52 protein-coding genes and 1 tRNA gene (1 of these 53 cut by a window edge) are annotated in these 56,459 nt (G+C 72.2%); 24 read left to right on the forward strand and 29 right to left on the reverse strand.

Features of this window, described 5'->3' with window-relative positions:
• Window positions 1–176: 176 nt before the first annotated feature.
• On the reverse strand, window positions 177–605 hold the full coding sequence (locus IEZ03_RS14615) for a hypothetical protein (RefSeq protein ID WP_184878889.1): 429 nt from the start codon (window positions 603–605) through the stop codon (window positions 177–179).
• 188 nt (window positions 606–793) lie between these two features.
• Between IEZ03_RS14615 and IEZ03_RS14620 the strand changes: the two genes are divergently transcribed.
• A tRNA-Arg gene (locus IEZ03_RS14620) sits at window positions 794–866 on the forward strand.
• A 72-nt stretch (window positions 867–938) separates the two neighbouring features.
• Here the strand turns inward: IEZ03_RS14620 and IEZ03_RS38565 are convergent.
• Window positions 939–1,061 (reverse strand): hypothetical protein, encoded by a 123-nt coding sequence (locus IEZ03_RS38565; protein WP_268248542.1) that lies wholly within the window; start codon window positions 1,059–1,061, stop codon window positions 939–941.
• Window positions 1,062–1,115: 54 nt separating this feature from the next.
• Here IEZ03_RS38565 and IEZ03_RS14625 point away from each other — a divergent pair, with 54 nt between their 5' ends.
• The 3 genes from IEZ03_RS14625 (at window position 1,116) to IEZ03_RS14635 (ending at window position 4,267) form a co-directional block, all read left to right on the forward strand.
• Window positions 1,116–2,417, forward strand: a complete 1,302-nt coding sequence (locus IEZ03_RS14625) for a pentapeptide repeat-containing protein (protein ID WP_189241198.1) — start codon at window positions 1,116–1,118, stop codon at window positions 2,415–2,417.
• 296 nt (window positions 2,418–2,713) lie between these two features.
• Window positions 2,714–3,103, forward strand: a complete 390-nt coding sequence (locus tag IEZ03_RS14630) for a VOC family protein (protein ID WP_184878895.1) — start codon at window positions 2,714–2,716, stop codon at window positions 3,101–3,103.
• 504 nt (window positions 3,104–3,607) lie between these two features.
• Entirely contained in the window at window positions 3,608–4,267 is a 660-nt protein-coding gene (locus tag IEZ03_RS14635) for a DUF8175 domain-containg protein (RefSeq protein ID WP_465251094.1), read from the forward strand.
• Between the two features lie 74 nt (window positions 4,268–4,341).
• On the opposite strand, the gene IEZ03_RS14640 is transcribed toward IEZ03_RS14635, so the two are convergent.
• The 4 genes from IEZ03_RS14640 to IEZ03_RS14655 form a co-directional block, all read right to left on the reverse strand.
• Window positions 4,342–4,965 (reverse strand): acetate uptake transporter, encoded by a 624-nt coding sequence (locus tag IEZ03_RS14640; RefSeq protein ID WP_184878902.1) that lies wholly within the window; start codon window positions 4,963–4,965, stop codon window positions 4,342–4,344.
• 69 nt (window positions 4,966–5,034) lie between these two features.
• Window positions 5,035–6,381: a sensor histidine kinase gene (locus IEZ03_RS14645; protein WP_184878904.1), complete on the reverse strand. Its 1,347-nt coding sequence runs from the start codon at window positions 6,379–6,381 to the stop codon at window positions 5,035–5,037.
• Entirely contained in the window at window positions 6,378–7,076 is a 699-nt protein-coding gene (locus IEZ03_RS14650) for a response regulator transcription factor (RefSeq protein ID WP_184878907.1), read from the reverse strand. The genes IEZ03_RS14645 and IEZ03_RS14650 overlap by 4 nt, the downstream gene beginning before the upstream one ends.
• Window positions 7,077–7,208: 132 nt before the next feature.
• Complete coding sequence (locus IEZ03_RS14655) at window positions 7,209–7,706, reverse strand: DUF5666 domain-containing protein (RefSeq protein WP_184878909.1); 498 nt, start codon at window positions 7,704–7,706, stop codon at window positions 7,209–7,211.
• 90 nt (window positions 7,707–7,796) lie between these two features.
• Here IEZ03_RS14655 and IEZ03_RS14660 point away from each other — a divergent pair, with 90 nt between their 5' ends.
• Window positions 7,797–9,140 carry a flavin monoamine oxidase family protein gene (locus tag IEZ03_RS14660; RefSeq protein ID WP_184878911.1) on the forward strand — a complete coding sequence of 448 codons (1,344 nt, stop codon included), beginning with the start codon at window positions 7,797–7,799 and terminating at the stop codon, window positions 9,138–9,140.
• Here IEZ03_RS14660 and recQ read toward each other — a convergent pair.
• Together recQ and IEZ03_RS14670 are read right to left on the reverse strand one after the other, a co-directional pair.
• Window positions 9,137–10,966: a DNA helicase RecQ gene (gene recQ / locus IEZ03_RS14665; protein ID WP_184878913.1), complete on the reverse strand. Its 1,830-nt coding sequence runs from the start codon at window positions 10,964–10,966 to the stop codon at window positions 9,137–9,139. The two genes, IEZ03_RS14660 and recQ, sit on opposite strands and share 4 nt — an antisense overlap.
• Before the next feature lie 44 nt (window positions 10,967–11,010).
• Complete coding sequence (locus IEZ03_RS14670; protein WP_184878915.1) at window positions 11,011–11,670, reverse strand: HAD family hydrolase; 660 nt, start codon at window positions 11,668–11,670, stop codon at window positions 11,011–11,013.
• A 217-nt stretch (window positions 11,671–11,887) separates the two neighbouring features.
• On the opposite strand from IEZ03_RS14670, the gene IEZ03_RS14675 reads away from it, so the two are divergent.
• On the forward strand, window positions 11,888–12,361 hold the full coding sequence (locus IEZ03_RS14675) for a hypothetical protein (RefSeq protein WP_184878917.1): 474 nt from the start codon (window positions 11,888–11,890) through the stop codon (window positions 12,359–12,361).
• 22 nt (window positions 12,362–12,383) lie between these two features.
• On the opposite strand, the gene IEZ03_RS14680 is transcribed toward IEZ03_RS14675, so the two are convergent.
• The 4 genes from IEZ03_RS14680 to IEZ03_RS14695 form a co-directional block, all read right to left on the reverse strand.
• On the reverse strand, window positions 12,384–14,951 hold the full coding sequence (locus tag IEZ03_RS14680; RefSeq protein WP_184878919.1) for a coiled-coil domain-containing protein: 2,568 nt from the start codon (window positions 14,949–14,951) through the stop codon (window positions 12,384–12,386).
• Between the two features lie 330 nt (window positions 14,952–15,281).
• A complete protein-coding gene (locus tag IEZ03_RS14685; RefSeq protein ID WP_184878921.1) occupies window positions 15,282–16,328 on the reverse strand; it encodes a cation diffusion facilitator family transporter in 1,047 nt (348 codons plus the stop codon).
• Between the two features lie 75 nt (window positions 16,329–16,403).
• A complete protein-coding gene (locus IEZ03_RS14690; RefSeq protein ID WP_184878924.1) occupies window positions 16,404–17,420 on the reverse strand; it encodes a hemolysin family protein in 1,017 nt (338 codons plus the stop codon).
• Window positions 17,408–18,790, reverse strand: coding sequence for a hemolysin family protein (locus IEZ03_RS14695; protein ID WP_184878927.1), 1,383 nt, complete (start codon window positions 18,788–18,790; stop codon window positions 17,408–17,410). Before IEZ03_RS14695 ends, IEZ03_RS14690 begins: the two co-directional genes overlap by 13 nt.
• A gap of 368 nt (window positions 18,791–19,158) precedes the next feature.
• Here IEZ03_RS14695 and IEZ03_RS14700 point away from each other — a divergent pair, with 368 nt between their 5' ends.
• From IEZ03_RS14700 to IEZ03_RS14730, 7 genes are read left to right on the forward strand one after another with little or no spacing between them, the layout of a single operon-like run.
• Complete coding sequence (locus IEZ03_RS14700; protein WP_184878930.1) at window positions 19,159–20,373, forward strand: hypothetical protein; 1,215 nt, start codon at window positions 19,159–19,161, stop codon at window positions 20,371–20,373.
• Window positions 20,370–22,931: a serine/threonine-protein kinase gene (locus IEZ03_RS14705; RefSeq protein ID WP_229808285.1), complete on the forward strand. Its 2,562-nt coding sequence runs from the start codon at window positions 20,370–20,372 to the stop codon at window positions 22,929–22,931. Before IEZ03_RS14700 ends, IEZ03_RS14705 begins: the two co-directional genes overlap by 4 nt.
• A gap of 2 nt (window positions 22,932–22,933) precedes the next feature.
• The gene (locus IEZ03_RS14710; RefSeq protein WP_184878933.1) at window positions 22,934–23,986 is read left to right on the forward strand and encodes a PP2C family protein-serine/threonine phosphatase; all 1,053 of its coding nucleotides are present in this window, start codon (window positions 22,934–22,936) and stop codon (window positions 23,984–23,986) included.
• Window positions 23,983–25,287 carry a VWA domain-containing protein gene (locus tag IEZ03_RS14715; RefSeq protein WP_184878936.1) on the forward strand — a complete coding sequence of 435 codons (1,305 nt, stop codon included), beginning with the start codon at window positions 23,983–23,985 and terminating at the stop codon, window positions 25,285–25,287. The genes IEZ03_RS14710 and IEZ03_RS14715 overlap by 4 nt, the downstream gene beginning before the upstream one ends.
• A gap of 5 nt (window positions 25,288–25,292) precedes the next feature.
• Window positions 25,293–26,090: an FHA domain-containing protein gene (locus tag IEZ03_RS14720; RefSeq protein ID WP_184878938.1), complete on the forward strand. Its 798-nt coding sequence runs from the start codon at window positions 25,293–25,295 to the stop codon at window positions 26,088–26,090.
• Complete coding sequence (locus IEZ03_RS14725) at window positions 26,087–27,643, forward strand: GlnX family signal transduction membrane protein (RefSeq protein WP_184878940.1); 1,557 nt, start codon at window positions 26,087–26,089, stop codon at window positions 27,641–27,643. The genes IEZ03_RS14720 and IEZ03_RS14725 overlap by 4 nt, the downstream gene beginning before the upstream one ends.
• 10 nt (window positions 27,644–27,653) lie before the next feature.
• Window positions 27,654–28,478 (forward strand): glutamate ABC transporter substrate-binding protein, encoded by an 825-nt coding sequence (locus IEZ03_RS14730; RefSeq protein WP_184878942.1) that lies wholly within the window; start codon window positions 27,654–27,656, stop codon window positions 28,476–28,478.
• Between the two features lie 10 nt (window positions 28,479–28,488).
• Here the strand turns inward: IEZ03_RS14730 and IEZ03_RS14735 are convergent, their stop codons facing one another.
• The gene (locus IEZ03_RS14735; RefSeq protein ID WP_229808286.1) at window positions 28,489–28,857 is read right to left on the reverse strand and encodes an STAS domain-containing protein; all 369 of its coding nucleotides are present in this window, start codon (window positions 28,855–28,857) and stop codon (window positions 28,489–28,491) included.
• Between the two features lie 387 nt (window positions 28,858–29,244).
• Between IEZ03_RS14735 and IEZ03_RS14740 the strand changes: the two genes are divergently transcribed.
• The 7 genes from IEZ03_RS14740 (at window position 29,245) to hisC (ending at window position 34,834) form a co-directional block, all read left to right on the forward strand.
• On the forward strand, window positions 29,245–29,916 hold the full coding sequence (locus tag IEZ03_RS14740; RefSeq protein ID WP_184890252.1) for a lysophospholipid acyltransferase family protein: 672 nt from the start codon (window positions 29,245–29,247) through the stop codon (window positions 29,914–29,916).
• A 155-nt stretch (window positions 29,917–30,071) separates the two neighbouring features.
• Window positions 30,072–30,764 carry a hypothetical protein gene (locus tag IEZ03_RS14745; RefSeq protein WP_184878947.1) on the forward strand — a complete coding sequence of 231 codons (693 nt, stop codon included), beginning with the start codon at window positions 30,072–30,074 and terminating at the stop codon, window positions 30,762–30,764.
• Between the two features lie 104 nt (window positions 30,765–30,868).
• Window positions 30,869–31,051, forward strand: a complete 183-nt coding sequence (locus IEZ03_RS14750; protein WP_229808287.1) for an NfeD C-terminal domain-containing protein — start codon at window positions 30,869–30,871, stop codon at window positions 31,049–31,051.
• A gap of 91 nt (window positions 31,052–31,142) precedes the next feature.
• Window positions 31,143–32,501 (forward strand): flotillin family protein, encoded by a 1,359-nt coding sequence (locus tag IEZ03_RS14755; RefSeq protein ID WP_184878951.1) that lies wholly within the window; start codon window positions 31,143–31,145, stop codon window positions 32,499–32,501.
• A 136-nt stretch (window positions 32,502–32,637) separates the two neighbouring features.
• Window positions 32,638–33,315, forward strand: coding sequence for an NUDIX hydrolase (locus IEZ03_RS14760; RefSeq protein WP_132047195.1), 678 nt, complete (start codon window positions 32,638–32,640; stop codon window positions 33,313–33,315).
• 75 nt (window positions 33,316–33,390) lie between these two features.
• Complete coding sequence (locus IEZ03_RS14765) at window positions 33,391–33,672, forward strand: DUF6401 family natural product biosynthesis protein (protein ID WP_132047193.1); 282 nt, start codon at window positions 33,391–33,393, stop codon at window positions 33,670–33,672.
• An 85-nt stretch (window positions 33,673–33,757) separates the two neighbouring features.
• Complete coding sequence (gene hisC, locus IEZ03_RS14770; protein ID WP_184878954.1) at window positions 33,758–34,834, forward strand: histidinol-phosphate transaminase; 1,077 nt, start codon at window positions 33,758–33,760, stop codon at window positions 34,832–34,834.
• 85 nt (window positions 34,835–34,919) lie between these two features.
• Here the strand turns inward: hisC and IEZ03_RS14775 are convergent, their stop codons facing one another.
• The 5 genes from IEZ03_RS14775 to purD form a co-directional block, all read right to left on the reverse strand.
• Window positions 34,920–36,248, reverse strand: coding sequence for a transcriptional regulator (locus IEZ03_RS14775; protein WP_184878956.1), 1,329 nt, complete (start codon window positions 36,246–36,248; stop codon window positions 34,920–34,922).
• Between the two features lie 1,143 nt (window positions 36,249–37,391).
• On the reverse strand, window positions 37,392–38,678 hold the full coding sequence (gene murA / locus IEZ03_RS14780) for a UDP-N-acetylglucosamine 1-carboxyvinyltransferase (RefSeq protein ID WP_184890253.1): 1,287 nt from the start codon (window positions 38,676–38,678) through the stop codon (window positions 37,392–37,394).
• Between the two features lie 322 nt (window positions 38,679–39,000).
• Window positions 39,001–39,783 (reverse strand): MOSC domain-containing protein, encoded by a 783-nt coding sequence (locus IEZ03_RS14785; RefSeq protein ID WP_184878958.1) that lies wholly within the window; start codon window positions 39,781–39,783, stop codon window positions 39,001–39,003.
• A 28-nt stretch (window positions 39,784–39,811) separates the two neighbouring features.
• On the reverse strand, window positions 39,812–41,122 hold the full coding sequence (gene purB, locus IEZ03_RS14790) for an adenylosuccinate lyase (protein ID WP_184878960.1): 1,311 nt from the start codon (window positions 41,120–41,122) through the stop codon (window positions 39,812–39,814).
• Window positions 41,123–41,338: 216 nt separating this feature from the next.
• Window positions 41,339–42,574, reverse strand: coding sequence for a phosphoribosylamine--glycine ligase (purD, locus tag IEZ03_RS14795; RefSeq protein WP_184878962.1), 1,236 nt, complete (start codon window positions 42,572–42,574; stop codon window positions 41,339–41,341).
• 324 nt (window positions 42,575–42,898) lie between these two features.
• Here purD and IEZ03_RS14800 point away from each other — a divergent pair, with 324 nt between their 5' ends.
• Window positions 42,899–43,981: a magnesium and cobalt transport protein CorA gene (locus tag IEZ03_RS14800; protein WP_184878964.1), complete on the forward strand. Its 1,083-nt coding sequence runs from the start codon at window positions 42,899–42,901 to the stop codon at window positions 43,979–43,981.
• A gap of 204 nt (window positions 43,982–44,185) precedes the next feature.
• Here the strand turns inward: IEZ03_RS14800 and IEZ03_RS14805 are convergent, their stop codons facing one another.
• The 6 genes from IEZ03_RS14805 to fbaA form a co-directional block, all read right to left on the reverse strand.
• Window positions 44,186–45,022: a glycerophosphodiester phosphodiesterase family protein gene (locus IEZ03_RS14805; RefSeq protein WP_184878966.1), complete on the reverse strand. Its 837-nt coding sequence runs from the start codon at window positions 45,020–45,022 to the stop codon at window positions 44,186–44,188.
• A 1-nt stretch (window position 45,023) separates the two neighbouring features.
• Window positions 45,024–46,307: an adenylosuccinate synthase gene (locus IEZ03_RS14810; RefSeq protein WP_184878969.1), complete on the reverse strand. Its 1,284-nt coding sequence runs from the start codon at window positions 46,305–46,307 to the stop codon at window positions 45,024–45,026.
• Between the two features lie 141 nt (window positions 46,308–46,448).
• Window positions 46,449–46,868, reverse strand: a complete 420-nt coding sequence (locus IEZ03_RS14815; RefSeq protein WP_221480509.1) for a DUF3151 domain-containing protein — start codon at window positions 46,866–46,868, stop codon at window positions 46,449–46,451.
• 61 nt (window positions 46,869–46,929) lie between these two features.
• Window positions 46,930–47,538 carry a GNAT family N-acetyltransferase gene (locus IEZ03_RS14820; protein WP_184878973.1) on the reverse strand — a complete coding sequence of 203 codons (609 nt, stop codon included), beginning with the start codon at window positions 47,536–47,538 and terminating at the stop codon, window positions 46,930–46,932.
• 49 nt (window positions 47,539–47,587) lie between these two features.
• A complete protein-coding gene (locus tag IEZ03_RS14825) occupies window positions 47,588–48,037 on the reverse strand; it encodes a winged helix-turn-helix transcriptional regulator (RefSeq protein ID WP_184878976.1) in 450 nt (149 codons plus the stop codon).
• A 101-nt stretch (window positions 48,038–48,138) separates the two neighbouring features.
• The gene (fbaA, locus tag IEZ03_RS14830) at window positions 48,139–49,161 is read right to left on the reverse strand and encodes a class II fructose-bisphosphate aldolase (RefSeq protein ID WP_184878978.1); all 1,023 of its coding nucleotides are present in this window, start codon (window positions 49,159–49,161) and stop codon (window positions 48,139–48,141) included.
• A gap of 180 nt (window positions 49,162–49,341) precedes the next feature.
• Between fbaA and IEZ03_RS14835 the strand changes: the two genes are divergently transcribed.
• Window positions 49,342–50,061 carry a DedA family protein gene (locus tag IEZ03_RS14835; protein WP_184890254.1) on the forward strand — a complete coding sequence of 240 codons (720 nt, stop codon included), beginning with the start codon at window positions 49,342–49,344 and terminating at the stop codon, window positions 50,059–50,061.
• Window positions 50,062–50,142: 81 nt separating this feature from the next.
• Window positions 50,143–50,553 carry a RodZ domain-containing protein gene (locus IEZ03_RS14840; protein ID WP_184878980.1) on the forward strand — a complete coding sequence of 137 codons (411 nt, stop codon included), beginning with the start codon at window positions 50,143–50,145 and terminating at the stop codon, window positions 50,551–50,553.
• Between the two features lie 25 nt (window positions 50,554–50,578).
• On the opposite strand, the gene pyrE is transcribed toward IEZ03_RS14840, so the two are convergent.
• Entirely contained in the window at window positions 50,579–51,115 is a 537-nt protein-coding gene (gene pyrE / locus IEZ03_RS14845) for an orotate phosphoribosyltransferase (RefSeq protein ID WP_184878982.1), read from the reverse strand.
• Window positions 51,116–51,204: 89 nt separating this feature from the next.
• On the opposite strand from pyrE, the gene IEZ03_RS14850 reads away from it, so the two are divergent.
• Window positions 51,205–51,729, forward strand: coding sequence for a hypothetical protein (locus tag IEZ03_RS14850; protein WP_184878985.1), 525 nt, complete (start codon window positions 51,205–51,207; stop codon window positions 51,727–51,729).
• A 27-nt stretch (window positions 51,730–51,756) separates the two neighbouring features.
• Here IEZ03_RS14850 and IEZ03_RS14855 read toward each other — a convergent pair whose 3' ends face one another.
• The 4 genes from IEZ03_RS14855 to IEZ03_RS14870 form a co-directional block, all read right to left on the reverse strand.
• Entirely contained in the window at window positions 51,757–52,392 is a 636-nt protein-coding gene (locus IEZ03_RS14855) for a tetratricopeptide repeat protein (protein ID WP_229808288.1), read from the reverse strand.
• Between the two features lie 101 nt (window positions 52,393–52,493).
• Entirely contained in the window at window positions 52,494–53,897 is a 1,404-nt protein-coding gene (locus IEZ03_RS14860) for an NYN domain-containing protein (RefSeq protein WP_184878989.1), read from the reverse strand.
• A 420-nt stretch (window positions 53,898–54,317) separates the two neighbouring features.
• The gene (locus IEZ03_RS14865) at window positions 54,318–55,946 is read right to left on the reverse strand and encodes an alkaline phosphatase D family protein (protein WP_184878993.1); all 1,629 of its coding nucleotides are present in this window, start codon (window positions 55,944–55,946) and stop codon (window positions 54,318–54,320) included.
• Window positions 55,947–56,015: 69 nt separating this feature from the next.
• A protein-coding gene (locus IEZ03_RS14870) for an NAD-dependent epimerase/dehydratase family protein (RefSeq protein ID WP_184878996.1) crosses the window boundary here: on the reverse strand, window positions 56,016–56,459 show its 3' end. It continues 552 nt past the right edge of the window; only the last 444 of its 996 coding nucleotides appear in the window; its start codon lies off the right edge, out of view — the gene reads right to left on this strand; it ends in the stop codon at window positions 56,016–56,018.

The following is a 56,459-nucleotide window of genomic DNA, read 5'->3' on the forward strand; positions in this document are numbered from 1 at the left end:
GCGGCGCCATAGACCGGACTAGGCGAATCCTCCAGTAGCCGTCGGGCCCAGACAGGCTACCGGTTGGGCGCGCCTACCGGCAAAGTCTGGCCTGCGGGTCCCAGCAGCATAGTCCGAGATCCTCGGCTAGGCGAAGTGGCTCGCTCCCGGGGCCGCGGGAACGAATCGCCGGTGGGTCAGCCCAGTCGGAAGGCGGAGAAGCCGCAGGCCTTGGCCAGGTCGTTGCCGTGCTGCCGCATGGCCGCGGTGTCGGGCTGCTGGAGGTTCGTGCTGCCGGAGGTCATCTGCCGCAGCAGCTCCGCGGTCTTGTCGAGGTCGCCCGCGAACGCGGTCGCGGCGGACTCGACGTCGCCGCCGGCGCTCTGCCCCTCCGAGCGGATCTTGGCCGCGGTGTCGGAGAACTTCTGAGCGGTCTGCTCCGCGCCGCCCGACGACGACATCGCGTTGCCGCTGGTGGAGAAGCTCCGCAGCTCCTTCTCGATGTTCTTGCAGGCGGTCGTCTTCTTGCCACCGGTGATGGTGTCGACCGCCCCGCAGCCGGTGGAACCGAGCATCAGGCCACCGACGGCGAGGACGCCGACGAGCTTGGTGGCAGACATACGCATGGGGAATCTCCTTCAGGGGGGTTGGGCTTCGAACGGAGTCAAACCTTTGCAGGCCGCTCACGTCTCGACACCCTTTTGTCGCACCTTGGTCGCAAAAAGTTCCGTGACTCAGGTCACACGCCCGCCCGCGCGTGTTGCACAACCGATTCGCCGTCCGGTCCGCGGAGCCGGTACAGTAATCCCGGCAGGCACCCGTAGCTCAACGGATAGAGCATCTGACTACGGATCAGAAGGTTAGGGGTTCGAATCCCTTCGGGTGCGCCCAGCTCAAAGCCCTCTCGCGATCTTCCGCAAGGGGGCTTTTGCTCACGGGTCTGCTAACAGTGCGTCCGCCTACGCCACGTCCTCTACGTGCCGGGCGAAGATCTCAGCCGCTTCTACGAGCTGCTGGTTGACCACGTGGGCGTAGACGCGGAGCGTGATGGACGGGGCAGCGTGTCCGAGCCGAGCGGCCACCACGTGGACGGGGACGGCCGACCGGTGCCTCGCGATGTCCCTAGCATCGGGCTTGTGGGCCAGGAGGAGATGACGCCGGAGTACAGGCTGGTTGAAGACGCGCACAGGACGCTCGGGCTCTGGTCGATCCGTCGAACGTTCACGTTCGCCTTCAGCGCCGCTGTGGTGTTGCTGGTCGCTGCCTGGTTCTTACTGTCGTTCCTACTGGGAGCACCCTCGCCCGCCGAGCCCGAGCCGCTGGAAACCAGAGACCGCCTGGAGTTGTCCAAACTTGTGTTCGCCCTGGTCGCCGGCGTTGGTGCCTTGGGCGCTCTGGTCATCGCCTATCGCCGTCAACGAGCGGGCGAAGCCGCCTGGGGACGCGTCCAAGCCCATGTCGAGTACGGCCAGGGCGTCGAGATGCTCGGCCATGACAAGGCCGCCGTCCGACTCGGCGGGTTGTCTTCTCTGGGGCGCTTGGCGCAAGACCACCCCGACTATCGGCAGACGGTCACCGATGTCGTGTGCTCTTACCTTCGGATGCCCTTCCCGGCTCCGCAGGCCGGCGACGAGCGCCGGTCCGAGCAGCCCGACATCGCCCAAGATCCTGAGTTGCAGGTCCGGCTCACCGCGCAACGCCTCCTCAAACGCCACCTGACCACGACGGACCTTGACGGGCGACCACTCACCTACTGGGACGGCGTCCACCTCGACCTGACCGGCGCTCAGCTGATCGATTTCGACTTCACCGACTGCCGCCCATCGAGCGCCACGTTCACCAACGCTCATTTCAGCGGGCCCGCTCGGTTCGACCGGGCTCGGTTCAGCGCGGCCGCTCAGTTCGGCGGGGCGCGGTTCAGCCGGTACGGCGGGTTCAGCGAGACGCAGTTCGGCGGGCCCGCCGTGTTCGACGGGGCGTGCTTCAGCGGAGGCTGCGGGTTCGACGAGGCACGCTTCGGCGAGGTCGCCTGGTTCCGGGAGGCGCAGTTCGGAGGGGACGCCTCGTTCGTCGGGGCGCAGTTCGCAGGACCCGCCTGGTTCGACGGGGCGCGCTTCGGTGGAGGCTCCGGGTTCGACGAGGTGCGGTTCGACGGGGTCGCCTGGTTCCGGGAGGCGCAGTTCGGAGGGGACACCACGTTCGCCGAGGTGCGGTTCGGCGGGGATGCCGGGTTCGTCGGGGCGCGGTTCGGTGAGGTCGCCTGGTTCGGCGGGGCGCACTTCAGCGGGAACGCTCGGTTCGGCGGAACGCGATTCGTGAGCGAGATTGACTTCGGGGACGCCACCGCGAGCCACCCGAACGACGACCATGCATGGCCGAGCCCCTGGCACGCGCAGGCAGTCACCGCCGACACGGCGCAGCTCATCCGCGAGAGCTGACAGCGACACCGGCGAACGGCGCCGCGCATGATCGGCCCTCCCGTGACATCGGGCGGCGGACTGGTGACGATGCACGAGGCGACACCTTCCGGAAGGGGCCGGTATGGCCGAGGTCCGACGTCGTGCTGGTGGGCTGTGTGGATGGGGGCATTGCGCGGCCGGTAGACACGCCGGTGAGCGTGTGGCAGGAAGCGTTTGCAGGGGCGGTCATCCATCTACCGCGTAAGGGTCGGCGCGAGAGTAGCGAGGGTTGTGCGGGCCACGGGTGTTTACCAGGTCCGTCTATCATTGTGACGATGCTGAGCAATGCACGGATCGAAGCGCGCATACCCACTCAGGATCTGACCCGAGCTCGCCGCTGGTACGCCGAGAAGCTCGGACTCGAACCGGTCGAGGAGCGCGAGGGCGGCCTGCGGTATGAGGGTGCGACGGGGGTGTTCTGCCTGTTCGCCTCGGCTGGTTCGGCCGACGGCTCGTTCACCCAGATGAGCTTCTACGTCGATGACATCGAGGCGGCGGTGGCCGGCTTGCGTGACCGCGGCGTGGTGTTCGAGGACTACGGCGGCAGCGTGAACGGGATCATGGACATCGAGGGCAATTACCCGAGCAAGGGGCGCGGTGAGCGGGCTGCCTGGTTCCGCGACAGCGAAGACAACCTGCTGGGTATCGGGGAGATAGTGCCGTAGCGCGGTCACTTGGCGTTGATTGGCGATCGGTTGCGGCGGTCCGTTGAGAAACCGTCTGATCGGACTCGGTGAACGACCGGGATTACGCCTTTGGCGACGGACGCCCGTTTGAACCAGCCGTGTCGTCCATGTGTGTTGTCGTGGTCCGTGGGTGTGTCGACCGTTCTTGCGAAGATCAATCCGTGGTCCTTTCCCGGAGCCCCAATCGCGATCTTGATTCGGTCTGTCGGGCAGCGCTTGTCGTTCGTCGGCCCAGCCCGGTGGGGCGCGTCGCTGTTCTGGAGGAGCCGCGGCATTGGGGCGTGACCGTGGTCGAGCATCGCTGCGGTCATCGCCGTCGCGGATGTGCGTGCGTTGCTCGGGAACCCGTCGTTCGGCAGCGCCTTCCGGACGGGTCCGGTCTGGCGTTACGGCTGCTGCTCGGACGTCGTGAGTAGGGCTCGATGATCAAGAAGGCTTAGCATCGGCCGTTCTGTCCTAACCGCCGTGCGAAAAGGGTCCCCTATGTTCCTGAGAACCTGCCTTCCGGTCGTCGTTGTCGTGCTGGGCGTCGCCGGTTGCACGGGGGAGGGCCAGGAGGCCGCGCCCACAGCGAGGCCTGAGTCCCCGGCTGCGAGTCCGGCTAGGGCGGATGGGTGCATTACCGACGACGGCAATCAGAGCATTCCCAGTACCGCGCCGCGGCAGGTGTACTGGAAGCGCTTCAAGGGCGTCGCACTGCCGTTCTCGCCTGTGGTCGGGCCACTGGACGTCAAGGGCGACATCGCGCGCTGCTACCAGCACACGCCGCGCGGGGCTCTGTTCGCCGCGGTGCAGATCAGCGTGCGGCTCGACCGGTCGACTGAGTGGCAGAAGATCATGAAGCGGCAGGTTGTGGAGGGGGAGGGCAAGGCTGCCTACGCGCGCGTGCGTACCGCCGGGCAGGTTGTACCGGCCGCGAAGGCGGCGCAGATCGCGGGCTTCCGGATCGTCTCCTACACGCCGCAGACTGCGGTGGTCGGGACGGTGTCGCGGGACCCGGCGCGCGGCGGCCGTACGGCCAGGACCGTGACCGTGAAGTGGGAAGGCGATTGGAAGCTCGCGCCGACCGGGGAGGGATCCACAGGCTCAGAACCCGAGCGTGTCGACTCGCTGTCCGGGTTCGTCTTCTGGGGTGGCTTCTGACGCCGGGAGCCACTGTGGGGGCTGCCCCCGGCGTGGACGCCTGGCCTCAGGTAGAAGGCGCCGCGGATCGTTCATCAACGGGGGCGGTTGCTGGGGATCAGGTTGTTCAGGACGGGTTTGCCGAGGTTCAAGGCCGGTTGGCGGAGCATGGCGTTCAGGAGGGTGGCGGCGGACGTGTACCAGGCGCAGATGGCCGCCAGGACGCCGATGTAGCCGCCTATCTGGACGGTCGTCTCCGTGGTGGTGAGGTTGCCGATGAAGAGGATGATGAGGGTGGCCTCCAGGCTGACGAAGATGGCGAGGACGGCCTGGTTGATCTGGGTGCTCAGCAGCAGCAGGTAGGCGGTCAGGATCGCGAACGCGAGCATGATCCAGCCGAGGTCGTTGGCCTGGTCGGCGGGGTCGGTGGCGCCAGCCAGGAGGACGACGTAGAGGCCGAGGCCCAGCCAGAAGGCGCCGTAGGAGGAGAAGGCCGTGGCCCAGAAGACGTCGCGGTTGCGGAACTCCCACATGCCCGCCAGGAGCTGGACGAGGCCGCCGAAGGCCAGGGCGTAGCCGAGCCAGGCGTCGGTGCCGTCGGTCCAGTCGGCGTTCTTGGCGGAGAAGAGGAACAGCGTCACGGCCAGGGCTGCCAGGCCCAGCGGGACGGGGTCCGCGACGGTGGGCTGCGTCCGGGATTCTTGCTCGACCTGGGACATGGTGCCTCCTGGGTGTGGCAATTCCCCGGTAATCCTGCCCGCGTTAATGGGGTGTTTCCCGCTGTCGGGCTAGTTTTGAACGGAATTGACGGAGTGCGGGAGCGTGATCCGGACGGTCGTCCCCCGGGACGGCGCCGAGAGCAGTTCGGTGCGGCCGCCGTGAGCTGCGGCGATGGCGGCGACGATCGGGAGGCCCAGGCCGGTGCCGCTGGTGCCGTGCTCGGCGCGGTGGAAGCGTTCGAAGGCGCGGGCGGCGTCGGCGGCCGGCATTCCGGGGCCTTCGTCGGTCACTTCTATGATTCCGGGAGCCAGGTGAATTCTCGCCGGTGTTCCAGGGGGCGTGTGGGCGCGGATATTGGCCAGAAGATTTGCGAAAACCTGGCGTATTCGTGATTCGTCCACCGTGGCGAGCAGGGTGTCCGGGGCGTCGAGGGCGAGCGGGCGGTCCGGGTCGGCGGCGGTGGCGTCGGCGATGGCGTCGCGGGCTAGGGCGACCAGGTCGGTCGGGGCGGGGCGGAGGGACGCCTCGCGGTCGAGGCGGGCCAGGTCGAGGAGGTCGGTGACGAGCTTGTTCATGCGGCGCGCCTCGTCCTCGATGCGGCGCATGGCGTCGGGCAGTTCGTCGGGGCCGAGGGCGCCGTGCCGGTACAGCTCCGCGTAGCCCTGGATGGTCGTCAGCGGGGTGCGCAGCTCGTGGGACGCGTCGGCGGCGAACTCGCGGACGCGGGCCTCGGAGCGGCTGCGCGCCCAGAACGCCTGCTCGATGCGCTCCAGCATGACGTTGATGGCGGCTGCGAGGCGGGCGGTCTCGGTGCGCCGGCCGGGGTCGGGCATCCGGGCGCGCAGGTCGCCGCCAGCGGTGATGGCGTTGGCGGTCGCGGCCATCCGGCTCAGCGGCAGGAGGCCGCGGCCGATCAGGGTGCGGCCGAGCAGGGCGAGCAGCGTGAGCAGGACGATCCCCGTGGCGATCTCGGAGAGCACCAGGTTGCGGACCGCGGAGTGCACCTGGTCGAGCGGGGACGCCGTGACGATGATGCTGTTGCGCCAGGGGCGGGCCACCGCTCGCAGTCCCGGGAGGGAGAACGGCTCGCGCGTGCGCGCGTGGGCGGCCAGCTCGTCCAGGCTGAGGCGCTGCACCTCGGTCACGGCGCGGCTGGGGTCCGGTTCCTCGGCGCTCAGGACGCGCACCTGGTTCGCGGGGCCGACCACCAGGACGATGAAGCGGGACGGTGCGACGCTCTTGGGCGGCTCGGGCAGGAGTCGTCCCATGCCGCGGGCCGGGGTCGCCTGGAGTTCCTGGTCCACCCGGTGCATCAGGTAGCCGTTCAGGACGAGCGCGCTGACCAGGGCCATGATCGCCAGCCCGGCGACGGTGACGGCGAGGAGGCCGGTGAGGAGGCGGGCGTTGAGCGTCATGGCCGCAGCGCGTAGCCCACGCCGCGCCGGGTGTGGATGAGCGGCGTGCCGAGCGGGTCGAGTTTGCGGCGCAGGTAGCTGATGTAGGTCTCGACGACCTGCGGGTTGCCGTGCTCCCAGCCCCACACGGCGGCGAGGAGCTGGGTGCGCGACAGCACCATGCCCGCGTTGCGCATCAGGTGCGCGAGCAGGCGGAACTCGGTCGGGGAGAGGTCGACGTCGACGCCGCCGCGCCGCACCGTCCACTGGGCCTCGTCCAGTTCGAGGTCGGCGACGCGCAGGACGCCGTCGGGCACGGGCGCGGCACCGCCGGACGCGGGCGGGGCCGTCCGGCGCAGCACGGCCCGCACCCGCGCGATCAGGGACTCGATGGAGAACGGCTTGCCGACGTAGTCGTCGCCGCCGAGGGTGAGGCCGGTGACGGTGTCGGACGGGGTGTCCCGCGCCGTCAGGAAGATCACCGGGACCTGGTTCCCGTCCGCGCGGAGCCGCCGGCAGACCTCGAAGCCGTCCACGTCGGGGAGCATGACGTCCAGCAGGACGAGGTCCGGGCGCTCCTCGGCGGCGGCCCGCAGCGCCTTCTCGCCGGTGTCCGCGGTCGCGGTCGCGAAGCCGTGGAAGCGCAGCGCGACCTCGATGAGGTCGCGGATGTTGGCCTCGTCGTCCACGACGAGCACCCGCCTGCCCTCGCTCATCGGCCCCCGCTCATGCGGCCCGTCGGACTCTCCGCGGGCGCCGTCGCCCGCCGGTCTGAAAATACCGTCTGCGGACGTGGCGGCACATGCATGCGAGCACTTCGCGGGAGGCGCCCGCACGCGTCGATGCAGTCAGTCCCGCACGCGGACGAGCTTGGCGGTCCGGGTGTCGCCGGAGCGTTCGCCTGCGATCCGGACCTCGTCGTTCTTCGCGAGGTCCTTGAGGGCGACGTCCTTGCGGTCTTCGCGGATCTTCGTGTCGCCGTTGGCGGTCCACGTCCAGGACGTCCCGTCGGCGCTCTTGACGGTCAGCGTCGTCGACGACAGGGCGGTGATCTCGCCGCGCTGGAAGGTGACGAGGCGGAAGCCGTCGCCGTCGCGGACGGTGGCCTCGCCGTGGACGCCCCGTCCGCCGCCCCGGCCGAAACCGTGCTCGCCGGGCCCGTGCAGGCCGGGACGGACCCGGCGGGGACCGTCGCGGAACGGGCGGTCCCCGCCCTTCTCGGACGGCTTCGCCGTGGGGGACGGGGAAGGGGAGTCCGCGATGGCGGGAACGGCGACGTAGAGGCCGAGGCCGAGGATGCCGGCGGCGCCCAGCCCGGCGATGAAGGATTTGCGGTCGGTTCGCATGGAACCCATCCAACCGAAGGCGCCTGGCAGAACACCCTGCGCGATCCTGGGAGAACCCTGGGAATCGGATTCAGCACATATGGAGGGGACATGGCGGATGTCGCGATCGTGGGGGCGGGGGTCGCCGGGCTGGTCGCCGCGCGGGACCTCGTCCGGGACGGAAACGACGTGGTCGTGCTGGAGGCGCGGGACCGGGTCGGCGGACGGCTGCTGAACGGCGAGCTGCCCGGCGGCGAGCCGATCGAGGTCGGCGGCCAGTGGGTCGGCCCCGGGCAGGACGCGGTGCTCGCGCTGCTGGACGAGCTGGGCCTGGCGACGTACCCGACGTACGACGAGGGGCGGCACATCGCCGAGATCGGCGGCACGCGCGACGAGTACACCGGCCGCATCCCCCGCCTGTCCCCCGCCACGCTCGCCGACATCGCGCAGGGCCAGTGGCGCGTCGACCGGCTGCGGCGCGGCATCCCCGCGGACGCCCCGTGGACCGCGCGGCACGCCGCACGCCTCGACGCGCAGACGTTCGACACCTGGATCCGCCGGAACCTGCACACCCGCGGCGGCCGCGCGTTCATGCGGCTGATCACGCAGGCGGTGTTCTCCGCGGAGGCCGCGGACCTGTCCGCGCTGTGGGCGGGGTTCTACATCGCCGCCGCGGGAGGGCTCGACCCGCTCATCGAGACGACCGGCGGCGCCCAGCAGGACCGGGTCTCCGGCGGCTCGCAGCGGATCGCGCTCGCGCTGGCGGACGAGCTGGGGGACCGCGTCGTGCTGGACTCGCCGGTCACGGAGATCGAGTGGGCGGACGAGTCCGTCCGGCTCCGCACGCCGTCGCGGGAGGTGCGGGCGCGCCGCGCGATCGTCGCCGTCCCGCCGCCGCCGGCCGGGCGCATCCGGTACACGCCGGGGCTGCCGGGCGACCGGGACCAGCTCGTCCAGCGCCTGCCGATGGGGCGGGTCATCAAGGTCAACGTCGGGTACGACGAGCCGTTCTGGCGCGCGGACGGGTACAGCGGGCAGGTGACCAGCGCGAACCGCCCGTTCGGGATCACGTTCGACAACACCCCGGAGGGCGGCGGGCCGGGCGTGCTGGTCGGGTTCCTGGAGGGGCGGCACGCCGACATCGCCGCCCGCCTGCCCGCCGCGGAGCGCCGCGCCCAGGTCGTCGCCGACCTGGCCGGCTACTTCGGGCCGCGGGCGGGGGAGCCGGTCGCCTACATCGAGCGGGACTGGGCCGCGGAGGAGTACTCGCGCGGCTGCTACGGCGCGTTCGCCGCGCCCGGGACGCTGACACGGTTCGGCCCGGCCCTCCGCCGGCCGGTCGGCCCGCTGCACTGGGCCGGCACGGAGACGGCGACGAGGTGGGCCGGCTACATCGACGGCGCCGTCGAGTCGGGCCACCGCGCCGCCCGCGAAACGTCCCGTGGCGGGGACTAGTCGGCCGAGGTGAGGGTCTCCAGGACTTCGGTTCCGTACTTGGCGAGCTTGTTCTCGCCCACGCCGTTCACGCGGCCGAGTTCGGTGAGGGTCGTCGGGAGGGCCGTCGCGATCTCGCGCAGGGTCGCGTCGTGGAAGATGACGTAGGCGGGGACGCCCTGCTCCTTGGCGGTCGCGGCGCGCCAGGCGCGGAGGCGCTCGAAGACCGGCATGGCCTCGGCGGGCAGCTCGACGGGCGCCTTGCGGTCCTTGGCGGCCTTCGCCGCCTTCGGGGCGGGACGCTCCGGTTCGCGGCGCATCATCACCTTGCGTTCGCCGCGCAGCACGGCGGCGCTCGCGTCGGTCTGCACCAGCGTGCCGTGGTTGCTCTCGACGGCGACGAGGCCCTGCGCGAGGAGCTGCCGGACGACGCCGCGCCACTCGCCCTCGCGCAGGTCGGTGCCGACCCCGAACGGCTTCAGGGTGTCGTGGTCGAACTGGATGACCTTGGCGTTCTTCTTGCCGAGCAGGATGTCGATGATGTGCCCGGCGCCGAACTTCTGGCGCCGCTCCCGGTCGAGCCGCACGATCACCGACAGGACCTTCTGCGCGGGGACGGTCGCGTCCCACGACTCGGGCGGCGTCAGGCAGGTGTCGCAGTTGCCGCACGGCTCGGCCGACTGGCCGAAGTAGTTCAGCAGCTGGACCCGGCGGCACTCGACCGTCTCGCAGAGGGCGAGCATGGCGTCCAGGGCCATGGCCTGGCGGCGGCGGAACGCGGCGTCCCCCTCGCCGCCGTCGATCATCTTGCGGAGGTTGACGACGTCCTGCAGCCCGTAGGCGAGCCAGGCCGTGGACGGGAGGCCGTCTCGCCCGGCCCGGCCGGTCTCCTGGTAGTAGCCCTCGACGGACTTGGGCAGGTCGAGGTGGGCGACGAAGCGGACGTCGGGTTTGTCGATGCCCATGCCGAACGCGATGGTCGCGACGATGACGAGGCCGTCCTCGCGGAGGAAGCGCGCCTGGTTCGCGGCGCGCGTCTCCCCGTCCAGGCCCGCGTGGTACGGGAGCGCCTCGATGCCGTTCTCGGTCAGGAACGCGGCGTGCTTCTCCACCGAGTTGCGGGAGAGGCAGTAGACGATGCCCGCGTCGCCCTTGTGCTCGGTCTGGAGGAGGCGGAGGAGCTGCCGCTTGGCGTCGGTCTTCGGCTCGATCCGGTACTGGATGTTGGGCCGGTCGAAGCTTGCGACGAAGTGCTTGGCGTCCTCCAGTTGGAGGCGGGTGGCGATCTCGCGGCGGGTCGCCTCGGTGGCGGTCGCGGTGAGGGCGATGCGCGGGGTGTCCGGCCAGCGTTCGTGCAGGCCCGACAGCATGAGGTAGTCGGGGCGGAAGTCGTGCCCCCACTGCGACACGCAGTGCGCCTCGTCGATCGCGAACAACGAGATGTCGCCGCGGTCGAGCAGCCCGACGGTCGAGGCGGACCGCAGCCGCTCGGGCGCCAGATAGAGCAGGTCGAGCTCGCCGGTGACGAACTGGGCCTCGACGACGCGGCGCTCGTCGAGGTCCTGCGTGGAGTTGAGGAAGCCCGCCCGGACGCCGAGCGCCCGCATCGCGTCGACCTGGTCCTGCATGAGGGCGATGAGCGGGGAGATGACGACCCCGGTGCCCTTCCGGACGAGCGCCGGGATCTGGTAGCACAGCGACTTCCCGCCGCCGGTCGGCATCAGGACGAGGGCGTCGCCGCCGGACGCCACATGCTCGACGATCTCCTGCTGGCCGTCCCGGAACGCGTCGTACCCGAACACGCGCCGCAGGACGTCGAGGGTCTCCGGGATCTCGGGGGAAGGCATCGGCCCATACTACGAGCGGCCCCCGCCGCCCGGCCCCGCGAACGCTAGTTGTGGATAACCGCCACCAGGTCCGGGGTCACCTCGTCCAGGCCGTCGGCGACGTGCGCGGCCAGTGCCAGCGCGTCGGGCGCGGGCGGATGCGCCGGGCGCGGGATCGCGATGACCGTCATCCCGGCGGCGTGCGCCGAGCGGATGCCGTTGGCGGAGTCCTCGATGGCGACGCAGTCGCCGCCGGAGACGCCGAGCTGGGCGGCCACGGCGAGGTATCCGTCCGGCTCGGGCTTGCCGCGGTCGACCTCCTCGGTGGAGACGGTGGCGCGGAACAGCCCGGCCACGCCGAGCTTGCCGAGCACGAGCTCGATGAGGGCGCGCGGGGACGAGCTGGCGAGGCCGAGCGGACGGTAATCGGCCATCCGGCGGACGGCGTCCTCCGCCCCCGGCAGCAGCGGCAGCTCCTCCTCGTACCGCTGGAGCATCTGGTCGATCACCTCGTAGGCGACCTGCTCCGCGGTGACGCCGTCGATGAGGTCGGTGGCGAGGTAGTCGGCCCACTCGTTGGTGCTCATGCCCATGAGGCGCTCCTGGGTGTCGGGCAGCCAGCGTCCGCCGCGGTCGGCGACGTACGCGCGCCGCACCTCCTCCCACATCGGCTCCGAATCGATCAGGACGCCGTCCAGATCGAACACGATGGCCTGCACGGGCATGGGTTCCTCCGTGGGTCTCGTAGCGCCGGTCTCGGTAGCGTGCGCGCCTCCGGCCCGACCACTACCCGATGCGGTCGACGGGGAACGTTGCGCATCGGTTCGGACGAATACCCTCTGACCTGTATTTATCCGACCAATGCGGCATGATCCAGTTTCAGTCTGGCATGGTGGAGACCCTCCGTACCCCCTCCGGAGTCACTGCAGAGGAGATCTGCCCATGGTGTTCCTCGGTTTCCTGCTGGTCGCGGCCGCCATCCTCGCCGGGGTCGGCGTCGCCCTTGACAACGCCGAAGCCGCGAACCTCGTCCTCTTCGGCCAGACCGTCCCCGGCGTGAACGAGCAATGGCAGGTCTTCCTCGCCGGCGCGGCCGTCGCCCTCGTCTTCTGCTGCGGGATGACGCTGACCTTCACCGGCGCCGCGCGCCGCATCCGCACCCGCCGCGACATGCGCGACCTGCGGGAGGAGCACGAGGAGTCGCTGACCGCGCTCGTCGCGGAGAAGCGCCGCCTGGAGCGCGAGCTCGCCCAGGTCCGGCAGGGCCCCGGCGCCGCGCGCCCCGGGCCGGGGGCGCCCCGTCCGGCGGGCGACACCGGGCCGATGCCCCGCCGGGAGCCGGCCGCCGCCGCCCCGGGCGTCCGCGTCGCGCCGAAGAACCCCGGCGCCTCCCCCTTCTTCAGCCGCAACGACTGAGGCTCGTTCGCGAAGAGCCGGTTCAGCCGTCCTCGACCAGGCGGGGCGCGGCGGTGCCGGCGCGTTCGAACGGGCTGCTCTCCAGCCTGCCGGACGGCGCCCCCGCGTACTCCCGGTAGGACGGCGGACGAGAGTCCGGCGCACCCACCAGGACCCACCGGCGCGCCCGGACGGCGCCGATCAGGAACTCACCGTCGGTCACCTCGCCCGCGTCCGCGACGATCAGCGCGTCGAACTCCTCGTCGCGGACGGTGACGCCGATGCCCGCCGGCGTTCCGACGACGAGGTCGGCGGTGCCGAGCAGCATGTCTCCCCCCGCCGCCCGCTCGCCGTGCAGGTAGCCGGTGAGCTGCTCGATCCGGGCCATCGCGCGCCGCTGGTGCGCCGGGGCGACCTCCGGGTCCGCGGCGGGATCGGAGCCGCAGACCTCCCTGACCTGCTCCCGCGAGAGCTCCTCGGTCCGCCGCGCGGCCGCCAGATCGGTGTCGCGGGCCGACATCTCAGCGGCGGCCTCGGCCGTCCGGCGCTCCAGCGCCGCCTCCGTATCCGCCGCCCTGGCCTCGGCCTTCTCCGCGTCCGACCGGGCCCGGGCCGCCGCCGCAAGGGCCCTCTCGCGGGACGTGCGGGCCGTGTTCACCCGGTCCTCGATCACCTGCGCGGCCTGCTGCGCGGCGCGGGCCCGCATGGCGGCCTGGGTGGCCCGCTCCACGGACTCCGCCGCCAGCCGCGCCTGCTCCCGGTGCTCGGCGCCCGCCGTCTCCCGCTCCGTCGCGAGCCAGGCCAGCTCCGTGCCCAGCCGCTCCTGCGCCTCCTGCGCCGCCGCGAGCCGCGCCCCGCCCTCCGAGACGAACGACGCGAGCCCCCGCCGGATCCGCTCGGCGTTCTCCGCCGCGTCCTTGGCCTCCCGGGCCCGCTTCGCGGCCTCGTCCGCCTCCCGCGTCCGGGCCTTGAACTCGGCGCGCAGGCGCTTCAGCTCGGACGGCGGCGACGCCACGTGCAGCCGCTGGCCGAGCGTCATCCTCCGGCGCACCGCCGCCAGCGCCGACTCCGCCGCCGCCAGCCGGTAGTAGGCGGCATGCCCTTCGGCGGCCTTGTCCGCGTCCGTCGCCGCCAGCCGGTGGGACTCCTCCGCCGCGTGGGGCAGCGCCTCCTGCGCGCGCGCGAGCTCGTCCGTGAGGGACGCCTCCGTCTCCCGGGCGGCCTGCAACTCGGACTGCGCGGTCTTGGCGCGCTCGTCCATCTGGACGCAGCGCGCGTAGGACGCGTCGGCCGTCCGCGTCAGCGCGTTCGCCTCGGTGGCCGCCTCGTCCGCCTCCGTCCTGAGGCGCTCCGCCTCCGCGCGCGGCGCCGTCAGCTCCTCCTCGGCCTCCCGCTGGACGACGGCGAGCCGCTCCGCCTCCGCCTCGGCCTCCTCGGCGGCCTGCCCGGCGGCCGTCACCGTCTTGCGGTACTCCTCGATCGCGCGGGCCATCGCGGCCCGCTCGGCCTCCAGCTCCTCGCCGCGCCGCACATGCTCGGCTTCGACGGACCGCAGCGCCGCCGCGTCCCTGGGCCACTGCTCCAGCGACATCAGCCCGCGCCGCAGGAAGCGGATCTCCGTCTCCCACGCCTGCCGCCACGCCTCTCCCACCGGCCGCAGCGCGGCCGACCGGACCCTCGCCTCCGGCGCGGACGGCCCCTCCTCCGGGACGGCCGGCTCCGCGACGGGCAGCGCGGGCAGCGGCTCGACCCGCGTGACCGCCGACGAGCTCTCCTCCGGCATCCCGGACACCGGCCTGAACTCGACCGTCCCGCTGGACCCGGACTCCCGCACGGGCTCCCGCACGGGCGGCGCCGCCTGGACGGCCTCGTCGTCCACCGGCGGGAACGCCTGGGTCTCGACCGAATCGGCCTCCGCCGTCGCCGGACGCGTCTCGACGAGCAGCGAGAAGACCTCGGGGTCCTCCTCCAGGCCGCGCAGCAGCTCGGCCGCCCGCTCCGGCGTGGGCGCGACGAGCAGCGCCCGCCCGTCCGCCGCGGCCAGCTCCCGCACCAACCCGCGGATGACCTCGTCCCCGTCTTCGCTCTGGATGAGCCGGAGATCGTCCGTCTTCTCCAGCGCCCCGGGCGCGACGAGGAACCGCGAGAGCACCTCCCAGTCCCCCGCGACCCGCTCCTCCCGCAACGCGCGCAGAGCCGCCATATGCGGCCGCCAGCCCACCGGCGGGACGTCGTCGGGCACCTCCCGGAGCCGCGCGTCGATCCGCTCGTAGAACTCGGTCAGCGGCCCGTAGACACTCTCGACCAGCTCAAGCCCACCCCACCCTTCCGCGACGACCTCGGTCCCCAACGCAGGAGTGGCACTCCCCTCCACGACCTCCTCAAGCGGCACGGTCTCGAACCCGGCCCGAGGATCCAGCCCACCCGCCGACTCGACCTCAGCCCCGACCTCCGAAGGACCACCCCCCGGCTCCGCGACCGTCTCCGTGGGCGTCTCGGTGCCCGGGGCGGGCAGTTCGGTGGTCTGGTCTGCTTCGGCTTCGGCGCCGGGGTCTTGAGGTGCGGTTTCCGCTGGGCTCGTCTCTTGGTCGGGGAGGGCGACATCGCTCACCGGAGGGGTGCCCTCCGGGTCCGGGACCGTTTCCGTGGGTGCCTCGGTGGTGGGCGGGGTCGGTATTTCGGTGGTTTGAGCGGCTGGGTCGGGGAGGGTGGTTTCGCTGGGAGTCTGGGGGTCGGGGGCGGTTTCGGTGGGTTGGGGGGTGGGGGTTTCCGGGAGGGGGACGCTGACCGTGGGGGCCTCGGAGTCCGGGACGTGCGGGGATGTCGAGTGCCCCGCCTCAGGGCACTCTTCGTCTCCGTTGGTTTCTGATGGATGATTCACCGACGTCATTCCCGTCCCAGATCGGCCGCCCATGGCCGTAATTTCCCGTTCTGCGCGGGACTAACGTCTCACAGGTCGATGGCCCGCGAGGGAGGCGTGGTGGTCTTCGCCGGGACGGGGTTCGGGGTCGGCGTGGACGACGGCGCCCGACAGGCGGGGCAGGGCGTGCATGAGGCTGTGCTCGGCGTCCACGGCGACCTGGTGGGCGCGGACGACGGTGGACGCGGGGTCCACGACGACGTCGCATTCGGCGCGGAGGCGGTGGCCGATCCAGCGCATGCGGACGTCTCCCACGGCGAGGACGCCGGGCGTGGCGGAGAGGGCGGCCTCGGCGCGGTCGACCAAGGACGGGTCGACGGCGTCCATGAGGCGTCGCCCTACCTCGCGGGCCGTCTGCCAGAGGATCGCGAGGATGGCGACGGTGATGAGGAGGCCGACGACGGGGTCGGCCCAGGGGGCGCCCAGCGCGATGCCGCCGGCGCCCAGGAGGACGGCGAGGGAGGCGAAGCCGTCCGTGCGGGCGTGCAGGCCGTCGGCGACGAGGGCGGCCGAGCCGATGCGGCGGCCGACGCGGATGCGGTAGCGGGCGACCAGTTCGTTGCCGGCGAAGCCGACGACGGCCGCGCCCGCGACGGCCGCGAGGTGCTCCACAGGCTGTGGATGGGCGAGGCGGTGCAGGGCCGCGTACCCGGCGGCGAGGGCGGACGCGGCGATGGCGAGGACGATGACGACGCCGGCGAGGTCCTCGGCGCGCCCGTACCCGTAGGTGTAGCGGCGGGTCGGCGGGCGCCTGCCGAGGACGAACGCGATGCCGAGCGGGACGGCGGTCAGGGCGTCGGCGGCGTTGTGGAGCGTGTCGCCCAGCAGCGCCACCGAGCCCGTGAACGCGACCACGACGGCCTGCAGGACGGTGGTCGCGCCGAGGCCGGCCAGCGAGATCCACAGGGCGCGCATCCCCTGGGCGCTGGTCTCCATCGCGGAGTCCACCTTGTCCGCGGCCTCGTGCGAGTGGGGGCGCAGGACGTGGGGAAGGCGCCGCCCGTGCCCGTGCCCGTGCCCGTGTCCGTGCCCGTGCCCGTGTCCGTGTCCGTGTCCGTGCCGGCTCATACGTCCGAGCATGACCCGGAAAGTCCGTTGCAGCACCTCGACAACAACGGCGCCGTCGCAGGTACGCGGCCTGTGTCAGTGCGGGTTCGTCGCCAGAAGCTCCGCCAGGAGGTCGTCCAGGGTGACGATGCCCGCGAACTCGTTGCGCTCGTCGTTGACGACGGCGAGCTGGGCGTGGGCGCGGCGCATCCGGCTCACCGCGTCCAGGACGGTCGTCTCCGCCGTGAGGACGGGCGCCGGGTGGGCCAGGTCGTCCGCGCGGCGCTCCCCGTTCGGCTCGGTGATCGCCGCCCGGACGTGCACGATCCCGGTCATGGCCCCGTCGCAGTCGCGGACGAGCAGCCGGTTGTGGCCGCTGGCGGTGGCCTTCCGGCGGATCTGCGCGGCGCTGGCGTCGGCGTCGATCGTCGTGACGGCCGTCGCGGGCACCACCAGGTGCCCGACGGTCGCCTCCCGCGCCGAGATCGCCCGGCGGAGCAGCTCGTGGTCGTGGCGCCCGATGAGGCCGAGGCGGCGGGACTCGCCGACCAGGTGGCTGAGCCGGGCGGCGTCGGTGTGGCTGTCCAGCTCGTCCTTCGGGGTGATGCCGATCAGCCGCAGCAGCGCGTTCGTCGACGAGTTCAGCGACGACAGGATCGGCCTGGACACCTTCGCGAACGCGCGGAACGGCAGCGCGAGGAGCAGCGCGGCGCGCTCGGGGTGCGCGATCGCCCACGACTTCGGCGCCATCTCGCCGATGACCATGTGCAGGAACGTGACCACGGCGAGGGCGGTGCCGAGCGCGATCGCCTTCGTCGCGGCCTCGGGGACGCCGAGCGCGTGCAGCGGCGGTTCGAGGAGGTGCTCGAACGCGGGCTCGGTGACGATCGCGAGGCCCAGCGAGCACATCGTGATGCCGAACTGGGCGCCGGCGAGCATCAGCGACAGCTCGCGGGCGCCGGCGAGCGCGGCGACGGCGGGGCGGCTGCCCTTGGCGGCGGCGCGCTCGAGCTGCGGGCGGCCCGCCGCGACGAGCGCGAACTCGGCCGCGACGAAGAACCCGTTCCCGACCAGCAGCAGGACGGTGATCAGGAGGGTCGTCAGCGGGTCCACGACACCTCCGCACCGGACGCGTCGGCGTCGTCCGCGCCTTCCTCCTCGGCCCCCACCGGGACCGCCGGGGCGGGCGCCTTGATCAGGATCTTCTCGGCGACGCGGCGGGCCACGCTCACGACCTCCAGCTCCACCGAGCCGGGGTCGAGGTCGACGGTGAGGCGGTCGCCGGGGGACGGGAGCCGGCGCAGCTCCGCCATGACGAGCCCGCCGAGGGTGTCGTAGGAGTCGCCCTCCGGCAGGTCGAACCCGGTGAGGCGGCCGATCTCGTCGATGCGCATGCTCGCGTCGACCAGCCAGGACCCGTCCGGCCCGGAGGTCGGCGCGACCTCCCGCGCGTCGGTCTCGTCGGAGATCTCCCCGACGAGCTCCTCGGCCACGTCCTCGAACGTGAGGATGCCGGCGAGGCCGCCGTACTCGTCCACGACGCAGGCGAACTCCTCGCCCGAGTCGCGCATGTGCTCGATCACCCCGTACAGCGGCTGGCTGCCGGGAATGAGCAGCGCGGGCCGCGCGACCCGGCTGATGGGGGTGGCGGGGTCGAGCGCGTCGTCGGCGACCTCGCGGACCCCGGCGACGCCGATCACGTCGTCGACCTCCTGGCCGTAGACGGGGTAGGCGCTGTGCCCGGTCTCGCGGATCAGCGCGACGAGGTCGGAGACGGGCGCGGTCCCCGGCAGCGTCCGGACCTGCGGCCGGGGCACCATGACCTCGTCCGCGGTGAGGTCGCCGAACGACAGCGCCCGCTCCAGCAGGCCCGACAGGTCGGCGGGCAGGTGGCCGGCGCTGTGCGACTTGCCGATGATGTCGCCGAGCTCCTCAAGCGTCGCGCCCCCGTGCAGTTCCTGGACGGGCTCGACGCCGACGGCACGCAGAAGCCGCTCGGCGGAGCTGTCGAACAGCCGGATGAGCGGGCCCGCCACCGCCAGGTAGACCAGCGTGGACGTGGCCAGCGCGCGCGCCAGCGACTCGGCGCGCGCGAGCGCGAGGTTCTTGGGGAACAGCTCGCCCAGCAGCATCTGGATGAGCGTCGCGAGGACGAAGCCGGTGGCGAGCGCGATCGCCCCGGTGGCGCCGAGCGGCACGCCGGCGACCTCCAGCATCGGCTGGATCAGCTCGGCGAGGGCGGGCTTGGCGATGAAGCCGACGACCAGGGTCGTCATGGTGATGCCGAGCTGGGCGCCCGACAGCATGAACGACAGCCTGCCGATGACCTTCAGGGCCCGCTTGGCGGAGGCGTCGCCGCGCTCGGCGGCCTGTTCCAGTGTGGCCCGGTCCGCCGCGACGTAGGCGAACTCCTGGGCGACGAAGTATCCGGTCGCTGCGGTGAGGAGGATCACCGCGAGCACTCCCAGGACCGCGGTCAGCATGGGGCACCGGGTCTATGACTGGGGTCCGACACCGCGGACTCACCACTCCTCTCGTAGACGTATCACTCGTAACGTCACTCGGGACAACGAGGTTCCCGGTGGACAGGGTACGGGCGGAGGATGATCGAAACGGGCGGGGCGTCCCCGGAACGACCGGGTTGTGGAGCTTGCGAGGGAGTGCGGGGGAGTGCGGAAGAGAAGGCGCTTGTCTCGGCTGGTGTCGCGGATCACACTTATATGAGAGCGTTAGTCCGATAGTGGACCGGTCCGTGCTCCCAGACCGGTCGGCCGGGCATGCTCGGGGGGACCGTAGGAGAGCGAACGCGGGGCAGACGTTGGACCAGAGCGGGGCCGGGGCCGCCGCGCCCATGAGCCGTGAAGGCGTCGACCATGCCCTCCGCACGCTCCGGGACGAGCGCGACCGCATCTCCGCGTCCCTCCTCGACCTCGACGGGCACCAGGGCAGCCGCCTCCTGGAGGGCGCGCGTCTCACCGGCGAGACGTGGCGCCGGTGGGAGGACGCGAAGGCGGGCATGCTGGCGCTGTGGGCGCTCTTCGACGCGTATCAGCGCGTCCTCGACACCGCGGTGGAGCTGCGCGAGCGGTCGCCGCGGCCGGACGCGGCGGCGCTGGTCGAGCTGTCCGCGCTGCTGGCGGGCCCGGCGGTGGAACTGCCCGACGAGGAGGTCCCGCTGCGCGAGCGGACGCTGCTCGGCCCGCGGGAACGGCGGGTGACCCTGGTCGAGGCCGTCGAGCTGATGTCCGGCGCGTACGAGTTCGTCGCGGGCGAGATCGACGCCGCCGACGCCGCGTGGTCGGCGCTGCTGCTGCCGCTGGAGGAGGTGGAGGCGTGCTGGCGGGAGACGGCCCGGGTGGCGCACTCCCTGGACGGCACCCGGCACCCCGAGCTCGACCGGGTGGGGCGCGAGCTGACCGCGCTGGGCCGCGTCGTCCGCACCGACCCGCTGTCGCTCGTCCGGGACGGCCGCGCCGACACCGCCCGCCTCGACCGCGTCCGCACGGTGCTGACCTCGCTCGGGGACGAGCTCGCCGGCGTCGCCCGGATGCGGGAGGACTACGCGGAGCACGTCGCGCGGGTCACCGCGTGCATCGAGGAGGTCGAGGACACCGAGCAGCGCGCCCGCGACGCGTACACGACGGTCCTCACCAAGATCCGGTCGCCGAACGTGCCCGAACCGGCGCGGGGGCTCGCCGCCGAGCTCCGCGACCGGCTCACCGCCCTGGAGCGGCTCCGCGAGGCGGGCCGCTGGGTCGAGCTGGCGGGCCGGTTCGCCGGGCTCGAACGCGCCGCGGGGGAGGCGCTGGAACGGGCGCGCGGCGAGCTGCGTCTGAGCACCGGCCTGCTCGACCGGCGGGGCGAGCTGCGCGGCCGCCTGGAGGCGTACCGGGCGAAGGCGGCGCGGCTGGGCCTGGCCGAGGACGAGCGGCTCACCGGACTGTACGGGGAGGCCCGTGACGTGCTGTGGACGGCGCCCTGCGACCTGCGGAGAGCGACGGCGGTCGTCGCGGAGTACCAGCGTGCGATCAGGGCGTCCGAGAGCGAGACGGGGTCCCGGCGATGAACGGATGCACCCAGCCCGGCTGCACCGGTGAGGTGGACGCCGACGGCTTCTGCGACGTCTGCGGAATGGCCCCGCTCCCCGACTCCGCCCCGTCCGCCCCGCCGAGTCCGGCTCCAGCACCGGCCGCGAATCCCGGCCCGGCGCCCGCACAGGCCCCGCCCGCCCGGCCGATGCAGGCGGCAGGGGCCTCTCCGCACGCCTCGTCCCCGCAGGCTCCGCCGTCCGGGTCCCCGGCCCCGCGTCCCGTCCGGGCACCCGCCCGCCCGGCCCCGTCCGGAGCAGCGGTGACGACGCGGTCGCCCGCCGCTCCCCCGACGACCGCCGCCCCCACGACCGCCTCTCCGACCACCGGAGGGCCGGGCTCGTCCGGTCCCTCCCGGCCGAGCGGCGCGGGCTCGGCGTCCGGCCCCTCGGCGTCCAGCGGCTCCGGGACCGTGGGGTCCGGGCGGACGGCGTCGCGCGGCGGCACCCGCGGGACGGGCTCCAGCGGGTCCACCAGGCGCGGGATGCTCGGCGCCGGGCTGGTGGAGGTGCCGCCGGTCCCGGCCCGCGACCCGGCCTCGGCGATCATGGAGACGCCCGAGGTGCCGGAGAACCGGCGCTACTGCAGCCGGTGCGACGAGAAGGTCGGGCGCAGCAGGGGCGGACGGCCCGGCCGCACCGAGGGGTTCTGCCGCAACTGCGGGCACCCGTTCTCCTTCACGCCGAAGCTCCGCCCCGGCGAGATGATCGCCGGGCAGTACGAGGTGCTCGGCTGCCTCGCGCACGGCGGCCTCGGCTGGGTGTACCTGGCCCGCGACCACAACGTGAGCGAGCGCTGGGTGGTGCTCAAGGGCCTGCTCGACACCGGGAACGCCGACTCGCTCGCCGCCGCGACCGCCGAGCGCGCCTTCCTCGCCGAGGTCGAGCACCCCAACATCGTCAAGATCTACAACTTCGTGCGGCACGGCGACTCCGGCTACATCGTGATGGAGTACGTCGGCGGCCGGTCGCTGAAGGACATCCTGCTCGGCCTCCGCCGCGACCACGGCGACGCGGCGGCGCTCCCGCTGCCGCAGGTCATCGCGTACGGGCTGGAGGTGCTGAGCGCGCTCGGCTACCTGCACGGCGTCGGGCTGCTGTACTGCGACTTCAAGCCGGACAACGCCATCCAGTCGGAGGAGCAGCTCAAGCTGATCGACCTCGGCGGGGTGCGCCGCGCGTTCGACGTCGACAGCCCGATCTTCGGCACCCCCGGCTACCAGGCGCCCGAGATCGGCTCGCAGGGCCCGTCGATCACGTCCGACCTGTACACGGTGGGCCGGACGCTGGCGGTGCTGAGCTTCCCGTTCCGCGGCTACACCGGGCGGCACCTGCGGAGCCTGCCGCCCCGCGACGAGGTCCCGCTGTTCCAGCGGCACGAGTCGTACCACCGGCTGCTGCGCCGCGCGACGCACCCGGACCCGGCCCGCCGCTTCCAGAGCGCCGCCGAGATGGCCGAGCAGCTCACCGGCGTCCTGCGCGAGGTCCTGTCGGCCGAGGACGGGCGGCCGCGGCCCGCGCCGTCCCCGCTGTTCGGCGCCGGGCAGCACACCGCCGGTGCCGAGATCGCCGCGCCGGCCGACCGGAACGGCGCGCGGGACGGCGCCGCGCCCCCGCCGATCCTCGCGCCGCTGGAGCCGTCCGCCGCCGCGGCCGCGCTGCCCGTCCCGCTCGTGTACGGGTCGGACCCGGCCGCCGCGTTCCTGACCGGGCTCACCGCCCGCGACCCCGGCGACCTGGCCGCCGCGCTGAGCGCTGCGCCGGTCCCGTCGCGGGAGGTCCGCCTCGCGCTGGCCCGCGTCCGGATCGACCTGGACGACCTGGACGGCGCCCGGCGGCTCCTGGAGGAGATCGCCGCGGAGGCCCCCGACGACTGGCGCGTCGACTGGTACCGCGGCGTCCGGGCCCTCGCGGGCGGGCGCGCCGCGGAGGCCGTGGCCGTCTTCAACGACCTTTACGACCTCGCGCCCGGCGAGCAGGCCCCCAAGCTGGCGCTCGCGTTCTGCCACGAGATCCGGGGCGACATGGCGCAGGCCGCCCGCTTCTACGAGACGGTCTGGCGCACCGACCCCACCCACGTGAGCGCCGCGTTCGGCCTGGCCCGCGCCCGCCTCGCCGCGGGCGACCGCCAGGCGGCCGAACAGGTGCTGGACTCGGTGCCGCGCGTCTCCAGCGACTACCTCGCCGCGCAGCTCGCGGCCGTCGCCACCGCCGTCCGCGGCCGCCGCCCCGCCGAACTGGACGCCGGCACGCTGATCGAGGCCGGGCGGCGCCTCGCGTCGCTGCGCCTCGACACCGAGCGCGCCGCCGCGTTCACCGCCGAGGTCCTGGAGGCCGCCCTCGGGTGGGTCCGCACCGGCCGGGCACCGGCGGCGGCCGGCACCCGCCGGATCCTCGGCACCGACCTCGACGAGGCGTCGCTCCGCGCGAAGCTGGAGGAGACCTACCGCGTCCTCGCCAAACTCGCCGACAGCGCGGAGCACCGGCACGCGATGGTCAGACGGGCCAACGCGGTCCGCCCGAGGACGCTGTTCTGACGATGGCCGCGGACCAGGATCTCCACGCCGGGCTGTGCCGCACCTGTGGCGAGCCCGTCCACGAGCACGACCGCTTCTGCGAGGAATGCGGCCGCCCCGACCCGACGACCGCACCCCCGAGCACCGCGCCTCTGAACGGTGCTGCCTCACAAGCGGGGGACCAGTCCGGTCTCGGCCATGGCACGGGGACGGCCATCTGCGCGGACTGCGGTGGCGGGGACGTCGGGACGGACGGGTACTGCGGGCACTGCGGCCTGCGGCAGCCGACCGGCCGGGAGCACGTCGAGGCCGAGCTGGGCGGGTTCGCGGCGGCCGTGAGCGACCGCGGGCTGCGCCGCGGCCGGAACGAGGACGCGTTCGCGCTGGCGCCGCTGCCGAACGGGGCCTGCGCCGTGGTGTGCGACGGGGTCGCGACCGCGCCGGGCTCGGCGGAGGCGTCGCGGCTGGCCGCCGACGCCGCGGCGGCCGTCCTGGCCGGACGCGTCGCGCGCGGCACCGACCCGCGCGACGCCACCCGGGAGGCCGTCGAGCGGGCGGCGGAGGTCGTGACGCGGCTCGCCGCGAGCCCGGAGTCGGCGCCCGCGTGCACGTTCGTGTCGGCCGTCGTGGACGGCCCCGACGTGACGGTCGGGTGGGTCGGGGACAGCCGGGCCTATTGGCTGTCGGCAGGGGGCTCCTGCATGCTGACGCGGGACGACTCGTGGGCAGTGGAGATGGTCGAGCGCGGGAAGATGAGCGCGGCGGACGCGTGGGCCGACCGGCGGGCGCACCTGCTGACGGCGTGGCTGGGCGCCGACGCGGGCCCGGTCGAACCGCGGCTCGCGGCGTTCCGTCCCGCCGCACCCGGGCTGGTGCTGCTGTGCAGCGACGGGCTGTGGAACCACCTGCCCGAGGCCGCGGACCTCGCGGCCGTCGCCCTGCACGCCGCGGACGGGCCGCGCGGGGCGGTGGGGCGGCTGCTGCGGGCGGCGCTCGACGCGGGCGGGCACGACAACGTCACGGTGGCGGTCATCCCCTGCCCGCCGCCGGACACGAGCAGGGAGCCGGGCAGATGAGCGATTACCCCGGGTTCACGATCCGCGTGGACCAGAACCCCTACCTCCCGGAGGGCGGACGGGAGGTGCACGCGATCGTGACCGTGGAGGCGCGCTCGTCCGGCGCCGCCGGGCCGGGCAACGGCCGGGCGCCCGCCGCGGAGGTCATCATCATCGACACCTCGGGGTCGATGTCCTACCGGGGGAAGATGGCCGCCGCGAAGCGGGCCGCGCGGGCGGCGGTGCACGTGCTCCGCGACGGGGTCCGCTTCGCCGTGGTCGCGGGCGCCAACCAGCCCCGGATGATCTACCCGCAGGGGGAGCGGCTCGCCGAGGCGAACGAGACGTCCCGGCGGAGCGCCGCGCAGGCCGTGTCGCGGCTGGAGGCGGCGGGCGGGACCGCGATCGGGTCGTGGCTGCGGCTCGCCGACCGGCTGTTCACCGGCTACGACGATGCCGTGAAGCACGCGATCCTGCTGACCGACGGCAAGAACCAGCACGAGTCGGCGGAGGAGCTGGACGCGGCGCTCCGGCAGTGCGCGGGCCGCTTCCAGTGCGACGCGCGCGGGGTCGGCACCGACTGGGAGGTCGCCGAGGTCCGCAAGATCACCTCGATGCTGCTGGGCGGCTTCCTCGACGTCCCCGACCCGGCCGACCTGGAGGCCGACTTCCTCGCGATGACGCAGGCCTCGATGAGCAAGGAGGTCGCGGACGTTTCGCTGCGCGTGTGGACGCCGCAGCAGGCGGAGCTGCGCTTCGTCAAGCAGATGGTGCCGACCGTCGACGACCTGACCGAGAAGCGGGTCGAGTCCGGGACGCAGACGGGCGACTACCCGCTGGGCTCCTGGGGGAGCGAGACCCGCGAGTACCACCTGTGCGTGGAGGTGCAGCCCGGCGACGTCGGACGGCAGATGCGGGCCGCGTGGGTGAAGGTCATGGCCGGCGACGAGGCCCTCGCGTCCGGGAACGTCCTGGCCGAGTGGACCGACGACGAGGCCAGGGCGACGCTGATGAACGAGCGGGTCACGATCCACACCGGGCAGTCGGAGCTGGCCGAGGCGATCCAGCAGGGCCTGGAGGCGAGGCGGCTCGGCGACGCCGACACCGCGACCGCGCGGCTCGGCCGCGCCGTGGTGCTGGCGCGGGAGGTCGGCAACGAGCAGATCTCCGGCCTGCTGGACCGGATCGTCGACGTCGTCGACCCGGTGCGGGGCACGGTCCGGCTGAAGCGCGAGGTGTCGAAGGCTGACGAGATGTCGCTCGACACCCGTTCCGTCCGGACCGTGCGGACCCGGCACGGCGACGTGGCGGGGGGAGGCTGAGACCCATGCCGGTCTGCCCGAGCGGACACACGTCCGCGGACGCCGACTACTGCGACGTGTGCGGCGACCTCATGGACGGCGCGCCGCGCGCCGAGTTCGCCCCGCCGGCGCCCGCGCCCGCCCCGTACCGCGCGCCCGCCGCGTACCGCGCGCCCGCCGCGTACCGCGCGCCCGCCGCGGAGGCCGCGTCGGCGGGACCGGGCGAGGGACAGGACGCCGCCGCCTGCCCGGAGTGCGGGACGCCCCGCTCCGGCCGCTTCTGCGAGGTCGACGGGTACGACTTCGAGACCGGCGCCGCGCACACCGCGCAGCTGTACGCGGCCCGCATCGCCCGGCAGCCGCCGGTGGTGCCGTCGCAGCGGACGAGCAGCCCGCGGCTGACCCCGCCGGGCCCGTCCGCCGTGATCATCGCCGACCGCGGCTACTTCGACACGGTGCTGGCGCAGCTGGGGCCGGACGCGCCGGACCTGACGTTCCCGCCGTACTGCCCGGAGCGCCGCGTCCCGCTGATCGGCGACCAGGTCCGGATCGGGCGGCGCAGCACGTCCCGCGCGATCCTCCCGGAGATCGACCTGAGCACGCCGCCCGAGGACCCCGGCGTCTCGCACCTGCACGCCGTCCTGCTCGCGCAGCCGGACGGCACCTGGCACCTGGTCGACCCCGGTTCGACCAACGGGACCACGGTCAACGGCGGAACGGAGCCCATCGAGGTGAACACGCCCGTCCCGCTGGCCGACGGCGACCGCGTCCACGTCGGCGCCTGGACGACGATCACGCTGCTCCTGCAGGAGGGCCCGCCATGACGATGACCCCGCCCGGCGGCGCACCGGGGGCGGCACCGCCCGCGCCCGCCGCACCTCCGAGGCCGCCCGCTCCTCCGGCGCCCCTCCGGCGGTCCGACCCGTCCGCGACCGAGCGACCTGGTGCCGGACGCCTCAGGACGTTCGTCCGCGGCCGGTGGCTCCGCACGATCCCGGGCCGCGTCGGCATCCACGCGGTGCTGTGCCTGGCCGCGATCGTGGCGCTCCTGGCGATGCTGACCGTCGCGATCGGGAACGCCCGCGACTCCGTCCAGACGATCGGCCACGACGCGGGCCCGCAGGTCGTCGCGACCGGCACGCTGTACTTCGCGCTCAGCGACATGGACGCGCAGGTGTCCAACATCCTGCTGATCGGCCGCGACCACGACCTCGGAATCGGCCATGACGAGTCGCTGCGGCTGTACGAGCGGCGCCGCGCGGAGGCCGACGCCGCCGCGGTCGAGGCCGCGCAGCTCGCCGGCAGCGACCCCGCGCTGCGGCGCACCGTCCAGGAGGTGCTGGACGGCCTCGGCCGCTACGAACGCCTCGTCGGACGCGCCATGGAGCTCGACGCGCAGGCCGACCACGCGCCGGGCGAACTGCCGCAGGAGGTCATCGACGCCTACCGGCAGGCGACCGACCTGATGAGGCTGCAGCTCCTGCCGAAGGCGTACAACATCACGCTCGACACCGGGGCGCACGTCAGGCAGGACTACGAGACGAACCGGTCGGCCGTCCTGACCGGACGGACCTGGGTCGCGGTGACCGGCATCGTCGTGCTGCTGCTGCTGATCGCCACGCAGCTCTACCTGGCGCGGACGTTCCGCCGCGTCCTCAACCCCGCGCTGGTCCTGGCGACCCTCGCCGCCCTGGCGCTCACCGCCGTCGGGACGGGCCTGCTCACCGCCCAGGCCGGGCACATCAGGAAGGCCAAGGAGGACGGCTTCGACTCGATCCTCCAGCTCTCCCGGGCCCGCGCGATCAGCCACAGCGCGTTCGCCGACGAGAGCCGCTACCTCCTCGACCCGGGCCGCGCCGACACCTACGAGCAGACCTACCTCGACAAGTCCCTGTCGGTGATCCAGCCCGACATGGGCGACAAACCGGTGAACCTGGCGAACTACTACGCCGGGCTCGAAGAGAAGCTCGGCGCGTACAGGGCCGGCGGGGACGACGTTCCGTTCCTCGGCTTCTTCGGCGACGAGGCGCGCACGGTCGAGCCGGGCCGCGAGGCCGACGCCCTCCAGCGGACGCTCCAGGCGTACCGGGTCGTGCAGCGCAACGACGCGCGGATGCGGGAGCTCGCGTCGTCCGGGGACCGGGCCGGGGCCGTCGACCTGCGGATGGGCCGCACCTCCGACGCGATCAGCGACTTCGGCGCCTACGACGCGGCGCTGACCGCGCTGACGGCCGTCCACCAGGACGCCTTCGACGACGCGATCCGGGACGCGGACGGCGGGCTGCGCGGCTGGAACGCGGTACCGGCCGCCGGCGCCGCCGCCATCGCCCTGCTGATCCTGGCGGGGATCCGTCCCCGGCTGGCCGAGTTCCGCTGAGGGAGAAGACATGCGCGCCATCCGTGCCACCGCCGCCGCCGGTGCGTTCCTGCTCGTGGCCGGCCTGTCGGCCTGCGGCCTCGGCGGCTCCGAGAAGGAGAGCGTCACCGACAAGGACTCCCTGGTCATCGGGGTCAAGGAGGACCAGCCTGCCCTGGGCGTGAAGCGCCCGGACGGCACCTACGAGGGCTTTGACGTCGATGTCGCCGTCTACATCGCGGGCAAGCTGGGCGTCCCGAAGAGCCGCATCACGTTCCGGACGACCAACTCGTCCGTCCGCGAGCAGGCACTGGCCGCCGGCACCGTCGACCTCATCGTCGCGACGTATTCGATCACGGCGCGGCGAAAGATGGAGGTGACCTTCGCCGGCCCGTACTACGTCGCCCACCAGGACACGTTCGTCCGCGCCGACGACGACTCGATCGACGGCGTCCGGGACCTGAAGGGCAAGCGGATCTGCGAGGTGACCGGCTCGAACTCCTGGCGCCGCGTCATCGAGGAGCGCAAGGTCGCCGCGAAACCCGTCACCGTCGACACCTACGGCGCCTGCATGGACGCGCTGGCGTCCGGGAGGCTGGACGCCGTGTCGACCGACGACCTGATCCTCGCCGGGTTCGCCGCGGGCCGCTCCGGCCGCATGATCAACGCCCCGTTCACCGACGAGAAGTACGGCGTCGGCCTCAAGAAGGGCGACCTGCGGGGCTGCGAGACCGTCAACCGCGCCATCACCGCCATGTACCAGGACGGCACGGCCGAACGCCTGCTGAACAAGTGGTTCGGCGACTCCGGCCTCAAACTGACGACCAGCGTCCCGCAGTTCGAGGGCTGCAGGTGAGCGCCGCGGGTCAGGGCGTCGTGGAAGGCAGTGCTGCGATGGCCTCGCGGAGGGTGTCGTGGATCGGGATGAACTTGTCGATCCCGGTGATGCGGAACACCCGCTGGACCCGCGGGGGCAGTGCTACCAGTGCGACCGAGGTGCCGCGGTCACCGGCGCGGCGGTTGGCGGCGACGATCGCGTTCAGGCCGGTGGAGTCGCAGAACGTGACCTCGCGCATGTCGATGACCATGGGTTCACCGGAGTCGACGACTTCGAACAGCGCCTCCTCGAACCGCGTGCGGGACACGACGTCGATGTCGCCCTGCACCCGGACGAGGGTGCACCGGTCGTCGCGCATCAGGTTGATGTCGAAGTCCATGGTCACCTCACGCCCCATCCGGCGGTACCCCGGCCATCTCAGGTGACTCCTCAGGATTGCGCACCCGCGCCCGCATTCCAAGGACTTCCCGGAAAAGGACCTGGTCGCCCACTGGTGTGCCCCGGACCGTAACACGCCCGAGACGGCCGGCTGGTCTCCTGCACCGACCCTACCTGACGGATCGTCCCGGAGCGCCCGGCCGGGCCGGGGACATCCGGGAAACGAGCAATAACTTACTGAAGAGAAACTTACTGAATAGTAGAAATGGCGGATAAGTGCCGCTATACCGGCCGTGACCTGCGGTTGGGTATTTCCTGACCGGACCGGCGGGCCGCACGGGGGGCGCTGCCTCGGGCCCGGATCGGCGCAGACGTTACAGTGTCGTTGGCGAATTCGGGAGGCTGGGTGTTCTACACGTTCATGACGCGCGTGGTGCGTCCGATCCTGTGGCTGCTTTTCCGCCCGCGGGTGGTGGGCGGCGACAACGTGCCGAGCTACGGGCCGCTCATCGTGGCGAGCAACCACCTGTCGTTCATCGACAGCTTCATCATTCCCCTGGCGGTCCCGCGGCCGGTCACCTACATCGCGAAGGCGGACTACTTCGAGGGCGGCGGCCTCAAGAAGCGCTTCGTCCGCTGGTTCCTCACCAACCTCGGCCACGTCCCGGTCCGCCGCGGCGCCCGGCGCGCCGCGATGGGCGCGCTGGAGCAGGGCGCCGAGGTCCTGGAGAACGCCGGCGCGTTCGCGATCTACCCCGAGGGCACCCGCTCCCCGGACGGGCGGCTCTACCGCGGCCGCACCGGCGTCGGCTGGCTCGCCCTGGAGACCGGCGCCCGGGTGCTGCCCGTCGCGCTGGAGGGCACCGAGAAGATCCAGCCGCTCGGCGCGGCCGTGCCGCGCGTCTTCGGCCCGCGCCCCACCGTGCGGATCGGCCCCCCGATGGACTTCTCCCACTACCGCGACCTGCCGCCGGCCAAGGCCCGCCGCGCCATCGCCGACGAGATCATCGAGACGATCCAGAAGATGTCCGGCCAGGAGTACGCCGCCGAGTACAACGAGCGCGCCGCACAGGGCTGAGCCGAGCGAGGCCGGGCCGGACGACACCGGGCCGGACGACACCGGGCCGGACGACACCGGGCCGGACGACACCGGGCCGGACAACGTTGACCGGTTCGCCCGGAACGCGTGTCGTCCCGGGCGGCCCGCACCCTCCGCGCCGTAGGGTCACCGCCATGGCGCACAGGCTCCTCCCGATCATGCTGCTGTCGACGGCCGCCGCGGCCACCGCGTGCGGCGGCGGCGGTGAGCGCGCCCGTCCCGTGCACGGCACCGCCCCCGCCGAGGTCGCCGGCGTCGGCTACACCTCCGACCAGCTCGCCCAGGCCCTCCTCACCGACGTCCCCGGTTACCGGAAGGCCGGCGAACCCGACTCGGGCTCGTACGGCACGCTCAGGCCCATCCAGAACGCAGCCAGACTGCAGCGCCAGGCCGTCCTGGACAAGCCGCAGTGCGCGACGAGCGGCCCGAACGGCACCGTTCCCGCCGACGTCCCCGCCGCCCTGGTCACGTTCGCCAAGAGCGGCCAGACCGTCACCCAGACCATGATGGGCATGCCCGTGGGCGCCGCGGAGAAGCAGGTCAACGCCCGCGTCCCGGCCGGCTGCCTGCGGTTCCGCACCAAGGTCGGCTCCCAGTGGGCGCAGCACCGTGTCGCCGAGTCCCCGAAGGGCGACATCGGCGAGGGCTCCCGCACGGTCGGCGTCGCCACCGTCTCCGGCGACACCGGCACCCGCACCTGGTACGTGGTGTTCCGCGGCCGCCACTACCTGGCCACGATCACCGTCTCCGGCCCCACCGCCACCCGGACCGAAGCGGAACGCCTGGCCCGCACCGCCCTGAACCAGGCCGACCGCATTCTCCCCTAGTCGGAGGCCCGTGACCCACTCCCACGAACCCCCAGCCATTAGCCTTAGCGGTCTACTGGCCTGCGACGAACAGGGGGCGCTCCTTGATCGGTAAGGAAGGCCGGGTGACCGGCAGGATCGGGCCCGGCCTGGTCGGTGAGGTCATGATCCCGGTGCGCGGCGGGGTCGAGGCGTTCTACGCCCATCCCGTGGACCCGCGTGAGGAGATCACCGTGGGGATGGTCGTGGTGGTGGTGGAGTACCACCCGCCGCGTACGGTGTATGTAGCGCCCGCTTTCGGCCAATAGCTGCGCAGGTCGAACCGTATGCGGGTTCGGCGCGTCTATGGGGCAACGCGGACGGATTCGACCCCCCGCCCAAAACAGAAGAGGAGGCCGTATGCCCGTGCTCGCCGTGGTCGGCGGCGCCGTAGCCGCGCTCATCGTGTTGATCATTTTGTTCAAGCTCGTGTGGCGGGTCGCCGAGCCGAACGAGGCGCTGATCATCTCGGGGCTGGGCGCGAGGTCCAAGCCCGTGGACGGTCTGGACAGCCTCGGGTTCAAGATCGTGACCGGCAAGGGCACCGCCGTCCTGCCGGGCTTCCAGGTGTCCCGGCGGCTGCGGCTCGACAGCCGGGCGGCGAACCTGGAAGTGAACTGCGTGACGCAGCAGGGCATCCCGGTGAAGGTCCGCGGCGTCGTCATCTACAAGGTCGGCGACGACTTCGTCTCGATCGCCAACGCGGCGCGGCGCTTCCTGGAGCAGCAGGGCTCGATGGACGGCGCGATCCACGAGCTGTTCACCGGTCACCTGCGTTCGATCATCGGCAACCTCACCGTCGAGGACCTCATCCTCAACCGGGAGCGCCTCACCAGCGAGACCCGCATGTCCGCCGCCGACGAGATGAGCAAGCTCGGGCTGGTGGTCGACTCGCTGCAGATCCAGGAGATCGACGACGAGACCGACTACATCAACAACCTCGGCCGACCGCACGCCGCCCGGGTCGCCTCCGCCGCCCGCATCGCGGAGGCCGAGCGCAACCAGGAGGCCACCGAGCGGGAGCAGGAGACCGAGCGGCAGAACGCCGCCGTCATCCGGGACACCGAGATGAAGAAGGCCGAGTACGAGGGCCAGGTGCAGCAGGCCGCGCAGCAGGCCCGCCAGGAGGTCATCCTCAAGGAGACCCGCAACGCCGAGCTGGAGGCGGAGCGGACCGAGAAGCGGCTCGAGAGCGAGATCCGCAAGCCCGCCGACGCCCGCGCGTACGAGCAGGTCAAGCTGGCCGAGGCCGAGCGCGAGGAGCGCATCGCGCAGGCGCAGGCGGCCGCGACGGAGATCCAGCTGCGGGCCGCGCGGGAGGCGGAGGCCACCCGCATCCTCGGTGAGGCCGAGGCGGACGCGATCCGGCAGAAGGGTCTCGCCGAGGCCGAGGCGATCAAGGCCCGCGCGGAGGCGCTGGCCGAGAACACCGACGCCGTCATCGCCCAGCAGCTCGCGGAGCAGTGGCCGCAGATCGTCGAGGCGGGCGCGGGCGTGTTCGGCAACGTCGACAACATGGTCGTGCTCAACGGCGCCCAGGGCGTCGAGGACATGCTCGCCAAGGCCCTCACGCTCGGCGGCACCGGCCTCGGCGTCGCCCGGCAGCTCCTCGGGAACATCAACGTCCAGAACGGGCACGGCCCGAACGGCACCGCGAACGGCGCGGCCGTCCCGGCCGTTCCGGTCGAGATCCCCAAGGACGCCCCGAAGGACGACTGAACACCGGCCACCGGCCACGGGCAGGCGCGTGCAGCGAGAGCGACGCGCCTGCCCGTTCGCGTTAGGGCCTGGGCGCCCCGGCGGACAGTGTTCATGACGGGGGTACGGGGATCGCCCCACCAATAGACTCCACCACATGCCCGTCCCGCGCCTCGCCGTCTCCGTCGATCTCGTCGTGCTCACCGTGCGGGAACAGCGCCTGTGCGCGCTGCGGTGGCGGCGCGACCGCCCGCCGTACGAGGGGGCGTGGTCGCTGCCGGGCGGGTTCATCCAGCTCGACGAGGACCTGCCCGTCGCCGCGTCCCGGCTGATGGCGGAGCGGGCGGGGCTCGCGGACGTGCGGATCCACCTCGAGCAGCTCGCCACCTACGGGTACCCCGACCGCGACCCGCGCCAGCGGGTGGTCAGCGTCGCCTACCTGGGGCTGGCGCCGGATCTGCCCGCGTCGAGCCGCGCGCAGGTGCTGTGGACGGCCGTGGACGAGCTCGTCCACCACGACAAGGCGGCGTTCGACCACCGGCGGATCCTGTGCGACGGGATGGAGCGGGCGAGGGCCAAGCTGGAGTACACGTCGCTGGCGGCCGCGTTCTGCCCGTCCGAGTTCACCGTGGCGGAGCTGCGCCGCGTCTACGAGATCGTCTGGGGGACGAGCCTCGACCCGCGGAACTTCCACCGCAAGGTCACCGGCGCCGACCGCTTCCTCATCCCCACCGACCGGACGACGACGCGGGACGGCGGCCGTCCCGCGCGGCTGTACCGGCGCGGCGACGCCGAGCAGCTCCGCCCGCCGATGCTGCGGCCGCGCGCCTCCTGAGCCGCGCCTTCGGCGGGGCTTCTCGAGCAGGGCCGATTTCAGCGCGTCGCCGGATGGTTGCTAGTTTCGCAAGCCATGAACGGTGACTCGCCCGAAGCGCTCGGCGCGCTCGTCCAGGACATCGGAGACGCCGGCATCGCGCACATGGCCGACACCCCGGGCCTGGCCGCGGCGGTCGACCAGCACGTGGCCAGCCTGCGGGAGGAACTCGGCGCCGCCGGGAGGCAGGAGCTGCTCCGGTACCTGCACCGGTTCGCCGAGGACGCCGTCAACCGCGGCTGGTGGCCGGAGAACGTGCGCGACTGGGAGTTCGTCCGGATCGTGGCGGTCTGCTGGATGATGCGGCATAGCTCGTAAACGCGAAGCTCGTGACGGCGTACCGCGTGTTCGGGGGCGCTGCGTAGGCTGGCCCCATCACCCCTGTGCAATCTGGAGGACAACGGTGTCCGAGGCAACCACTCCGCGCTTCCGCTCCGTCCTCGACCGGTTCGTGGCTTACAAGCCCGGCAAGGTCGTGGTGTCGCCCGAGGGCCGCTCGTTCAAGCTGTCGTCGAACGAGTCCCCGCACGGGCCGCTCCCGTCGGTCGTGGACGCGATCGGCGAGGCCGCCCGGAACGTCAACCGCTACCCCGACAACAACGCCACCGCGCTGACCGAGGAGATCGCGTCGTTCTGCGGCGTCCCCGCCGACCACGTCGCCGTGGGCTGCGGTTCCGTCGGCGTCACGCAGATGCTCCTGGAGGCGGTGGCCGAGCCGGGCGCCGAGGTGGTCTACGCGTGGCGGTCGTTCGAGGCGTACCCGCTGCTGGTGTCGCTGTCGGGCGCGACGGGCGTCCAGGTGCCGCTGCGGGACGAGACGCACGACCTCGCCGCGATGGCCGACGCGATCACCGACCGGACCCGGCTGGTCTTCGTCTGCAACCCGAACAACCCCACGGGCACGGCCGTCCGCCGCGCCGAGCTGGAGGCGTTCCTGGACCGCGTCCCCGCCGACTGCCTCGTCGTGCTGGACGAGGCGTACCGCGAGTACATCCGCGACGACGAGGTCCCCGACGGCCTCACCCTCTACGGCGACCGCCCGAACCTCGCGATCCTGCGGACGTTCTCCAAGGCGTACGGGCTGGCCGGCCTGCGCATCGGCTTCCTGGTCGCGCACCCCGTGGTGGCGGAGGCGATCCGCAAGACGTTCCTGCCGTTCAGCGTGAACTCCGTGGCGCAGGCGGCGGGCGTCGCGTCGCTGCGGGCGACGGACGAGCTGCTCGAACGCGTCGAGGGGACGGTGAAGGAGCGCGACCGCGTCCGCGGCGCCCTCGTCGCGGACGGCTGGACGGTCCCGCCGACCGAGGCCAACTTCGTGTGGCTGCGCCTCGGCGAGCGGACGATGGAGTTCTCCGAGGCGTGCGACGCCCAGGGGGTGAGCGTCCGCCCGTTCCCCGGTGAGGGCGCCCGCGTCTCGATCGGCTCCCCGGAGGAGAACGACGCGTTCCTGGCCGTGGCCAGGTCCTTCATCCGCGGCTGAGCCGGGCGCGGTCGAGCCGAGCGCGGTCGAGCCGGGCGCGCCGTCCCGGGTGCCGGGGCGTCCGGCACCGGGGACGGCGGTGCGCTCAGCCGGTCTTCGCGGGCCCCAGCTTCTCGACGATGAGGCGGTAGAGCTGCCGGGGGCGGCCCGGCTGCGGTGTCCGGTTCGGGGGCAGCGGCCAGGCGAGACCCTCCTCGACGAGGGTGCGCAGGAGGCGGCGGGCCGTGCGGGGCGTGACGCCGAGCATCTTGCCGGCGTTCTCCGCGTCCACGATCAGCGGCTGCTCCTGGTCACCGAGCTTGTCGGCGAGACGCGCCAGGATCTCCAGGCCCTTGGGCTTGGCCTGCGGCGGCGTCCGCGGCGGGGTGCGCGGCGCGGGGACGAGTGCCCGGCCGTCGCGGTCCAGGGCGAAGCCCTGCGCCCGCTGCGAACTCTGCGACCGGGCCAGCGCGGCGCGGGCGTGGTTCTCCGCCTCGTGCGCGGTGCGGCCCATGCCGATGCCGACCTCGATCGCGAGGCCGAGCTCCTCGCGGACGCGTTCGACGAACGGCGGCGTCCGGAACCCCTCGGTGGACGCGGTGACCGAGCCGCGCGTCGCGATGACCAGGTAGCTGTGGTCGTCCAGCGGCCACACCGACGCGTTCATCCGGTGCGCCTCCTGGAGCAGCACCCGGTGCAGTGCGAGCTTCAGCTCGTCGCGCCAGTACCGGGGGGTGACGCGGCGCGGCGTCTCGCGCAGCGTCGGCACGTCCACCAGCACCACGACGAGCTGCGACTCCTCCAGCCGGTGGTGCGCGCCGAGCAGCGCCGCCGTCTGCAGCGAGCTGCGGATCGCCGCGCCGGTCGGGCGGACCCGCAGCGTCGGCACGCCGGCCATCTCCATCCGCTCCGCGGTGGCGTGCACGCAGGTCATCGCGACGGTCGTCGCGCCGCGCCGCCACAGCCGCTCGTGGAAGGCGGCGAGCGTGCCGGGGCCCGCGGCCTCCTCGCGCAGGTGGACCTGCTCGGTGCCCAGGCTGATCTCGGAGTACGCCTCCTCGACCTCGGCGCGGCCGAGCACGTCGATGCTCACCCTGGCCGGGTCGAAGCGGTCGTCGAGGGACGCCCGCAGCAGGGCGCCCTGCAGGGCGGCACCGTTCAGCGGGACGTACGTCGCCGGCATGGTCAGCACGCCCGCCTTGCGTGCGAAGTCGTAGGGGACGGGGCTGGCGAACAGGCATACGTCGACGCCCGATCCCAGCCGCACGACCTTGTCGGCCGCCTCCTGTTCGTCTCGGTATGCGGCGGCCACCAGCCGGCTCGGTACCGGCGTGGGGCCGTGGCCCATGAGCATGACCCTTTCGACCAGGTCATGCGGGCCTACGACGCCGATCGTGAGGTCGGGGGTGACCGATCCCGTTCGTGCGGCCGTCATCGATGATCGCTCGCTTCCGGTCCATCCTCTCGGCGGGGGTCCGACCCCGACCACGCGTTCGCGCACGCTCCGCCTAACGGTTGACTCATGGCTTGTCGCCCTGCCTTCTGCCCAGCACCGCAGTTCCCGTGCGATCCGCCTTCCCACAGCCCCCACCCGCCACCCAACAGCGGAAGAGACCTTCTTGCCACAGCCCCCACCCGCCACCCAACAGCGGAAGAGACCTTCTTGCCACAGCCCCCACCCGCCACCCAACAGCGGAAGAGACCTTCTTGCCACAGCCCCCACCCGCCACCCAACAGCGGAAGAGACCTTCTTGCCTCAGCCCCCACCCGCCGCCCTTCAGCGGAAGAGACCTTCTTGCTTCAGCCTCGCCCGCCATCCGTCAGCGGAAGAGGCCTTCCCGCAAGCCCCTTCCGCTTCTTGACAGCGGAGAGGACTTCCTCGTCACCCCCGCCCGCCGGCCAGAGCGGGAGAACCCTTCTGCTGGCAGATCGGGTCGGGGCGGCGATGTGTGACACCCAGACGCGAAATCGAATCAAGAGTGCGGCGAAAAAGTAACCTACGGGACCCCCTGGTCAGTAATTTGTCACCATTCGGCCAGCCTTGATCCTGCATCTTCGGGTGTCCGAAGTTGAAAAACAAGACCCGAAAACACCCGAAGGGGTCCCTCGCGGCGCTCTCGCGCACTAGAGAGACCCCTTCGGGATGCGTTTGGTTTACCAGCGGGCGGTGGCTCGTCCGTCCCGCTGCCGTGCCGCCGGGAAAGACGAGTGATCCGTTGTTCCAGGGCCGGTGATCACTGACGGTGAATTTTCACCGGCTTACGGTCCGGCCGAAGCGGACCGTTCCACCGGTTTACTTCCCAGCTCAGCAGATTGTCAGGACGCCGTGCGGGGCGCTACTGGGAAGCGCTGCGTAACCGATTCGTAACTCCCTGCCGCGACGCTTCCCGCCTTCGCGTTACAGCGCTCGTCAGGCGGCACGTCAAAGTTGGTCAGGACGGGGCCACAATCGGCCGAATCGAGCCGTCCGGATGTCCCGGTGCGGGACGGCTCCGGACGGCTCCGTGCGGTTGCAGTGCGAACCGGCAAGTGCGAACCGGCAAGTGCGGGCGGGCTCTTGCGGGCGGGCACTTGCGGGCTAGTCGGCCTCGCGGACGATCTCGGCGCCGAGCTGGGAGAGCCGCTCGGCGGTGTGCGCGTGCCCGCGGTCGAGGTAGTAGGCGGAGGTGATCGTCGTCTCGCCCTCGGCGGCGAGGCCGGCCAGCACCAGCGCGCTGCCGCAGCGCAGGTCGTGCGCCTCGACCTCGGCGCCGCGCAGGGCGCCCGGCCCGTTCACCTTCGCGCGGTTCCCGTCCACCTCGATGTCGGCGCCCATCTTGCCGAGCTCGTCGGCCAGCTTGAACCGGCCGTCGAAGATGCGCTCGTAGATGTAGGACGGGCCCTCCGCCAGGCAGGACAGCGCCATGATCGGCGACTGCAGGTCGGTGGCGAAGCCGGGGTACTCGTCGGTGATGACGTTGATCGGGCGGAGCGTCCGCTCGCGGCGGACCTGGAGCACCGCGCCCTGCTGGTTGAAGTCGACGCCCATCTGCTCCAGCTTGTCGGCGGCGACGCCGAGGTGCTCCAGGCTGGCGCCGACGAGGCTGAGGTCGCCGCCGGTGATCGCGGCGGCCATCACGAAGACGCCGGCGTCGATCCGGTCGGGCATCACGGTGTGCTCGACGGCGGTCAGCTCGTCCACGCCCTCGACGGTGATGAACCCGGTGCCGCCGCCGCCGATCTTGGCGCCCATCGCCTGCAGGATGGCGATGTTGTCCAGCACCTCGGGCTCCAGCGCCGCGTTCTTGATCAGCGTGGTGCCGTGCGCCAGCGCCGCCGCCATGATCAGGTTCTCGGTGCCGGTGTGCGACGGGGTGTCGCAGTAGAGCGTTCCGCCGCGCAGGTCGCCGGCCTTGATGTGGATGATGCCGTCGCCGTTGTCGGCCACGTGCTCGGTGACCGTGGCGCCCATCCGCTTGAAGCCGTTGTAGTGGAAGTCGAGGTTGCGGCTGCCGAGGTTGCAGCCGCCGACGCCCTCGATGACCGCCTCGCCGAGGCGGTGCAGCAGCGCCGGGACGAACAGGAACGATCCGCGGAACCGGGACGCGATCTCCGCGGGCAGCACGGGGCTGCTCAGCGACGACGCGTCGATCACCAGGGTGCGCTCGGTCTCGTGCAGCTCGGCCTTCGCCCCCAGGGCCCGCGCGAGCTCCACCGCCCGCCGCACGTCCTCGATGATCGGGACGTTGCGCAGCACGGTCCGCCCCTTGGCGGCCATCAGCGAGGCGCCGATCATCGGCAGGACGGCGTTCTTCGCGCCCTGGATGAATACGGTGCCGTGCAGCTGCCGGCCCCCGCGCACGCGGTACCGAACCTCGTGGCCCATGCTCATGCCGCCTGATCTCCTTCTCGGGTGCGGAAACGTGCCGTCAAGTGGGAGCACGAGGGCCGAGCGCGCCGAGCGGTGTCCCCCCTCTGCGCCAACGCGGCCCCAGTAAACCATCGGCACGGACGTGTATTACCCGCCCGAGCCACGGTGACGTCGGTCTGTTTGTTGAGACACGCGAAACGCCCCGAAGGTTCGCCTCCCGAAGGGAATTCCCAAGGTGAGCGTAGGGGGCGGCGTGCCGACAGGACGCAGTCTACGGTGATCTTCGGGCAGCCTCGGACGGCGCGGAGAGCCCTGCCCGGCGCCCCGCCGCGTCCCGTCAGAGCGCCTCCAGGACCTCGACCCGGTCGCCCAGCCTGAGCGTCCCCAGGGAGCGGGGGACGCAGTTCTGGCCGAACTGGATGCCGCGGTCGCGGGTGCGGTAGGTGGCGAGCGTCCGCAGCGGCTCGCGCCCGCGCTCGGCGGTGTCCTGGTCGGTGGTGGTGATGATGCAGCGGCTGCACGGCTTGACCGCCTCGATGACGGTCTCGCCGACGCGCAGCAGCCGCGCGGAGTCCTCGCCGAACGCGCCGAGCCCCTCGACGACGAGGCTGGGTCGGAACCGGGTCATCGGCAGCGGCTCGGCCAGGCGGCCGTTGAGGTCGGCGAGCGACTCGGCGGAGATCAGCAGCAGCGGGTAGCCGTCGGCGAACATCACCTCGCCGCCGCCGCGCCTCGTGGGCCGGTGGCCGGTGAAGCGCACCAGCCGGCAGTCCCGGTCGAGCAGGTCGGAGAACCACGCGGCCGCCTCGTCGCCCTGGTCGACGCCCTGGCACTCCGAGCGGGCGAGGGTCACGTCCCGGACCTCGCCGTCGCTCGTGGCCTTGTGGACGAGCGCCGGGACGTCCGGGGCGCGCACGGTGAGGATCTCGCCGTCGTAGGACGGGCGCAGCAGCGCCATCTCCGCGTGGTCCCGCTGCGACAGGAAGCGGCCCTCGGGGGTGACGAGCATGAACTCGCGGTCGTAGCGCAGGCCGGTGGCCAGCAATTCGGCGCTGCGCAGGGAGGTACGGCCGCCGCTCTTGAAGGGGTAGATGTTCAGCTCGATCAGGGTCGCGGTCAAGGTCCCTCCCGTGGGGCCGGCGCAGGAATCAGCGGAGTTCGGCCAGGCGGTCGAACACCGGGCCGAGACGTTCGACGAAACGCTCGGGGCGGCACACTTCATCCAGGCGCGCCTCGTCCAGCGCGAGGTCCGCCTCGGCGGCGTGCTTGCGGAGCGTCTCGCGGAACGGCGTGCCGCTCTCCCACGTCTCCATCGCGGCCTTCTGGACGAGCGGGTATGCCTCGTCGTCGCGTGACATGCCCGCCTCGACCAGCTCCAGCAGCACGGTCGAGGTGTAGATGAGGCCGCCGGTCGAGTCGAGGTTGGCCCGCATCTGCTCCGCGTCCACGACAAGTCCGGACATGAGGCGATTGGTGAGGTTCAGCATGTAGTCGAGGGCGATGGACGCGTCCGGCAGCGCGATCCGCTCCGTGGACGAGTGCGAGATGTCCCGCTCGTGCCAGAGCGGGATGCCCTCCAGCACCGGCACGATCTGCGCCCGCACGATCCGCGCCATCCCCGCCAGCCGCTCGGAGATGATCGGGTTCTTCTTGTGCGGCATCGCCGACGAGCCCTTCTGGCCCTTGCCGAACGGCTCCCACAGCTCGCGGACCTCGGTGCGCTGCCCGTGCCGGACCTCCAGCGCGACCGCCTCGCACACCGTCGCCATGATCGCCAGCGCCGACACCCACTCGGAGATCCCGTCGCGCATCACGACCTGCGTCGACACGTCCGCGCTCCGGAGCCCGAGCTTGCGCGCGACGTGCAGCTCGACCGCCGGGTCGATGTTGGAGTACGTCCCGACCGCGCCGGAGATCGCCATCACGCCGACGGCCTCCCGGGCGCGCCGGAGCCGGTCGCGGGAGCGGGCCATGGCGAACGCGAAGTCCGCGACGCGGTGCCCCCACACGTCCGGCTCGCCGTGGATGCCGTGCGTCCGCCCGACCCGCAGCGTCGCCCGGTGCTCCAGCGCGTGGTCCCGCAGCGTCGCCACGAGCGCGTCGGCCTTCGCTAGCAGGATGTCGGTCGCCTCGACGAGCTGCAGCGCGAGCGCGGTGTCGAGCAGGTCCGACGACGTCATGCCGAAGTGGACGTACCGCGCGGCCTCGCGGGGCTCGGTGTTGTCCGCCCACGCCGAAAGGAAGGCGATCACGTCGTGCTGCGTGACCGCCTCGATCTCGTGCACCGCCTCCGGCGTCGGCGGCGGCGCCTTGCGCACCGGCTCCACCACCTCCGGCGGGATCGTGCCGGCCTCCGCGTGGGCCTCGACGACGAGGACCTCCACCCGGCACCACAGCTCGTACTTGTGCGCGTCACTCCAGACGCGCCCCATCTCCGGAAGGGTGTAGCGCTCAATCACCTGCTCATTATTGCGTTGCCTGGGCGTCGGGCCCTGGGGGGCCCTCCTTCGGCGGCACCGCGGTGCGATCGCTGCATCGCTCCGGCTCGCCTAGCGGCTCGCTGCGCGATCAGGTTTCTCGCAAGCTCGAAACCTGCCTTCGGACGCGATCGCGACGATTGGGCTTAGTGCGTGGCTGCGGCAGTGGCCGGTGTGGTCACGTTGGCGGGCGGCTCGTTACAGGGCGGCGATGTCGGTGCGGTGGTGGGAGCCGCGGAGGGTGATGTTGGACAGGGCCTCGTAGGCGGTGGCGCGGGCGGTGGGTACGTCTGGGCCGGTGCCCACGACGTTGAGGACGCGGCCGCCGTTCGCGACGAGGCGTCCGTCCGCGTCCAGCTTCGTGCCCGCGTGGAGGACGTAGGCGCCATCGACCTTGGCTGCCTCGTCCAGGCCGGTGATGACGTCGCCCTTCACCGGGGCGGACGGGTAACCCTCCGAGGCCAGGACGACGGTGACGGCCGCGCCGGGACGCCATTCCGGGCGGAACCGCGGGTCGAGGCCACCGATCGCGCAGGCTTGCAGCAGCGACGCCAGGGGTGTGGCCAGGCGGTCCAGGACGACCTGGGCCTCAGGGTCACCGAACCGGGCGTTGAACTCCACGACCCGCACACCCTTGGACGTCAGCGCCAGCCCCGCGTACAGGACACCGACATAGGGGATCTCGCGGCGGCGCATCTCGTCCACGGTGGGCTGGATGACCGTGGACATGACCTCGTCCACCAGGCCGGGCGGTGCCCACGGGAGCGGCGTGTAGGCGCCCATGCCGCCCGTGTTGGGTCCGTCGTTGCCGTCGTAGGCGCGCTTGAAGTCCTGCGCGGGGAGCAGCGGAACGGCGTGCTGCCCGTCGGACAGGGCGAACAGGGAGACCTCGGGGCCGTCCAGGAACTCCTCGATCACGACGCGCTCGCACGAGGTGGCGTGCCGGTGCGCGGCGGCGCGGTCCCCGGTCACGACGACGCCCTTGCCCGCGGCCAGGCCGTCGTCCTTCACCACGTAGGGCGGGCCGAAGGAGTCCAGCGCCTCGTCCGCCGCCGCGGCGGTCTCGCAGATCCGCGCGTCGGCGGTCGGGACCCCCGCCTTCGCCATGATCTCCTTCGCGAACGCCTTGGACGCCTCGATGCGGGCGGCGGCGCGGTCGGGCCCGAAGCAGGGGAACCCCGCCTTGCGCAGCGCGTCGCCGACCCCCGCGACCAGCACCGCCTCGGGGCCCGCGACCACCAGGTCGGCCCGGAGCCGCCCGGCCAGCTCGGTCACCGCGACCGCGTCGGTCGGGTCCAGCTGGTGGTTGTCCGCGATCTCGGCCGTGCCCGGGTTCCCCGGGGCGCAGTGGAGGGCGGTGACGGCAGGGTCGCGGTGCAGGGCGCGGGCGAGCGCATGCTCGCGGCCACCCGATCCAAGGACGAGTACTCGCACGTCACGCGAGCATACTGGGCGCCGGCGCGCCCGGCCGCCGGGTGACCGCGCTCACGCCGGGGACCAGCGAACATATCGGTTCCGGGCGGCGTCCCAAATGTCGGCTGATAGGCTGCCACCGGCTTGACCGAGGTGTGAAAGGAGGTGGTCGGGATGAGTCCTGGTGATCCTTGCGGTTCGCCGGAAAACCCTCACAGTCCGAACCGGACTGTCCGACCGTCCGCCTCCGTCTGGCGCCCGGCCATCGACTTCGCGCGCTCCCTTCGCTGACCAGCCGGGGTTGAGCGCGCGCTACGTGCGTGGCCGGCGGGTTAGGAGCACCTCATGGCCATGACACGAGTCCGCCCGAGCCGCGTCCTGTTCAAGACGCGCCGGCCCACCGGGGTCCAGGCGCCGCACCGCGGCTCCGCCGTCATCGACTGGGCCGCCTACATCGACGGGCACCGCGTCTCCACCGACACGGTCGCCGACGCCGTCCGCCTCATCCGCGACGGCCGCCTCGTCCCCGAGGGGGAGAGCGCCGGCTTCGTCTGGGTCGGCCTCCACGAGCCGTCCGCCACCGAACTCGCCGACCTCGCCGAGGTCTTCGGCCTCCACCCGCTCGCCGTCGAGGACGCCATCCACGCCCACCAGCGGCCCAAGCTGGAGCGCTACGACGACGTCCACTTCGTCGTCATGAAGACCGTCGGGTACGTCGCTAGCGGGCCCGGCGGCGCCGAGGTCGTCGAGACCGGCGAGATCATGCTGTTCTGCGGCCCCGACTTCGTCGTCACCGTCCGGCACGGCGCCCACGGCGAGCTCACCCCCGTCCGCCGCGACCTGGAGAAGCAGCCGGAACGCCTCGCGCTCGGCCCCGCCGCCGTCGTGCACGCCGTCGCCGACCGCGTCGTCGACGGCTACGTCTGCGTGGCGGACGCCGTCATGGAGGACATCGACGAGGTCGAAGAGGCCGTCTTCTCCCCCGAGCGCACCGACGAGTCCCGCCGCATCTACCGCCTCAAGCGCGAGGTCATCCAGCTCAAGCGCGCCGTCGGCCCCCTCGCCGGCCCGCTGCGCAACCTCTCCGGCCGCCGCTTCGTCCCGGCGGAGATAAAGGAGTACCTCCGCGACGTCGAGGACCACCTCACCCGCGTCCGCGAGCAGGTCGAGTCCTACGACGAGCTCCTCAACCCCATCCTCCAGGCCCACATGACCCAGGTCACCGTGGCCGACAACAAGGACATGCGGAAGATCTCCTCCTGGGGAGCCATATTCATGGTCCCCACCGCCATCGCCGGCGTCTACGGCATGAACTTCGACTTCATGCCCGAGACCGAATGGCGCTACGGATACCCGATGATCCTCTGCGTCATCGGCCTGGCCTGCTTCTCCCTCTACCGGGGCTTCCGCCGCAACGGCTGGCTGTGATCATTGCATTGCCCTTGGCGGTCGGGCCCTGGGGGCCCTCCCTTCGGCGGGCAATGCGTGCGATCGCTGCATCGCTCCGGCTCGCCTAGCGGCTCGCTGCGCGATCAGGTTTCTTGCTTCGCTCGAAACCTGCCTTCGGACGCGATCGCAGGCGTTGAGGTTGTTGCGGGGTTGCTGTGGTGGCTGAGGTCGGCGCGTCTGGAATCAGGCGGGTTTGCGTAGGTGCTGTAGGCGGTCGGGGTAGTCGGTGACCAGGGCGTCTGTGCCGTAGTCGATCAGGCGAGTTGCTTCTTCTGGGGTGTTGACCGTCCAGGCGGCGACCTTGAGGTTGTGCGAGTGGGCCTGGTCGACCAGTTCCGGGGTGGTGAGGACGTGTTCCGGTGACAGGAAGTCGGCGCCGATCTTCGCGGCGGCGGACACGGGGTCGTCAGCGGGGAGGCCGGCCAGCCAGCGGGTGGTCGGGGCGAGGGTCTTGCGCTCGACCAGGGCCACCCGGGGAAACTCCGGATGGCTGCGGGCGGCCTCGGTCAGGACGCGCCAGTCGAAGGCGAGGATTCTGGAGCGGCCGGTCACGCCCGCGGACGTCAGCACGGCCGTCACAGCGGCCGTGAGGCGCTCTACGGCCTCGACGGGCCAGCCGGGGTCGGTCTTGAGTTCTACGGCCAGTGTGACGCCCGTGGGGGCCAGCAGGGCGCAGGTCTCGGCGAGCGTCGGGATGGCCGCGCCGGGGACGGGGATCTGGGTGAACGCCTCGTGGCGGCGGGAGCCCGCGTCGAGCGTGCGTAGCTGCGCGGCCGTCAGGTCGCGGATGCGCTTGCCGACGTAGGGGAAGGCGGGGTCGCCAGGCCACGCGGGGGCGGTGTCGGTCAGGTTCACCGGGGACAGCGTCTGGTCGTGGTTGAGGACGACCGTGCCGTCGGCGGACATGCCCACGTCCAGTTCGATCGCGTCCACGCCCAGTTCCAGGGCGTGGGCGAAGCCGGGGAGCGTGTTCTCCGGGCGGAGACCACGCGCTCCCCGGTGGCCGTGGACTTCGACCACGTCAGACCAGCGACCGCAGAGACAGCGTCTGGTCGCGCCCCGGGCCCACGCCGATCGCGGAGATGCGGCAGCCGGACATCTCCTCAAGAGCGCGGACGTACGCCTGCGCGTTGGCCGGGAGGTCCTCGAACGTCTTGGCGCCCGTGATGTCCTCCTGCCAGCCGTCCAGGTACTCAAGGACGGGCTTGGCGTGGTGGAACTCGGTCTGCGTCATGGGGAACTCGTCCACACGCCGGCCGTCGATCTCGTAGGCGACGCACACCGGGACGCGCTCCAGGCCGGACAGGACGTCCAGCTTCGTGAGGAAGTAGTCCGTGATGCCGTTGACGCGGGTGGCGTAGCGGGCGATGACGGCGTCGAACCAGCCGCAGCGGCGGTCGCGTCCCGTGGTGACGCCGTACTCCCCGCCGGCCTTGCGCAGGTACTCGCCCTGCTCGTCCAGCAGCTCGGTGGGGAACGGTCCAGAGCCGACACGGGTCGTGTACGCCTTGATGATGCCGATCACCCGGGTGATCCTCGTCGGGCCGACGCCGGAGCCCGCGCACGCGCCGCCCGCCGTCGGGCTGGACGACGTCACGAAGGGGTAGGTGCCGTGGTCGATGTCCAGCAGCGTGCCCTGGGCGCCCTCCAGCAGGACGACCTTGTCGTCCTCCAGGGCCTTGTTCAGGACGGTCGCGGTGTCGGCGACGAACGGCCTGAGCCGCTCGCCGTAGGTCAGGTACTCCTGGACGATCGGCCCCGTGTCGATGCGGCGCCGGTTGTAGACCTTGGTGAGGACCTGGTTCTTCTCGCGCAGCGCCAGGTCGAGCTTCTGCGTGAGGATGTTCGGGTCGAACAGGTCCTGGACGCGGATGCCCATCCGGTTGATCTTGTCGGCGTAGGCGGGGCCGATGCCGCGGCCGGTGGTGCCGATCCGGGCCTTGCCGAGGTACCGCTCGGTGACCTTGTCGAGCGCCCGGTGGTGCGGCATGATCAAATGCGCGTTCGCCGAGATCAGCAGGCGCTCGCAGGAGATGCCGCGGTCCCGCAGGCCGTCGATCTCGCCCAGCAGCACGGCCGGGTCGATCACCACGCCGTTGCCGATCACGGGCACGACGTCCGGCGACAGCACCCCGGACGGCAGCAGGTGGAGCGCGTAGCTCTTGTCGCCGATGACGACGGTGTGGCCCGCGTTGTTGCCGCCCTGGTAGCGGACGACGTAGTCGACGTCCCCGCCGAGGAGGTCCGTGGCCTTGCCCTTGCCCTCGTCTCCCCACTGCGCCCCGACCAGAACGATGGCAGGCATGCCACTTTCCCTTCCCACGACGAAGGCCCCTGTCGCCGCAAGTAGCGATGGGGCCTCTTGCGATCAAAGCCTACCTTTCCGCGGAAGCTGAGGAAACCGCACCTCACCTCCCGCGGAACGCTCGATCGGCTCGCCGGTCCGTCAGCTCGTCAGGACGTCCGCCGCGGTGGGGCTGCTGTCGCGGAGGAACGTCTTGCAGCGCTCGGCCTCGTGGTCCTCGCCGATGGCGGCGGCGGCCCGGCCGAGGGCGTGCAGGGCGCGCAGGAAGCCGCGGTTGGGCTCGTGCTCCCAGGGGACGGGGCCGTGGCCCTTCCAGCCGGCGCGGCGGAGCTGGTCGAGCCCGCGGTGGTAGCCGGTGCGGGCGAAGGCGTAGGAGTCGATGACGCTGCCGTTGGCGAACGCGCGGTCCGCCAGTTCGGCCCACGCGCCGGTGTAGTCGGGGTGGCGCGCGGCGACCTCGAACGGGTCGATGCCGTTCTCCAGCGCCGTCCGGGCTTCGTTGTTGTCCGGGAGTTCGGTCGGAGGAGGCCCACCGAGCAGGTTCTGGGTCATGCGCCTCATCGTAAGCAGCCCGGACGCCGTGCCCCCACCCCGGGTCGGACCGGCGCCCGTCGCGGCCGCGTCAGGAGTTGGTTCGCTCGGCGCCCCAATGCGGTGAGCGCGTGCGGACCGCCGGATTCGCCGTCGCCGCCGCGGCGGTGCCGGTTGCGGCCATCGCCGCGAGCGGCAGCCGGAAGTGCGCGGAGCCGCCCTCGGTGGTGGAGCGGGCGGCGGGCCAGCCGTGGTGGACGAAGCGGATCGCCGGCCGGTTCTCGAGGACGACGTCCGCGTCGAACTCGGTGACGCCGCGCCGTCCGGCGAGCTCGGTGAGGCAGCCGACCAGGACGGACCCGAGGCCGCGGCGCTGCCAGGGGTCGGTGACCAGGACGGCGATGTCGGCGCGCCAGGGCCGCTTCTTGTCGCGGACGTACTCGGCGATGCCGGCGATGTCGTCGCCGTCCAGGGCGACCAGGGCGTCGCGGTCCCAGTGGTCGAGCCCGTCGAGCAGGCCGACGTAGTGGTCGGGGAGCCGGGGCGTGCCCGAGAAGAACCGGGTGTAGAGGCTGGCGGACGACAGCCGCTCCGACATCCGGTGGACGCGGTCGTGGTCGGTGATCCCGTACGGGCGGATCCGGAGATCGTCCAGCGCCGGGTCAATGTGGGCCGCGCTGCGCACATCGAGTTGCTTCATGCAACTTATTGGACCGCAGAAAGTTGCGTGAAGCAACCCTATTTTTTCCTCAGGCGGCCGGGCCGGGGCGCGGTTCCACGTCGGACGGGCCGAGGGAGACGCCGCAGACGTCGCAGGTGAACTGCGGCGTCAGGCCGCCTTCGCAGCCGCGGTGCCCGACGATCAGCGGCGGGCCGTCGGGGGCGTAGTGGCGGTCGCCCCACATCAGCAGGGTCATCATCGCCGGCCAGAGCTCGACGCCCTTGCGGGTGAGCCGGTACTCGAAGCGCTCCGGGCGCTCCTGGTACGGGACGCGGCGCATGATCCCCTCTTCGCACAGCCGGTTCAGCCGGTCGGTGAGGACGTTGCGCGCCACGCCCAGCGCGTCCTGGAAGTCGTCGAAGCGCCGCACGCCCTCGAAGGCGCTGCGGATGACGAGCAGTGTCCACCGGTCGCCGACGACCTCCAGCGACCGGGCGATCGAGCAGTTCTGCGATTCGTAGGTGCGGGGCAGTGCCACACCGCCAGCCTACGTGGTTTCGTCAAGCAACCCAGGAGGCCGGGCGGGCCCGGCGCTCGCCGAATCGAGCGCCGCGCCGCCCGGCCCCGCCGGTTCCTCCGCTACTTGAGCTTCTGGCCCGCGGACTGGAGGCTCTCCGCGGCCTGCACGATGCGCGCGGCCATCGACGTCTCGGCGGCCTTGCCCCACGAGCGGGGGTCGTACTGCTTCTTGTTGCCGACCTCGCCGTCGACCTTCAGCACGCCGTCGTAGTTGCGGAACATGTGGTCGGCGACCGGGCGGGTGAACGCGTACTGGGTGTCGGTGTCGATGTTCATCTTGATGACGCCGTACGACACCGCCTCGCGGATCTCCTCCAGCGAGGAGCCCGATCCGCCGTGGAACACCAGGTCGAACGGCTTCTCCTTGCCGTACTCGGCGCCGACCGCCTCCTGGATCTCCTTGAGCACCTCGGGACGCAGCTTGACCGAGCCCGGCTTGTAGACGCCGTGCACGTTGCCGAACGTCGCGGCGAGGATGTAGCGGCCCTTCTCGCCCACGCCGACGGCCTCGGCGGTCGCGAGCGCGTCACCCGGCGTCGTGTAGAGCTTCTCGTTGATCTCGTGGGCGACGCCGTCCTCCTCGCCGCCGACGACGCCGATCTCCATCTCCATGATGATGCGGGCCTTGGCGCACTCCTCCAGGAGCTCCTCCGCGATCCGCAGGTTCTCGTGCAGCTCGACGGCGGACCCGTCCCACATGTGCGACTGGAACAGCGGCTCCTCGCCGCGCGCCACCCGCTCCTGCGAGATCTCGACCAGCGGACGCATGAAGCCGTCCAGCTTGTCCTTGGGGCAGTGGTCGGTGTGCAGGGCGATGTTCACCGGGTACTTGTCGGCCACGACCCGGGCGTACTCCGCCAGCGCGGTCGCGCCCGTGACCATGTCCTTGACGGTGGAGCCCGAGAGGTACTCGGCGCCCCCGGTGGACACCTGCACGATGCCGTCGCTCTCCGCCTCGGCGAAGCCGCGCAGCGCGGCGTTCAGCGTCTGGCTGGACGTCACGTTGATCGCGGGGAACGCGAAGCCGTCGCGCTTCGCACGGTCGAGCATCTCCGCGTAGACCTCGGGCGTTGCGATGGGCATTGATCAGCGTCCTTTCAATGGGTCGGTGCCGGTGGGCATCCGGCCGGGCGGAAGCACCCGGTCGTCCACGTACCCGGGGTGAGCGCCCGGCCACACGAATTCCGGGTCGGGCATGCCGTCCACCATCAGTATCCCGCCTTCTCCGAGCGTGTGGAAAGGTACGCTCGCCGTGTGGAGCTCATGACCCTTCCCCTCAGTATCACCGAGTGGCTGCACCCGACCGCCTGGCTGCAGCTCTTCGGCACATTCGCGACGATCGGCGTCATCGCCATCATCTTCGCCGAGACCGGACTGCTGTTCGGCTGCCTGCTACCCGGTGACTCGCTGCTGTTCACGGCGGGGATTCTGACGGCGGTCTCCACCGTCAACGGGCAGGAGTTCCAGCCGCTGTCGCTGACCTGGCTGATGATCGGCGGTCCGATCGCGGCCATCGCCGGCGCCCAGACGGGCCACTGGCTCGGCGAGCGGTACGGCCGCCGGCTCTTCGACCGCCCCGACTCCCGGATCTTCCGGCAGGAGTGGGTCGAGAAGGCCGAGTACTACTTCAACCGGTTCGGCCCCGCCAAGGCGGTGGTCCTGGCCCGGTTCATCCCGATCGTGCGGACGTTCCTCAACCCGCTCGCCGGGATGCTCGGCATGGACCGCCGCAAGTTCCTCGTCTGGAACACGGTCGGCGGCGTCCTGTGGACGGAGTCGCTGTTCCTGCTCGGTCACTTCCTCGGCGCCAACGTGCCGGAGATCGAGTCCTACATCCTGCCCGGTGTCGTGGTGATCGTGCTGCTCTCGCTCATCCCGATCATCCGTGAGGTGATGAAGGGCGGGCCCAAATCGGACCAGGGTCCGAATAAGAATGGCCCCGAAGAGTCACGTCCGTCGCTCAGCGGTGACAGTTATCGCTAACCTCCCCATGTGGGACGTCATCGGTCGGACCCTAGGGGTCTCGCGCGCATTCTGATCGCGGTCGTTGCCGTGGTGGCCGCCTTGGCACTTCTCGTCGTGGGCGCCATGGCTCTGGTCGACGCGATATCCGGCGAGCCCGAACAGAAGGGCCCGGTCAATTCCGGCACGCCGTCCGGCGAGGAGAGCGGTGGTGGCGGGGGTGGGGGCGACCCATCCCCGACCAACAACGCCACCTCGCCGCAGTCGGCGGTCCCCCTCGTGATCCGCGTGATCGGCCAGCCCACCACCGTCGTGGTCCGGGTCGCCGACGCCCAGGGCAAGGTGCTCACCAACGGCCAGCTCAGCAGCGGCGACATCCTCCAGTACGACGAGGCGCCCCTCCAGGTCGTCGCCACCAACGGCGGCTCACTGCAGGTGACCATCTACGGCGAGGAGCAGCCGCGGAAGCCGAACGGGCAGCGCGGCCAGTGGTTCGTCGGCGAACGCTCCTGACCGCGCTCGACCGACTGCGTTCTTTTCAGGAGAGGCCGAGGTCCGTGACGTCGTAGGGGTGCCGGTAGGCGAGCCTCTCCTCGGCGATGCGGCCGGCCGCGCCGCGCTCCAGGATCGTCGCGACCGCCACGACCTCCGCGCCCGCCTCCCGCAGCGCCTCCACGGCCGTGAGCACGGACCCGCCGGTGGTCGAGGTGTCCTCGACGGCCAGCACCCGGCGGCCCGCGACGTCCGGGCCCTCGATGCGCCGCTGCAGCCCGTGGGCCTTGCCGGCCTTGCGGACGACGAACGCGTCCAGCGCGCGGCCGCGGGCCGCCGCCGCGTGCAGCATCGCGGCGGCCACCGGGTCGGCGCCGAGCGTGAGCCCTCCGACGGCGTCGTAGTCCAGGTCGGCGGTCTCGTCCAGCATGACCCGCCCCACCAGCGGAGCCGCGGTCCCGTCCAGCGTCACCCGGCGCAGGTCCACGTACCAGGACGCCCGCTTACCCGAGGACAGCACGAAGTCCCCGTGCACCACGGCCTTGTCCTTGATCATCTGAAGCAGCTCTTGGCGATCGCTCACGCCACGACCCTATTCACCCGCGCCCACCCGCCTCCTTCGCCCCGCGTCCGGCGCCCGCGCCCGCCGTGTACGGTGCCGTGGGGGGTGACATGACGCCGGGAACGCTGGTCCTGCTGCACGCGCCGGGCGCCGACGCGAAATCGTGGGGCGATCTGCCGGAGATGCTCCGCTCGTACGGCCTGGACGTCGTCGCGCCGGACGTCGCCGACACCGGGCCCCGCTACATCGCCCGCGCCTCGCTGATCATCGCGGCGACCGATCCGGTGGCCCCGCTCGTCCTCGTCGCCCACGGCGACGCCGGCCCGCTGCTGCCCGGCGTCTCGCTGGCCCAGCGCGCCGCGCACCGCTCGGTGGGCGGATACGTGTTCGTGGACGCCGACCTCCCGCGGCCGCTGCACCTCCACGGCGAGGGATCGCCCCACGATGAGCTTCCGATGCCCCCAGATTGGCCGGAGGCGCCCTGCGGCTACCTCCGGACCCATGCGGACAGGGTCGCCTCCTCCAAGCACGAGGAGGCGCTTAGAGAGGCTCGGCTGCGCGGCTGGCCCGTGACCGAACACGAACCACCGGCCGCCGTGGCCCAGTCCCTGAGCGAACTGGTCGCCCTGCTGTAGCCGCCACCCCACCGGGGTAGCGCGGGGTCAGCCGTTCTTGAGCAGGTCGTCCAGGAGGGCGTCGTAGTCGTCCTCGCCTCGGCCCAGGTCGATGCGGGCGCGGTAGCGGAGGCGAAGGAGGGCTTCGAGGCTGTCCTCGGCGATGTTGACGTCGTCCGGGCCCGGGATCAGCTCCGCGGCACCGCCACCACCACCGCCCCCGCCGCTGCCGACACCGGCGCGCTCGCGCAGGGCGAGGACCACGTCGGCGCCGCTCGTCGCCCATTCGTGGGCGCCGGTCGCGTCGCCCTGGGCGTAGAGCACCTCCGCGACCGCGCGGTACACCTCGGGGTCGCGCGGCTTGTCGGCGCGGATCTGGTCGACGAGCGTGCGGGCCTCCTCGGCGCGGCCCAGCTCGAACAGGGCGTCCGCGAGGTAGGCGCGCGGGTCGCCGTAGGTCTCCCCGCCGTCCTCCATCGCCCGGCGGTACAACTCGGCGGCCTTGGCGTGGTTGCCGGCGTGCTGCCACTGCTCACCCGCGCGCAGCAGGACGTTGGCGCGCGACACCCCGCCGGACACCGACTCGGCCAGCTCGGCGAGCCGGCGTGCCGCCGAGATGTGATCGCCGGTGCGCAGGGTGTCGAACTCCAGGTCGTCGAGATCGTCTTCCGTCACATGCGTCACGCTTCAACGCTACCCGTCGCCGCACGGCCGAAGCGGCCGAATCGGGGATGATCGCGTGATACCGGTGCGTACCTGTCAGTTGACCTGCGCGGATGCCCGTATCAGCGGCGGGAACGTTCTAGGGCGTCCCAGAAGCCGCGGCGCAGCGCGTGGCGCACCTCGTCGTGCAGCAGGAAGTCGATGGGCAGCGAGGACCCCTGCAGGAGCCGTGCCTCCAGGTCGGACGGCATCCGCGGCTTGCGGGCGAGGACGGCCTCCAGCCACAGGGCGGGCGCGTCGCGGGCGACGGACTCGCCGAAGTCCTGGCCCTCCTGGTGCGCGGCCTTGACCGCGTCCGCCAGCGTCGGGGCGTTCTGCTGCGCGGGCACGTGCGAGACCTGCTGCGGGCCGGTGTAGGGGCCGGTCTGGTGGCCGCCCGACGGCATCGTCTGCGGCGGGGGCGGCGGCGACGGCGCCGGGACGGGCGACGAGGAGTACTGCGGGCCTGGGACCTGCGGCTGCGGGGGCGCCGGCGCGGGCGGCGCCGGAGCGGGAGCCGGGGCCGGGGAGGGCGGGGCCTGCGTGGAGGACGGTCCCGGCGGGGTCGCGGCGGGCTGCAGGTTCGCCTGGTGCCCGCCGGTGTTGTAGGAGGACCCGCCCGAGCCGTACGACGAGCCGCCCGAACCGTACGAGGGCCCGCTCGAACCGTAGGAGGAGCCGCCGCCGCCCGAACTGCCCGGCAGCGGCATCGGGCCGGTGCCTCCCCCGCCCGAGCCGGAGCCGCCCGGCCCGACGTTGCCGGTCATGGCCGGGCCGAGGTCGCGGACCGACGGCGCCGACGGCACCGGCGGCTGGCTCAGCGGGGACGCCGGAGGCGGCCCGTTGTGCGAGGTCGTCTGGAGGGGGCCGAGCGCGCCGCCGTGGCCGTTGGTGCCGTGCCCGTTGGACAGCGGGCTCGTTCCGAGCGAGGAGCCGGCGGTGCCGTCCACGCCGGTGAGCAGGTTGACGTACGGGCGCAGGTGGCCGGCGCCGATCTCGATGAGGTCGTCGCACTCCTGCCGCAGCACCCGGGAGATCGTCCAGTTGCCGTCGACGGCGACGTGCACCACGGTGACGCGGACGCCGAGGTCCTGCGCGTCGGCGACGACCTGGGCGAGGTCCTCGTCCGCGCTGACCAGGACGGCGTCGGTGAGCGCGCCGTTGCGGGCGAGGGTCATCAGGTCGCGGTGGATCTCGGAGTCGACGCCTTCGCGGCGGCCGGGGCGGATGCGGCCGAGCCGCAGCTTGAGGCCGGGCAGGTCGGCGAGCGCGTCGTGCTCGGGGGAGCGGCGGCCCTCCACGGTCGCCTCGTACCAGTAGCAGCGCAGCAGCGGCATGCCCGTGCGCTCCCTGGAGAGGTTGCCCAGGAGCTGCAGGAGGCCGCCGAAGTCCCACGAGACGGTGTCGCGGTGGCGTGTGCCGTGCACCGCCATCGCGCCGTCGGCCAGCAGGTAGCCGGCGTCTACGAACAGCGCGCAGCGATCCATGCGACACCGCCCTTCCTCAAACACGGGAGCTCACAGCGTGCTCAACCGGCGTACTGTCCGCGGGCGCCTATAGCGTAGTGAAGCACGTAAGCCCGGTAGGCCAATACGGTGATTCGCCACTCTTTCATGGCAGGCCGCCGGTTGGCGACTCCCCGGTAACAAAGATCTCGGGAGCCGCGGCGGACGCTACCAGCCTTTTCCGGCCGGCCCTGTGGTTCTCCATGATCTTTACGGGAAGGGGCGGCTCGCGGTTCAATCGCGGGACGCCCCGTACCCGGCCTTCAACCGCGCATGGTGTGCGGCGCCGCGACCGGCCCGGCCGCCGACCCGCAGTTTCCGGTCGCAAATCGTGATGGATCGATCACGATTTGTTGTCCATTTCGCGGGCCGTGGATTTTCCGGTCGGGGCGCGCCGCGCGCTCAGCCGGTTATTCTCGCCCGCGCCATCTCGGCGAGCCTGCCGCCGTCCTTCGGGGTCTCCCAGCGCACGCCGCAGTCGCGTCCCGACAGTTCGACGGTGGCGATGGCGTTGTCGAACCACGGGCCGTCGGTGAGCCGCCACCGCAGCGGCGTGGCGGGCACCTTCGCGAGCTTCGCGAGCGCGCGGAACGGCCAGCCCGTCGCCCGCGCGTACGCCAGCCGGTTCGCCCAGCGGAACACCCCGGCGAGTGGGTTGCGCAGCGGCGAGCAGACGACTTGCGAGATCTTCGACTCGGTGCCCGGCTCGGTGACCCGCGCCAGGTACGAGTAATGGATGTCGCCGGACAGGAACGAGATGCTCGCCGGCGCCGGGCCGCGCTCGCCGCGTCCGACGGCGATGACATCGTGGGCGAGGGTGCGGAACGAGCTCTCGAAGGCCGCCCAGTGCTCCAGGTCGGCCGCCTGCCTGACCTTCTCCCCCAGCTTCGCCGCGGTCTTGCCCCAGGCGCCGCCCGCGACCGCCTCGTTCCACGACTCCGCGTGGTGGATCGTCCTGGGCAGCAGGTAGGGGAGGGAGCTCGCGATGAGCAGGTGGTCCATGCCGCCCTGGCACTGGTCGTCCAGCCAGGCGAACTCCTCGTCGTCGAGCATGCCGCGGCGGTCGGCGGTGAGGAGCCTGGAGCAGCGGCTGTCCACGACGATCAGCCGGACGCCGCCCCAGTCGTGCGCGTAGCTCCAGCGCGTGCTGGCCGGTTCCTTGTCGGCCTTCTCCGCGAACTCGTCCAGGACGGCGCCCGCGTCGCCCGTGCTATCGGACGCCGTCCGCACCGCCTTGAAGACGGGATCCGACGCGCGGTCCTGCGGCGACATGTTGCCGAGGTGCTGGTAGATCCAGTACGAGCCGATCCCGCCGGTGATGCGGTCCCTCCACCAGGGCTGCGACCACATCTGCTGTCGCCACGTGTAGGACGTGTTCCAGTCGTCCCTGATGTCGTGGTCGTCGAAGATGGTGAACGTCGGGACTGTGGACAGCAGCCACCGCACCGCCGGGTCGTCGTACCAGGCCAGCTTGTAGAGATAGGTGTACTCCTCGTAGTTCGCGACCTCCTCGACGGGCAGTTCCCCCGGCCCGCGGTGGGCGCGGATGAACTCCCGCATCTCGTCGGTCAGCTCGTCGGCGTAGATCTGGTCGCCGACCATGAGCAGGACGTCCGGCCAGACGACCGAGTCGCCGCCCGCGCGGAGCCGCTCGGCGAGCGAGGTGAGCGCGTCGTGCCCGAACTGCTCCACCGTCCCGGGGGAGCGGCGGCAGGAGCCGAACGAGATGCGCAGGGCGCCCGCCGGGTCCAGCGTCCTGATCTGGGACGGCGGGAACCCCGTGTCGCCCTCGGGCCAGACGGTCTCGCCGTCGGCCAGCACCTCGTAGGGGACGCGCGCGCCCGCGGCGAGGCCCTCGATCTCGATGACGGCGTAGTGGTGGCCGTGCGCGGTGAAGGTCCGGGCTGCGGCGTCCACACCGTGCTCCCGGCCGACGACCCGGACCTCGCAGGGCCGGTCGGTCTCCACCCAGATCGTCGCGGTGTGGTGACTCACGTGCCGGAGGTGCGGGCCGAGTACCAAAGCGGTCATGTCAGTCTCTCTAGCCGACCGGACCCCGCCGCGTCCACCGAAGCGCCATCCGGGGTTGGCGGCGCGGGATCATCCGGGTCGGCGGCGCAGGAACTTCGCCTCGGTCTCCGCGTCGAGACCGACCACCGGCCGGTCGGGACGTTGCGGTGCCCGTCCGCCGATGCTCTGCAGCCACTCCCACGTGTCCGTGACCGTTTCCTGCACGGATCTGCAGCGCAAGCCCGCTGAAAGGGCCTTGGCCACGTTCCCCTGGTGCATCATGTCGTACGCCTCACCGGGCGGCAGCCAGACCGGAAGGTCGGTCCACGGCTGGATGCCCGCGTCGAGGATCTCCTTAGGAGAGGTCCACACCAGCTCAGCGTCGGATCCGGTCGCCTGGATGCACGTTTCGAGGAACTCGCCCATCGTCGTGTGCCCGGGCGGGCTGACCAGGTTGAACGGCCCGCCGAGTTCCTGCTCGACGGCGTCCAGAGTCCAGGTGGCGAGGTCCCTGGCGTCGATGTACTGCAGGCC

It is taken from the genome of Actinomadura livida (assembly GCF_014648675.1).
GTDB lineage: Bacteria > Actinomycetota > Actinomycetes > Streptosporangiales > Streptosporangiaceae > Spirillospora > Spirillospora livida.

Coding starts and splice junctions, on each gene's coding strand:
- IEZ03_RS14615 (WP_184878889.1), bottom strand. CDS start 605: ATGCGTATGTCTGCCACCAAGCTCGTCGGCGTCCTCGCCGTCGGTGGC.
- IEZ03_RS14630 (WP_184878895.1), top strand. CDS start 2,714: ATGCTGAGCAATGCACGGATCGAAGCGCGCATACCCACTCAGGATCTG.
- IEZ03_RS14635 (WP_465251094.1), top strand. CDS start 3,608: ATGTTCCTGAGAACCTGCCTTCCGGTCGTCGTTGTCGTGCTGGGCGTC.
- IEZ03_RS14640 (WP_184878902.1), bottom strand. CDS start 4,965: ATGTCCCAGGTCGAGCAAGAATCCCGGACGCAGCCCACCGTCGCGGAC.
- IEZ03_RS14645 (WP_184878904.1), bottom strand. CDS start 6,381: ATGACGCTCAACGCCCGCCTCCTCACCGGCCTCCTCGCCGTCACCGTC.
- IEZ03_RS14650 (WP_184878907.1), bottom strand. CDS start 7,076: ATGAGCGAGGGCAGGCGGGTGCTCGTCGTGGACGACGAGGCCAACATC.
- IEZ03_RS14655 (WP_184878909.1), bottom strand. CDS start 7,706: ATGCGAACCGACCGCAAATCCTTCATCGCCGGGCTGGGCGCCGCCGGC.
- IEZ03_RS14660 (WP_184878911.1), top strand. CDS start 7,797: ATGGCGGATGTCGCGATCGTGGGGGCGGGGGTCGCCGGGCTGGTCGCC.
- recQ (WP_184878913.1), bottom strand. CDS start 10,966: ATGCCTTCCCCCGAGATCCCGGAGACCCTCGACGTCCTGCGGCGCGTG.
- IEZ03_RS14670 (WP_184878915.1), bottom strand. CDS start 11,670: ATGCCCGTGCAGGCCATCGTGTTCGATCTGGACGGCGTCCTGATCGAT.
- IEZ03_RS14675 (WP_184878917.1), top strand. CDS start 11,888: ATGGTGTTCCTCGGTTTCCTGCTGGTCGCGGCCGCCATCCTCGCCGGG.
- IEZ03_RS14685 (WP_184878921.1), bottom strand. CDS start 16,328: ATGAGCCGGCACGGACACGGACACGGACACGGGCACGGGCACGGACAC.
- IEZ03_RS14695 (WP_184878927.1), bottom strand. CDS start 18,790: ATGCTGACCGCGGTCCTGGGAGTGCTCGCGGTGATCCTCCTCACCGCA.
- IEZ03_RS14700 (WP_184878930.1), top strand. CDS start 19,159: ATGAGCCGTGAAGGCGTCGACCATGCCCTCCGCACGCTCCGGGACGAG.
- IEZ03_RS14705 (WP_229808285.1), top strand. CDS start 20,370: ATGAACGGATGCACCCAGCCCGGCTGCACCGGTGAGGTGGACGCCGAC.
- IEZ03_RS14710 (WP_184878933.1), top strand. CDS start 22,934: ATGGCCGCGGACCAGGATCTCCACGCCGGGCTGTGCCGCACCTGTGGC.
- IEZ03_RS14715 (WP_184878936.1), top strand. CDS start 23,983: ATGAGCGATTACCCCGGGTTCACGATCCGCGTGGACCAGAACCCCTAC.
- IEZ03_RS14720 (WP_184878938.1), top strand. CDS start 25,293: ATGCCGGTCTGCCCGAGCGGACACACGTCCGCGGACGCCGACTACTGC.
- IEZ03_RS14725 (WP_184878940.1), top strand. CDS start 26,087: ATGACGATGACCCCGCCCGGCGGCGCACCGGGGGCGGCACCGCCCGCG.
- IEZ03_RS14730 (WP_184878942.1), top strand. CDS start 27,654: ATGCGCGCCATCCGTGCCACCGCCGCCGCCGGTGCGTTCCTGCTCGTG.
- IEZ03_RS14735 (WP_229808286.1), bottom strand. CDS start 28,857: ATGGGGCGTGAGGTGACCATGGACTTCGACATCAACCTGATGCGCGAC.
- IEZ03_RS14745 (WP_184878947.1), top strand. CDS start 30,072: ATGGCGCACAGGCTCCTCCCGATCATGCTGCTGTCGACGGCCGCCGCG.
- IEZ03_RS14755 (WP_184878951.1), top strand. CDS start 31,143: ATGCCCGTGCTCGCCGTGGTCGGCGGCGCCGTAGCCGCGCTCATCGTG.
- IEZ03_RS14760 (WP_132047195.1), top strand. CDS start 32,638: ATGCCCGTCCCGCGCCTCGCCGTCTCCGTCGATCTCGTCGTGCTCACC.
- IEZ03_RS14765 (WP_132047193.1), top strand. CDS start 33,391: ATGAACGGTGACTCGCCCGAAGCGCTCGGCGCGCTCGTCCAGGACATC.
- IEZ03_RS14775 (WP_184878956.1), bottom strand. CDS start 36,248: ATGACGGCCGCACGAACGGGATCGGTCACCCCCGACCTCACGATCGGC.
- murA (WP_184890253.1), bottom strand. CDS start 38,678: ATGGGCCACGAGGTTCGGTACCGCGTGCGCGGGGGCCGGCAGCTGCAC.
- IEZ03_RS14800 (WP_184878964.1), top strand. CDS start 42,899: ATGGCCATGACACGAGTCCGCCCGAGCCGCGTCCTGTTCAAGACGCGC.
- IEZ03_RS14810 (WP_184878969.1), bottom strand. CDS start 46,307: ATGCCTGCCATCGTTCTGGTCGGGGCGCAGTGGGGAGACGAGGGCAAG.
- IEZ03_RS14815 (WP_221480509.1), bottom strand. CDS start 46,868: ATGAGGCGCATGACCCAGAACCTGCTCGGTGGGCCTCCTCCGACCGAA.
- IEZ03_RS14820 (WP_184878973.1), bottom strand. CDS start 47,538: ATGAAGCAACTCGATGTGCGCAGCGCGGCCCACATTGACCCGGCGCTG.
- fbaA (WP_184878978.1), bottom strand. CDS start 49,161: ATGCCCATCGCAACGCCCGAGGTCTACGCGGAGATGCTCGACCGTGCG.
- IEZ03_RS14835 (WP_184890254.1), top strand. CDS start 49,342: ATGACCCTTCCCCTCAGTATCACCGAGTGGCTGCACCCGACCGCCTGG.
- IEZ03_RS14850 (WP_184878985.1), top strand. CDS start 51,205: ATGACGCCGGGAACGCTGGTCCTGCTGCACGCGCCGGGCGCCGACGCG.
- IEZ03_RS14860 (WP_184878989.1), bottom strand. CDS start 53,897: ATGGATCGCTGCGCGCTGTTCGTAGACGCCGGCTACCTGCTGGCCGAC.
- IEZ03_RS14865 (WP_184878993.1), bottom strand. CDS start 55,946: ATGACCGCTTTGGTACTCGGCCCGCACCTCCGGCACGTGAGTCACCAC.